The sequence below is a fragment of the Morganella sp. Je.2.23 genome (assembly GCF_051129855.1).
GTDB classification, from domain to species: Bacteria; Pseudomonadota; Gammaproteobacteria; order Enterobacterales; family Enterobacteriaceae; genus Morganella; species Morganella sibonii.
In genome coordinates this window covers 1949908-2006034 of sequence record NZ_JBCPSQ010000001.1, presented here as the reverse complement: position 1 = coordinate 2006034, position 56127 = coordinate 1949908, and the positions used below count along the sequence as shown (strand labels likewise).

General features: G+C 49.0%; 62 protein-coding genes, 1 tRNA gene and 1 other RNA gene (2 of these 64 cut by a window edge). 35 read left to right on the top strand and 29 right to left on the bottom strand.

Annotated elements, in window-relative coordinates:
* From mscS to AAZR23_RS10045, 4 genes are all read left to right on the top strand, one after another.
* A protein-coding gene (gene mscS / locus AAZR23_RS10060; RefSeq protein WP_166708330.1) for a small-conductance mechanosensitive channel MscS crosses the window boundary here: on the top strand, positions 1-179 show its 3' portion. It extends 682 nt beyond the left edge of the window; 179 of the gene's 861 nt are visible here — the last part of the coding sequence; its start codon lies off the left edge, out of view; its stop codon occupies positions 177-179.
* A gap of 70 nt (positions 180-249) precedes the next feature.
* Complete coding sequence (locus AAZR23_RS10055; protein ID WP_208323176.1) at positions 250-732, top strand: hypothetical protein; 483 nt, start codon at positions 250-252, stop codon at positions 730-732.
* 125 nt (positions 733-857) lie between these two features.
* On the top strand, positions 858-1481 hold the full coding sequence (gene argO, locus AAZR23_RS10050) for an arginine exporter ArgO (protein WP_046894477.1): 624 nt from the start codon (positions 858-860) through the stop codon (positions 1479-1481).
* Between the two features lie 91 nt (positions 1482-1572).
* Positions 1573-2298 carry an oxidative stress defense protein gene (locus AAZR23_RS10045; protein WP_434692222.1) on the top strand — a complete coding sequence of 242 codons (726 nt, stop codon included), beginning with the start codon at positions 1573-1575 and terminating at the stop codon, positions 2296-2298.
* On the opposite strand, the gene AAZR23_RS10040 is transcribed toward AAZR23_RS10045, so the two are convergent.
* Positions 2295-3203 carry a LysR family transcriptional regulator ArgP gene (locus tag AAZR23_RS10040; RefSeq protein WP_052926940.1) on the bottom strand — a complete coding sequence of 303 codons (909 nt, stop codon included), beginning with the start codon at positions 3201-3203 and terminating at the stop codon, positions 2295-2297. The genes AAZR23_RS10045 and AAZR23_RS10040 overlap by 4 nt on opposite strands.
* Before the next feature lie 128 nt (positions 3204-3331).
* On the opposite strand from AAZR23_RS10040, the gene rpiA reads away from it, so the two are divergent.
* Both rpiA and serA read left to right on the top strand, forming a co-directional pair.
* Positions 3332-3988, top strand: coding sequence for a ribose-5-phosphate isomerase RpiA (gene rpiA, locus AAZR23_RS10035; protein WP_046894475.1), 657 nt, complete (start codon positions 3332-3334; stop codon positions 3986-3988).
* A 286-nt stretch (positions 3989-4274) separates the two neighbouring features.
* Entirely contained in the window at positions 4275-5525 is a 1251-nt protein-coding gene (gene serA / locus AAZR23_RS10030) for a phosphoglycerate dehydrogenase (RefSeq protein ID WP_166708327.1), read from the top strand.
* A gap of 185 nt (positions 5526-5710) precedes the next feature.
* Here the strand turns inward: serA and AAZR23_RS10025 are convergent, their stop codons facing one another.
* From AAZR23_RS10025 to zapA, 3 genes are all read right to left on the bottom strand, one after another.
* The gene (locus AAZR23_RS10025) at positions 5711-6316 is read right to left on the bottom strand and encodes a 5-formyltetrahydrofolate cyclo-ligase (RefSeq protein ID WP_434692218.1); all 606 of its coding nucleotides are present in this window, start codon (positions 6314-6316) and stop codon (positions 5711-5713) included.
* Between the two features lie 37 nt (positions 6317-6353).
* Positions 6354-6536: non-coding RNA, 6S RNA (gene ssrS / locus AAZR23_RS10020), on the bottom strand.
* A 108-nt stretch (positions 6537-6644) separates the two neighbouring features.
* Complete coding sequence (gene zapA, locus AAZR23_RS10015; protein ID WP_046894472.1) at positions 6645-6974, bottom strand: cell division protein ZapA; 330 nt, start codon at positions 6972-6974, stop codon at positions 6645-6647.
* Positions 6975-7123: 149 nt separating this feature from the next.
* Between zapA and AAZR23_RS10010 the strand changes: the two genes are divergently transcribed.
* The 7 genes from AAZR23_RS10010 (at position 7124) to gcvP (ending at position 16369) form a co-directional block, all read left to right on the top strand.
* A complete protein-coding gene (locus tag AAZR23_RS10010; RefSeq protein ID WP_434692441.1) occupies positions 7124-7705 on the top strand; it encodes a YecA family protein in 582 nt (193 codons plus the stop codon).
* Positions 7706-7791: 86 nt separating this feature from the next.
* Positions 7792-9111, top strand: coding sequence for a Xaa-Pro aminopeptidase (pepP, locus tag AAZR23_RS10005; protein WP_166708325.1), 1320 nt, complete (start codon positions 7792-7794; stop codon positions 9109-9111).
* Between the two features lie 3 nt (positions 9112-9114).
* On the top strand, positions 9115-10317 hold the full coding sequence (gene ubiH, locus AAZR23_RS10000) for a 2-octaprenyl-6-methoxyphenyl hydroxylase (protein WP_434692215.1): 1203 nt from the start codon (positions 9115-9117) through the stop codon (positions 10315-10317).
* A 3-nt stretch (positions 10318-10320) separates the two neighbouring features.
* Positions 10321-11556: an FAD-dependent 2-octaprenylphenol hydroxylase gene (gene ubiI, locus AAZR23_RS09995; RefSeq protein ID WP_434692212.1), complete on the top strand. Its 1236-nt coding sequence runs from the start codon at positions 10321-10323 to the stop codon at positions 11554-11556.
* Between the two features lie 305 nt (positions 11557-11861).
* Positions 11862-12956, top strand: a complete 1095-nt coding sequence (gene gcvT / locus AAZR23_RS09990) for a glycine cleavage system aminomethyltransferase GcvT (RefSeq protein ID WP_054425106.1) — start codon at positions 11862-11864, stop codon at positions 12954-12956.
* A gap of 55 nt (positions 12957-13011) precedes the next feature.
* Positions 13012-13407 (top strand): glycine cleavage system protein GcvH, encoded by a 396-nt coding sequence (gene gcvH / locus AAZR23_RS09985; RefSeq protein ID WP_004238339.1) that lies wholly within the window; start codon positions 13012-13014, stop codon positions 13405-13407.
* A gap of 85 nt (positions 13408-13492) precedes the next feature.
* Positions 13493-16369 (top strand): aminomethyl-transferring glycine dehydrogenase, encoded by a 2877-nt coding sequence (gcvP, locus tag AAZR23_RS09980; protein ID WP_434692208.1) that lies wholly within the window; start codon positions 13493-13495, stop codon positions 16367-16369.
* A gap of 60 nt (positions 16370-16429) precedes the next feature.
* Here gcvP and AAZR23_RS09975 read toward each other — a convergent pair whose 3' ends face one another.
* Positions 16430-17035 carry an HD domain-containing protein gene (locus AAZR23_RS09975; RefSeq protein WP_112549938.1) on the bottom strand — a complete coding sequence of 202 codons (606 nt, stop codon included), beginning with the start codon at positions 17033-17035 and terminating at the stop codon, positions 16430-16432.
* Positions 17036-17113: 78 nt separating this feature from the next.
* The gene (ygfZ, locus tag AAZR23_RS09970; RefSeq protein WP_434692206.1) at positions 17114-18097 is read right to left on the bottom strand and encodes a tRNA-modifying protein YgfZ; all 984 of its coding nucleotides are present in this window, start codon (positions 18095-18097) and stop codon (positions 17114-17116) included.
* Positions 18098-18374: 277 nt separating this feature from the next.
* Between ygfZ and sdhE the strand changes: the two genes are divergently transcribed.
* The gene (gene sdhE, locus AAZR23_RS09965; protein ID WP_072056892.1) at positions 18375-18662 is read left to right on the top strand and encodes an FAD assembly factor SdhE; all 288 of its coding nucleotides are present in this window, start codon (positions 18375-18377) and stop codon (positions 18660-18662) included.
* Positions 18663-18810: 148 nt separating this feature from the next.
* Positions 18811-19218: a protein YgfX gene (locus AAZR23_RS09960; protein WP_046894463.1), complete on the top strand. Its 408-nt coding sequence runs from the start codon at positions 18811-18813 to the stop codon at positions 19216-19218.
* Between the two features lie 21 nt (positions 19219-19239).
* On the opposite strand, the gene AAZR23_RS09955 is transcribed toward AAZR23_RS09960, so the two are convergent.
* Together AAZR23_RS09955 and fldB are read right to left on the bottom strand one after the other, a co-directional pair.
* Positions 19240-19785 (bottom strand): DUF6998 domain-containing protein, encoded by a 546-nt coding sequence (locus AAZR23_RS09955; protein WP_434692202.1) that lies wholly within the window; start codon positions 19783-19785, stop codon positions 19240-19242.
* Entirely contained in the window at positions 19782-20300 is a 519-nt protein-coding gene (gene fldB / locus AAZR23_RS09950) for a flavodoxin FldB (RefSeq protein WP_107678965.1), read from the bottom strand. The genes AAZR23_RS09955 and fldB overlap by 4 nt, the downstream gene beginning before the upstream one ends.
* A gap of 133 nt (positions 20301-20433) precedes the next feature.
* Between fldB and xerD the strand changes: the two genes are divergently transcribed.
* From xerD to AAZR23_RS09915, 7 genes are all read left to right on the top strand, one after another.
* Complete coding sequence (xerD, locus tag AAZR23_RS09945) at positions 20434-21348, top strand: site-specific tyrosine recombinase XerD (RefSeq protein ID WP_046894461.1); 915 nt, start codon at positions 20434-20436, stop codon at positions 21346-21348.
* 12 nt (positions 21349-21360) lie between these two features.
* The gene (dsbC, locus tag AAZR23_RS09940) at positions 21361-22053 is read left to right on the top strand and encodes a bifunctional protein-disulfide isomerase/oxidoreductase DsbC (protein WP_434692199.1); all 693 of its coding nucleotides are present in this window, start codon (positions 21361-21363) and stop codon (positions 22051-22053) included.
* A gap of 22 nt (positions 22054-22075) precedes the next feature.
* Positions 22076-23809 carry a single-stranded-DNA-specific exonuclease RecJ gene (gene recJ / locus AAZR23_RS09935; protein ID WP_166708316.1) on the top strand — a complete coding sequence of 578 codons (1734 nt, stop codon included), beginning with the start codon at positions 22076-22078 and terminating at the stop codon, positions 23807-23809.
* A gap of 104 nt (positions 23810-23913) precedes the next feature.
* Positions 23914-25012 (top strand): peptide chain release factor 2 gene (gene prfB, locus AAZR23_RS09930; protein ID WP_096862115.1). Its coding sequence is split into 2 segments (ribosomal slippage): positions 23914-23988 and positions 23990-25012, totalling 1098 coding nucleotides; the frame shifts between segments, so codons are not numbered across the junction.
* Positions 25013-25021: 9 nt separating this feature from the next.
* Positions 25022-26539 carry a lysine--tRNA ligase gene (gene lysS, locus AAZR23_RS09925; protein WP_052926857.1) on the top strand — a complete coding sequence of 506 codons (1518 nt, stop codon included), beginning with the start codon at positions 25022-25024 and terminating at the stop codon, positions 26537-26539.
* A 104-nt stretch (positions 26540-26643) separates the two neighbouring features.
* Positions 26644-26717 (top strand) — tRNA-Gly (locus AAZR23_RS09920).
* 259 nt (positions 26718-26976) lie between these two features.
* Positions 26977-27870 (top strand): LysR family transcriptional regulator, encoded by an 894-nt coding sequence (locus tag AAZR23_RS09915; RefSeq protein ID WP_434692196.1) that lies wholly within the window; start codon positions 26977-26979, stop codon positions 27868-27870.
* A gap of 34 nt (positions 27871-27904) precedes the next feature.
* Here AAZR23_RS09915 and AAZR23_RS09910 read toward each other — a convergent pair whose 3' ends face one another.
* Both AAZR23_RS09910 and AAZR23_RS09905 read right to left on the bottom strand, forming a co-directional pair.
* Entirely contained in the window at positions 27905-28894 is a 990-nt protein-coding gene (locus tag AAZR23_RS09910; RefSeq protein WP_434692194.1) for an aldo/keto reductase, read from the bottom strand.
* A gap of 25 nt (positions 28895-28919) precedes the next feature.
* Positions 28920-29771 (bottom strand): aldo/keto reductase, encoded by an 852-nt coding sequence (locus AAZR23_RS09905; RefSeq protein ID WP_218426481.1) that lies wholly within the window; start codon positions 29769-29771, stop codon positions 28920-28922.
* Between the two features lie 600 nt (positions 29772-30371).
* Between AAZR23_RS09905 and AAZR23_RS09900 the strand changes: the two genes are divergently transcribed.
* Positions 30372-30878 carry a tetratricopeptide repeat protein gene (locus AAZR23_RS09900; protein ID WP_434692191.1) on the top strand — a complete coding sequence of 169 codons (507 nt, stop codon included), beginning with the start codon at positions 30372-30374 and terminating at the stop codon, positions 30876-30878.
* On the opposite strand, the gene AAZR23_RS09895 is transcribed toward AAZR23_RS09900, so the two are convergent.
* Positions 30861-31031: a hypothetical protein gene (locus tag AAZR23_RS09895; protein WP_434692188.1), complete on the bottom strand. Its 171-nt coding sequence runs from the start codon at positions 31029-31031 to the stop codon at positions 30861-30863. The genes AAZR23_RS09900 and AAZR23_RS09895 overlap by 18 nt on opposite strands.
* 515 nt (positions 31032-31546) lie before the next feature.
* On the opposite strand from AAZR23_RS09895, the gene speFL reads away from it, so the two are divergent.
* From speFL to AAZR23_RS09855, 8 genes are all read left to right on the top strand, one after another.
* The gene (gene speFL, locus AAZR23_RS09890) at positions 31547-31654 is read left to right on the top strand and encodes a leader peptide SpeFL (protein WP_107678959.1); all 108 of its coding nucleotides are present in this window, start codon (positions 31547-31549) and stop codon (positions 31652-31654) included.
* Positions 31655-32032: 378 nt separating this feature from the next.
* Entirely contained in the window at positions 32033-34195 is a 2163-nt protein-coding gene (gene speF / locus AAZR23_RS09885) for an ornithine decarboxylase SpeF (protein WP_434692186.1), read from the top strand.
* A 63-nt stretch (positions 34196-34258) separates the two neighbouring features.
* A complete protein-coding gene (gene potE, locus AAZR23_RS09880) occupies positions 34259-35587 on the top strand; it encodes a putrescine-ornithine antiporter (protein WP_434692439.1) in 1329 nt (442 codons plus the stop codon).
* Between the two features lie 122 nt (positions 35588-35709).
* Positions 35710-36351 carry an acrylate utilization transcriptional regulator AcuR gene (acuR, locus tag AAZR23_RS09875; protein WP_434692184.1) on the top strand — a complete coding sequence of 214 codons (642 nt, stop codon included), beginning with the start codon at positions 35710-35712 and terminating at the stop codon, positions 36349-36351.
* Positions 36352-36810: 459 nt separating this feature from the next.
* The gene (locus AAZR23_RS09870; RefSeq protein WP_046894438.1) at positions 36811-37935 is read left to right on the top strand and encodes an ABC transporter substrate-binding protein; all 1125 of its coding nucleotides are present in this window, start codon (positions 36811-36813) and stop codon (positions 37933-37935) included.
* A gap of 268 nt (positions 37936-38203) precedes the next feature.
* Positions 38204-38527: a YnfA family protein gene (locus AAZR23_RS09865; protein WP_166708295.1), complete on the top strand. Its 324-nt coding sequence runs from the start codon at positions 38204-38206 to the stop codon at positions 38525-38527.
* A gap of 18 nt (positions 38528-38545) precedes the next feature.
* On the top strand, positions 38546-39967 hold the full coding sequence (locus tag AAZR23_RS09860) for a DKNYY domain-containing protein (protein ID WP_434692182.1): 1422 nt from the start codon (positions 38546-38548) through the stop codon (positions 39965-39967).
* A 170-nt stretch (positions 39968-40137) separates the two neighbouring features.
* Positions 40138-40518, top strand: coding sequence for a NirD/YgiW/YdeI family stress tolerance protein (locus tag AAZR23_RS09855; RefSeq protein WP_046894434.1), 381 nt, complete (start codon positions 40138-40140; stop codon positions 40516-40518).
* A 263-nt stretch (positions 40519-40781) separates the two neighbouring features.
* Here the strand turns inward: AAZR23_RS09855 and AAZR23_RS09850 are convergent, their stop codons facing one another.
* Positions 40782-41657 carry a cation diffusion facilitator family transporter gene (locus tag AAZR23_RS09850; RefSeq protein WP_166708292.1) on the bottom strand — a complete coding sequence of 292 codons (876 nt, stop codon included), beginning with the start codon at positions 41655-41657 and terminating at the stop codon, positions 40782-40784.
* Between the two features lie 302 nt (positions 41658-41959).
* Between AAZR23_RS09850 and AAZR23_RS09845 the strand changes: the two genes are divergently transcribed.
* Positions 41960-42226 (top strand): DUF2798 domain-containing protein, encoded by a 267-nt coding sequence (locus AAZR23_RS09845; protein WP_046894432.1) that lies wholly within the window; start codon positions 41960-41962, stop codon positions 42224-42226.
* Here the strand turns inward: AAZR23_RS09845 and AAZR23_RS09840 are convergent, their stop codons facing one another.
* From AAZR23_RS09840 to AAZR23_RS09825, 4 genes are all read right to left on the bottom strand, one after another.
* On the bottom strand, positions 42227-42922 hold the full coding sequence (locus AAZR23_RS09840; RefSeq protein ID WP_218426476.1) for an ArsR/SmtB family transcription factor: 696 nt from the start codon (positions 42920-42922) through the stop codon (positions 42227-42229).
* A gap of 14 nt (positions 42923-42936) precedes the next feature.
* Complete coding sequence (locus AAZR23_RS09835; RefSeq protein WP_107680026.1) at positions 42937-43245, bottom strand: antibiotic biosynthesis monooxygenase family protein; 309 nt, start codon at positions 43243-43245, stop codon at positions 42937-42939.
* Between the two features lie 79 nt (positions 43246-43324).
* Positions 43325-43750, bottom strand: a complete 426-nt coding sequence (locus AAZR23_RS09830; protein ID WP_434692176.1) for a DMT family transporter — start codon at positions 43748-43750, stop codon at positions 43325-43327.
* A 2-nt stretch (positions 43751-43752) separates the two neighbouring features.
* Positions 43753-44205 (bottom strand): DMT family transporter, encoded by a 453-nt coding sequence (locus AAZR23_RS09825; protein WP_434692173.1) that lies wholly within the window; start codon positions 44203-44205, stop codon positions 43753-43755.
* 144 nt (positions 44206-44349) lie between these two features.
* Here AAZR23_RS09825 and AAZR23_RS09820 point away from each other — a divergent pair, with 144 nt between their 5' ends.
* Both AAZR23_RS09820 and AAZR23_RS09815 read left to right on the top strand, forming a co-directional pair.
* Positions 44350-45288 carry a LysR family transcriptional regulator gene (locus AAZR23_RS09820; protein ID WP_434692171.1) on the top strand — a complete coding sequence of 313 codons (939 nt, stop codon included), beginning with the start codon at positions 44350-44352 and terminating at the stop codon, positions 45286-45288.
* Between the two features lie 74 nt (positions 45289-45362).
* Positions 45363-45998 (top strand): glutathione S-transferase family protein, encoded by a 636-nt coding sequence (locus AAZR23_RS09815; protein ID WP_434692169.1) that lies wholly within the window; start codon positions 45363-45365, stop codon positions 45996-45998.
* A gap of 33 nt (positions 45999-46031) precedes the next feature.
* Here AAZR23_RS09815 and AAZR23_RS09810 read toward each other — a convergent pair whose 3' ends face one another.
* Positions 46032-46322, bottom strand: coding sequence for a putative quinol monooxygenase (locus tag AAZR23_RS09810; protein WP_107680040.1), 291 nt, complete (start codon positions 46320-46322; stop codon positions 46032-46034).
* Positions 46323-46456: 134 nt separating this feature from the next.
* On the opposite strand from AAZR23_RS09810, the gene AAZR23_RS09805 reads away from it, so the two are divergent.
* A complete protein-coding gene (locus tag AAZR23_RS09805; RefSeq protein WP_218454409.1) occupies positions 46457-47197 on the top strand; it encodes a cyclase family protein in 741 nt (246 codons plus the stop codon).
* Here AAZR23_RS09805 and AAZR23_RS09800 read toward each other — a convergent pair.
* The 12 genes from AAZR23_RS09800 to AAZR23_RS09745 form a co-directional block, all read right to left on the bottom strand.
* Positions 47194-47817 (bottom strand): HrpE/YscL family type III secretion apparatus protein, encoded by a 624-nt coding sequence (locus AAZR23_RS09800; RefSeq protein WP_434692164.1) that lies wholly within the window; start codon positions 47815-47817, stop codon positions 47194-47196. The genes AAZR23_RS09805 and AAZR23_RS09800 overlap by 4 nt on opposite strands.
* Entirely contained in the window at positions 47763-48383 is a 621-nt protein-coding gene (locus tag AAZR23_RS09795) for a SctK family type III secretion system sorting platform protein (protein WP_218426471.1), read from the bottom strand. The genes AAZR23_RS09800 and AAZR23_RS09795 overlap by 55 nt, the downstream gene beginning before the upstream one ends.
* Positions 48367-49146 carry a type III secretion system inner membrane ring lipoprotein SctJ gene (gene sctJ, locus AAZR23_RS09790; protein WP_434692161.1) on the bottom strand — a complete coding sequence of 260 codons (780 nt, stop codon included), beginning with the start codon at positions 49144-49146 and terminating at the stop codon, positions 48367-48369. The genes AAZR23_RS09795 and sctJ overlap by 17 nt, the downstream gene beginning before the upstream one ends.
* A gap of 1 nt (position 49147) precedes the next feature.
* The gene (gene sctI / locus AAZR23_RS09785; RefSeq protein WP_218426469.1) at positions 49148-49459 is read right to left on the bottom strand and encodes a type III secretion system inner rod subunit SctI; all 312 of its coding nucleotides are present in this window, start codon (positions 49457-49459) and stop codon (positions 49148-49150) included.
* A 5-nt stretch (positions 49460-49464) separates the two neighbouring features.
* On the bottom strand, positions 49465-49839 hold the full coding sequence (locus tag AAZR23_RS09780; RefSeq protein ID WP_166708280.1) for a guanylate kinase: 375 nt from the start codon (positions 49837-49839) through the stop codon (positions 49465-49467).
* Positions 49836-50192 (bottom strand): YscG family type III secretion protein, encoded by a 357-nt coding sequence (locus tag AAZR23_RS09775; protein WP_166708279.1) that lies wholly within the window; start codon positions 50190-50192, stop codon positions 49836-49838. Before AAZR23_RS09775 ends, AAZR23_RS09780 begins: the two co-directional genes overlap by 4 nt.
* The gene (gene sctF / locus AAZR23_RS09770) at positions 50189-50443 is read right to left on the bottom strand and encodes a type III secretion system needle filament subunit SctF (protein WP_054423755.1); all 255 of its coding nucleotides are present in this window, start codon (positions 50441-50443) and stop codon (positions 50189-50191) included. The genes AAZR23_RS09775 and sctF overlap by 4 nt, the downstream gene beginning before the upstream one ends.
* 187 nt (positions 50444-50630) lie before the next feature.
* Positions 50631-51821 carry a SctD/MshK family protein gene (locus tag AAZR23_RS09765; protein WP_434692158.1) on the bottom strand — a complete coding sequence of 397 codons (1191 nt, stop codon included), beginning with the start codon at positions 51819-51821 and terminating at the stop codon, positions 50631-50633.
* 36 nt (positions 51822-51857) lie between these two features.
* Positions 51858-53432 (bottom strand): type III secretion system outer membrane ring subunit SctC, encoded by a 1575-nt coding sequence (gene sctC, locus AAZR23_RS09760; protein ID WP_166708276.1) that lies wholly within the window; start codon positions 53430-53432, stop codon positions 51858-51860.
* Positions 53362-54093, bottom strand: coding sequence for a hypothetical protein (locus tag AAZR23_RS09755; RefSeq protein ID WP_434692155.1), 732 nt, complete (start codon positions 54091-54093; stop codon positions 53362-53364). The genes sctC and AAZR23_RS09755 overlap by 71 nt, the downstream gene beginning before the upstream one ends.
* A gap of 101 nt (positions 54094-54194) precedes the next feature.
* Positions 54195-55019, bottom strand: a complete 825-nt coding sequence (locus AAZR23_RS09750) for a helix-turn-helix transcriptional regulator (RefSeq protein ID WP_434692153.1) — start codon at positions 55017-55019, stop codon at positions 54195-54197.
* Positions 55020-55435: 416 nt separating this feature from the next.
* On the bottom strand, positions 55436-56127 hold the 3' portion of the coding sequence (locus tag AAZR23_RS09745; protein WP_434692150.1) for an EscU/YscU/HrcU family type III secretion system export apparatus switch protein. The gene runs 391 nt beyond the window's last position; only the last 692 of its 1083 coding nucleotides appear in the window; the start codon falls outside the window, past its right edge; its stop codon occupies positions 55436-55438.

Sequence of the window (56127 nt, the reverse complement as noted above, 5' to 3'; positions counted from 1 at the left end):
TGGCACCATCCTCCCTGAATTTTGTTGTCCGTTACTGGACAAAAAACGGCGATTTCCTGGATGTATACTGGGATCTGCTGGAAAACTTCAAACGTGCGCTGGATAAGCATAATATCGGTATTCCGTTCCCGCAGCTTGATGTCCATATGCATCAGAATAATCAGCAACAGCAGGCGTAACAGGTGTATATTATCAGCGGTACCCTTTTTCCGGGTGCCGCTTTTTTTTGCCGTAAAGTGAGAGATTGTGATGAGCGAGCATTTACTTCATTTTATTCCTGAGACACTGAGTTATGTCCCGGATGCTGAGCAGCAGCAGGCTGCGGAACAGTATCTGAGTGAGTGGATGGCGGCTGACGATATTATGCATCAGGCGGACCCGGATATTATTTTCTGGTCCGGCAGTGAAAACTTCCGTTATCCGCTCTGTCCTGTCTGCCGCAAGCCGGTTTCCGGTACCTGGTGGGGGGCGCAGATGAATGCGATTTTTGCGGTTACCGGAGAGGAACGCATTTCTGCCGCTCTGGCACCGCGCAATACCCCCTGCTGCGGGGCGCCTGCCGTCATTCCCGATATGGATTATGATGAAACCGGCGGTCTTGCGTGTTACGGGCTGACTGTCCGTTATAACAACAGTTTTATTGTCTGTATGGATAACGGGCGGGATGAAATTATCAGCCGTGTGAGTGAATGCCTCGGTACCCCGGTGCGTCTGGTCTGGGAGTGGATCTGACCGCATTTCTCTCGAAATATTAGTCTCGTTAATGACCCATTAATTGTATTAATTTCACTAATACTGAAATCCCGGTAATATTCATTCCATCCGGCGTGGATTGAATAATTATCGGGATTTTTTGCATGTTATCGACGTATTTTCAGGGGTTATTACTTGGCGCGGCAATGATATTGCCGCTCGGGCCACAAAATGTATTTGTATTACAACAGGGAAGCAGGAAGCAGTATCATCTGATGAGTGCATTTTTATGCACGCTGAGTGATGTGTTACTGATCACGGCCGGGGTCTTTGGCGGCAGCGCACTGCTGAGCCAGTCTGTGTTACTGATGGCACTGGTCACCTGGGGCGGGGTGGCATTTTTGCTGTGGTATGGCTGGGGAGCGCTGCGGGCAGTCTTTACGGCGGATGCCGGACTGACGATGCAGGAGCAGGTTGTCCGCAGCCGCTGGCGGGTGATTATGACGCTGGTGGCCGTTACCTGGCTGAATCCGCATGTTTATCTGGATACCTTTGTGGTGCTGGGCAGTATCGGCGGACAACTGGGCTCCGATATGCGCATCTGGTTTACCGCAGGGGCAGTATGTGCATCGGTATTGTGGTTCTTCGGCCTGGCGCTGCTGGCGGCCTGGTTTTCGCCGGTGCTGCAAAAACCGGTATCACAGCGGATTATCAACCTGTTTGTCGGCTCGGTGATGTGGTATATCGCGATACAATTAGCTTTAAAAGGATTGAATATTTCTTATTAATCCGAAATATTGTTTCGTCAGAGTGTGCTAGTGTTATTTATTCCGGCATAACGTCCTGTTATGTGACCGGTTTAAAACAGAAGGAGGATATGTGAAACTGAAATCTCTTGCTCTTGCCGCTATGGTTGCCCTGGGGAGTTACACGGCTGCGGCTCAGGCAGCGGAAACCCCCGCAGGCCCGCATATTTCAACCTCCGGCAGCGCTGTGATTCAGGCTGAGCCTGATATGGCGACACTGACTATCAATGTGACCGTAAAGGAAAAAGATGCGTCAGCCGCCAAAGCACAGGCGGACAAACGTGTGGCGCAATATTTTGATTTTCTGAAAGCTCAGGGGATTGAAAAGAAAGACATTAATGCGGCCAATATCAGTACCAGTCCGGATTATGTCTATGATAAAGAGAAAGAAGAATCTGTTATCCGCGGTTATAACGCCTCCCGTTCAGTGACGGTGAAAGTCTATGATCTGGACAAGCTGAACACATTGCTCGACGGCGCACTGAAAAGCGGCCTGAATGATATCAGTGCAGTGGAGTTCGGAGTGAATAATCCGGAGAAATATCGTGCGGAAGTGCGTCAGAAAGCCATTGATGATGCCGTTTCACAGGCGAAAGCCGTGGCAAAAGGCTTTGGTTCTGAGCTGGGTGCCGTGTACAGCATCGGTTATAACGCACCACAGCCGGTTCCGGTGATGGCGCGCGGTAAAATGATGCTGGCTGCCAATGCACCGGCAGCGGTATCTGCGGATGAAACCTATGAACAACAGACTATCGACTTCCGCGATCAGGTGGATGTTGTGTTTGAACTGAAACGTTAATCCGTTTCAGGCGGCGCCTGCCGCAATGTCTGACGCCCGTGTTTCAGCAGGGCGTCAGTCACCTGCCGCATGGTGGCACTTTCCGGTGCAAACCGGTGCCAGTACAGCATCCGGCGCTGAAACAGACCCGGTGTCAGATCCAGCAACTCTCCCCGCTCCAGTTCATCCGCAATCTGCAAATGCGGGATCATACAGCAGGCTGAACTCTGTTTTGCCAGCTGCACAAAGGCTTCCGAGGAATTAAGAACATGGCTCGGCACACTGCCGGGTGCGAGGTCAAAATTGGTCTGCAGGAAGGCCATGTGCATATCATCAAGATAATCAAACGCCACAGCGGGGGCTTTCAGCAGAGCACTGCGGCTGACGCCGTCAGGAAAATAACGGGCGGCAAATTCCGGTGAGGCGACAAAGAGGTAATCCAGCGCGCCAAGCTGATCCGCCAGACATCCCGGCAGCGGACGCGGCTGAATACTGACCGCACCAACCACTTCCCCCCGCCGCAGGCGTTCATGCGTGCGTGATTCATCTTCCACCTGAATATTCAGGCGGATAGCCAGATCAGCCAGAACATGGCGAAGCGCCGGAAGCAGCCAGGTCGCGAGGCTGTCGGCATTGACCGCCAGAGAGATCAGAGGCGGTTCAATATTACCGGCATCATCCCCCAGCCATTCGGCTTCGAGTAATTCCACCTGATGCAGCAGACCGAGCAGCTTCTGGCCTTCTTCGGTCGGCCGCGGCGGCACGGTACGCACCAGCAGCGGCTGTCCGAACAGGTTTTCCAGCTGTTTGATGCGCTGTGAAACGGCAGACTGGGTAATACAGAGTTTCTGTGCAGCCCGCTCAAAACCACGTTCACGGATAACAGCGTCCAGCGCCTGCAGGGCACGATAATCCGGTCGTCTCATGGCGGTTTTCTCCTCTTTATTATCAGTCATTCACAATATGCCACAATTCGCATTCCGGGGGAGAAATAATTGCTATAATTATCACGGGCTATGCCGGTGGCATAGGATGACGATGAAAAGGCAATAACATGACTCAGGATGAATTAAAGAAAGCGGTTGGCTGGTCGGCATTAGAATTCGTGAAGCCGGGCACTATTGTTGGTGTGGGCACCGGGTCCACCGCGTCTCACTTTATTGATGCGCTGGCGACGATGAAAGGCCAGATTGACGGCGCGGTATCCAGCTCAGAGGTATCAACCGCAAAACTGAAAAGCTACGGCATTCCGGTGCTGGACTGCAATGATGTGGACAGCCTGGACGTGTATGTCGACGGCGCGGATGAAATCGACCACCATATGAACATGATCAAAGGTGGTGGTGCGGCACTGACCCGTGAGAAAATCGTGGCGGCTATTGCGAAAAAATTCATTTGTATCGTGGATGAAAGCAAGCGTGTTGATGTGCTGGGTAAATTCCCGCTGCCGGTGGAAGTGATCCCGATGGCGCGTTCTTATGTGGCGCGTGAGCTGGTCAAACTCGGTGGTCAGCCGGAATACCGTCAGAATGTGGTAACGGATAACGGCAACGTGATTCTGGATGTCTACAATCTGGAAATTCTGAACCCGGTTGAGATGGAAAATAAAATTAACGGTATCGCCGGTGTGGTGACCGTAGGTTTATTTGCCAACCGCGGTGCGGATGTGGTGCTGATGGGTACTCAGGATGGCGTAAAAACCATTAAATAAATCAGTAAGCTATCTGTAATATACCGATACAGAATAAGGAACCGGAGACGGTTCCTTTTTTATTTTTTTTTAAATCATAAATTTCGGTGATATATATCACAATTTTGTCTTTGATATGCCCAAAATATCAGCACTCAGTGGCATTTTTTCATTTTCTTCTGCAAACCCGCCTTTTCCCTGTAACTTGTTCTGTGACTTATACAGGGGCGTGTATTGCGGAGACGTTATTTTTTGTTATTTTGATGTGAGGACAGGACATTTCGGGAACTTAACAAAAGGCAGGGTCATGGTAAAAGTATCACTGGAAAAAGATAAAATTAAATTTCTGCTATTGGAAGGCGTACACCAGAGTGCGGCAGACAGTCTGAAAGCAGCGGGTTATTCAAACATTGAATATCATAAAGGCGCATTATCCACGGAAGAATTAAAAGAAGCGATCCGTGATGCGCGTTTTATCGGTATCCGATCCCGTACCCAACTGACAGAAGAGATTTTTGCCTGTGCGGAAAAACTGGTCGCTGTCGGTTGTTTCTGTATCGGGACTAACCAGGTCGATCTCGGCGCGGCGGCAAAACGCGGTATTCCTGTCTTTAACGCACCTTTCTCAAACACCCGTTCCGTGGCTGAGATGGTGCTGGGGCAACTGTTACTGCTGCTGCGCCGTATTCCGGAGGCAAATGCCAAAGCTCATCGTGGTATCTGGGATAAACAGGCGAAAGGCTGCTATGAGGCGCGCGGTAAAAAACTGGGGATTATCGGCTACGGCCATATCGGGACACAGCTGGGTATCCTGGCGGAATCCATCGGTATGGATGTCTATTTTTACGATATCGAAAACAAACTGCCGCTCGGTAATGCCACTCAGGTGCGTCATTTATCTGAGCTGCTGAATATGAGTGATGTGGTCACACTGCATGTGCCGGAAACGGAATCCACCAAAAATATGGTGAGTAAACATGAGTTTGAACTGATGAAACCGGGCGCGATTTTTATTAACGCCTCACGCGGTACGGTTGTGGATATTCCGGCGCTCAGTCAGGCTCTGGCATCAAAACACCTGTCCGGCGCAGCGGTGGATGTGTTCCCGTCTGAACCGGCGGCAAACAATGACCCGGAAGATCCGTTTATTTCTGAGCTGATTGGGTTTGATAATGTCATTCTTACCCCGCATATCGGCGGCTCAACCCAGGAAGCACAGGAAAATATCGGTTTTGAGGTCGGCGGCAAGCTGGCGAAATACTCCGATAATGGTTCGACGCTTTCTGCGGTCAACTTCCCTGAAGTATCACTGCCGGTGCACGGACAGAATGCAAACCGTCTGCTGCATATTCACGAAAACCGCCCGGGTCTGCTGACCAGCATCAACCAGGTCTTTACTGATCGCGGTATCAATATCGCAGCACAGTATCTGCGGACGGCGGGTGATCTGGGTTATGTTGTTATCGATATTGTGGCAAATAATCAGGATGAGGCGGATGATGTTCTGCTGCAACTGAAAGCCCTGCCGGGAACAATAAGAGCACGTCTGTTGTTCTGAGAGCGGTGATTGCTCTGCGGATAACGGGCAAGCGAACGAAAAAGCATGCGCGTCATGGATGACGCGCCTGAGCTTACAGGGATGTATTTAAAGCGGCTTTTCGTTTTGCCCGTTACCGGTAGTTTCACCGGAGTCAATGCGTGCCGGTGTATTTCTATGATAAGTAACAGTCTGTTTATACTGGTTTATTTGTGTTCCGGCCACAGCCAGCGGCGTGATGGTGTGATCACTTCCGGCAGCGGCACATCCCACTCTGCAACGGGTAACTCACTGACCTGCTGACAATCATGCGCCAGTCCCAGCGGGTAAAATCCTTTCTTCTGCCAGTCTGCCAGTGTACGGTCATAAAAACCGCCGCCCATCCCGAGACGCCCGCCTTTTTCATCAAATGCAACCAGCGGAATAAACATGATATCCAGTTCCTGCGGCGGCAATACCTGTGTGACATCCAAAGCCGGTTCTGAAATTGAAAATTTATTTTTAATCAGCGGGGTATCAGGATGATAGGCAAGAAATAACAGATGATGGCGGCTGAACGGGTGAAGAACCGGCAGATATACGTGTTTCCCCTGTGACCACAGCCACTCTGTCAGCGGGCGGGTATCTATCTCGCCGTCAAAAGAGAGAAACAGGGCAATATTATCAGCGCGGTCAATGCCGGGGTGGTGAATGATTTGCTGAACAAGATCTTGTGCGGCTGCCGTCTGCTGCTGCGGGGTCAGGGCACGGCGTTTGTTGCGGATTAACTGACGCAGATGATGCCGTGATTGTAACAGCGGGTCATGAGTCATAGTGAAATCAGCGAAATATCAGGAGATAAATAAGAGAGAGGTCTCCAAGATGCCGTCGCAGGCTGTAACCCTTGAACCCTTGGTTCAAGGTGAACGCGGCGTTGCTTCCATTAGGCTGCCTGAACGAATCAGGTATGCTCACCGGTGACAAATCACCACATTCTGTCTGTATCAATATCGGCTCAGGGGACTGACCCGCAGACAAACATCTCAGAGAATTTTGTGAACTACGTGTAACGTTGTTCTTAAACTCATTGTATGAAATCGGGCTGAGATTGCAACCTAATTTCGAAATTTTTTTTGTCTAGTGACTGATTTCTAAACAATTTTATTCAATAGGTGTTACCTGGCGCTCTGTAATTCGGGTTTGGTCATGCAGCGCCTGCTCGATAGTCTGCTGTAACAGTTTTATCTTTTGTTCCATGTTATAGGCATAATCGCGCGTTTTCAATTTTTCTTGTGTCAGTTCGTGACAGATGTTTAACGCAACGATAAAAACGAGCTGTTCCGCGTTAGTGACCCGGCTGCGCTCTTTCAGGTCCTGTAACCGTTGTTCAAGCTCCGCAGCGGAAGCGAGCAGAGCTTCTTTTTGTTCCGGTGGACAATTAACGCGCATGGAACGCCCGAATATTTGGATATCAACGGGTTGTGCAGACATGAAATCTTCCTTTGGTTCTGCAACAGGATATTATCCTGTGTGACGTGAATTGTGTACGTTATAGCAGCAGGCCGCAGCCCTTATCTGGTACAGCGGCGCCTCTTGATGGTAGCATATCACGAACTGAAACCCGACTGGTGAGCAAAATAATGACCCCGGATAAAACACTGCCCGATTTTAAAACACTTGATGAACTTTTACGTCAGCAAGCCGTTGCCATGACTGCGTCAGAGATGCACGGCCTGATCACGGGTCTGCTCTGCGGCGGTAACACTGATGAGAGCTGGATGGCGCTGATCCACGACCTGACCAACGAAGGTATGGCGTTTTCACAGATTCTGGCACAACCGCTGCGTGCTCTCTTTAATACCACATTTGAGCTGCTTGATGATACCGAATGCCAGTTTAATTTACTGCTGCCGGATGATGACGCGGGTGTGTTTGCCCGGGCTGATGAGCTGGCCGGCTGGGTCAATCACTTCTTATTAGGTCTGGGTGTGGCCGATCCGAAATTTGGTGATCGTAATGAAGTGAAAGAAATTGTCACTGATCTGCGTGAAATCGGCATGCTGGGCTATGATGAAGCGGAAGATACCGAAGCACTGGATGATGCGCTGGAAGAAGTGATCGAGTATGTCCGCGTGGCCGTACAGCTGTGCTATATCTCGCTGGCAAAACCGCGCAGCGCACAAACGGCTGATGCGCCGGCACAGAAACCGACATTACACTGATATATCTGAAGCTGTCCGCGGCAGACAATCTGCTGCACACTGAACCATCAGATTTCTGAATCATCACACGTACAAGGAAAGAGGGTATGAATAAACAAGAATTTATCTCACGCCGTCAGGCATTGCTGGAAAAAATGGCACCTGCCAGCGCGGCGGTTTTCTTTGCGGCACCTCCGGCGCAGCGTAATGCGGACAGCGACTATCCCTACCGTCAGCACAGTGATTTTCTCTATCTGACCGGCTTCAGTGAGCCGGAGGCGGTACTGGTACTGATTAAAAGTGATGAAACTCATAACCACAGTGTATTGTTTAACCGTGTGCGTGATCTGACCGCAGAAATCTGGTTCGGACGCCGTCTCGGCCAGGACGCGGCACCGGAAAAACTGGGAGTGGATCGCGCTCTGCCGTTTGATGAGATTAATGAACAGCTCTGTCAGTTGCTTAACGGCCTCGACACCCTCTATTTCGCACAGGGCGAAATGGCGTATGCCGATACCATCGTCTTTAATGCTCTCGATACACTGCGCCGCGGCAGCCGCCGTAACCTTTCCGCGCCGGCCACGATCATTGACTGGCGGCCGGTTGTTCACGAAATGCGTCTGTTTAAATCCCCGGCGGAGCTGGACATCATGCGCCGTGCCGGAAAAGTCAGTGCGCTGGCACACACCCGTGCGATGGAAAAATGCCGTCCGGGTATGTACGAATATCAGTTACAGGGCGAAATTGAACACGAATTTGTCAGTAACGGCGCGCGTTTCCCGTCCTATAACACGATTGTCGGCAGCGGTGAAAACGGCTGTATCCTGCACTACACCGAAAACGAATGCCGGATGAAAGACGGGGATTTGGTGCTGATCGATGCCGGATGTGAAATTGAAGGCTATGCCGGGGATATTACCCGTACTTTCCCGGTCAACGGCAAATTCAGCAAAGAGCAGCGCGAAATCTATGACCTGGTGCTGGAAACCCTGAACGTTTCTCTGGAACTTTATCGTCCCGGTACGTCGATCGCAGAAGTGACGGATCGTGTGGTGGAAATCATGACGGAAGGGCTGGTGAAACTCGGTTTACTGACCGGGGATGTCCCGCATTTGATCGAAACCAAAGCATACCGCGCCTTTTTCATGCATAGTCTCAGCCACTGGTTGGGACTGGATGTGCATGATGTCGGCCATTACGGCACAGAACGTGACCGCATCCTGGAACCGGGCATGGTGCTGACTATCGAGCCGGGGCTGTATATCGCGCCGGATGCGGATGTGCCGGAAGCGTATCGCGGCATCGGTATCCGTATTGAGGACGATATTGTCATCACAGCTGACGGCAACGAAAACCTGACAGCTTCCGTGGTTAAAACCGCAGATGAAATTGAAGCGCTGATGGCGCAGGCAAAACAGGCTGAATAATTAATGAGTGTGATAATCACCGGAGGCGGAATGACCGGCGCGACACTGGCGCTGGCGCTTTCCCGCCTCAGTCACGGCAGGCTTCCCGTCGCACTGGCGGAAGCCAGATTACCGGATGCCCATCATCCGGGGTTTGATGCGCGGGCGATTGCCCTGGCGTACGGGACTTGTCAGCGGCTTGAGAAAATCGGGCTGTGGTCTGCCCTGAAAGCGTATGCAGCGCCGATTACCCGGGTGCATGTGTCTGATCAGGGGCATACAGGCTGTGTGAATATTACCGCCGGTGATTATGATATTGATGCACTCGGACAGGTTATTGAACTGTATGATGCCGGACAAACGCTGTTTGCCGAACTGGCAAAAGCCGACAATGTCACACTGTATTGTCCGGACAGCGTAAAAAATATTACCCGCATGACGGACTCGGTCAGTGTTCAGCTGGAGAGCGGTACGGTGCTGAACGGACAGGTTCTGATCGCGGCGGACGGCAGTCATTCTGCAGTCGCAGAGCAGTGCGGTATGCAGTGGAATGACACACCGTATGAGCAGGTGGCGGTGATCGCCAATGTCATGACGGAACTGGATCCGCAGGGGCGGGCGTTTGAACGTTTTACCCCGCAGGGGCCGCTGGCGATGCTGCCGATGACAGAAGGGCGCAGTTCGCTGGTCTGGTGTCACCGTGCAGAACATGCGGACACCGTGCGTGAATGGGATGATGAAACTTTCTGCCGCGAATTGCAGAAAGCGTTTGGCTGGCAACTGGGCAAAATTATCACTGCCGGTGCCCGCCACTGTTATCCGCTGACCCTGAGTGCCGCGCACTCTCAGATTTCCCACCGCCTGGCGCTGGTGGGCAATGCCTCTCAGACACTCCATCCTATCGCCGGTCAGGGTTTTAACCTGGGAATGCGTGATGTGATGGCACTGGCGGAGGTTATCAGTCAGGCGTTTTTATCACAGGAAGATATTGGTCAGTATCGTGTGCTGATGCAGTATCAGGCAGCCCGTGAAGCTGACCGGCAGGCGACAATGACCCTGACTGACAGCCTGGTGCGCCTTTTCTCCAATCGTTGCTTCCCGCTGGCCGCCGGACGGAATGCCGGCCTGATGGCAATGGAAATGCTGCCGTTTCTGCGTAACCGGCTGGCAAAACAGACGCTCGGCTGGGTAGCGCAGCCGGTTAATACCGCCACGGAAAGAGGATAAACAATGCAGTCATATGATGTGGTAATTGCCGGTGGCGGCATGGTCGGGCTGGCTCTGGCCTGTGGTCTGCACGGCTGCGGGCTGCGTATTGCGGTGATTGAAAAGCAGGCGCCGGATACCCGTTTTGATCCGCAGGCGCCGTTTGCTGTCCGGGTCTCCGCCATCAACAGCGCCAGTGAGCGCTTACTGGCGCGGCTGGGCGTCTGGCAGGACATTCAGGCAAAACGTGCGGCACCGTACCAGGGTATGGAAGTGTGGGATAACAACAGCTTCGGCCGTATCGCGTTCAGCGCGGCGGAAGCCCATTGTGAACACCTCGGCCATATTATTGAGAATGATGTGATCCGCAACGCGCTCTGGGAGCGGGTTCAGACATTGTCTGATGTGACGCTGCTCACCGGTACGCAAATCCGTCAGGTGGTGTGGGGCGAAAACGATGCCTTTATCACCCTGGAAAATGACGACATGCTCACGACCCGCTTAGTGGCAGGCGCAGACGGTGCAAATTCCTGGCTGCGCCAGCATGCGGATATCCCTGTTTCGTTTTGGGATTATGAGCATCACGCGCTGGTCGCTACCATCCGCACAGAGCTGCCGCATGAGAATGTGGCGCGACAGGTTTTCCACGGTGACGGTATTCTGGCATTTCTGCCGCTGCCGGATGCTCACCACTGCTCGATTGTCTGGTCACTGCCCGGACTGACCGCACAGCACTGCCTGGATCTGGATGAAACCGCGTTTAACCATAAACAGGCGGCGGCGTTTGATCTGCGTCTCGGTCTGTGTGAGGTTGTCAGTGAACGTCGGGCGATCCCGCTGACCGGCCGCTATGCCCGCCAGTTTGCCGCGCCGCGTCTGGCGCTGCTGGGGGATGCGGCTCATACCATTCATCCGCTGGCCGGACAGGGAGTGAACCTCGGCTTTATGGATGTGGCGGAGCTGATTGGTGAAATCCGCCGTCTGACTGCCGAAGGCAAAGATATCGGAAACTATTTCTGGCTGCGCCGTTTTGAACGTCGCCGCAAACAGAGTGCCGCAATGATGCTGGCCGGGATGCAGGGCTTTCGTGAGCTGTTCGACGGCAACAATCCGGTGAAAAAACTGGTCCGTGATGTCGGCCTGGTGCTGGCGGATACACTGCCGGGCGTAAAACCGGCTCTTCTGCGTCATGCCCGCGGGCTCAGTGATATGCCGGACTGGCTGCGTGAACCGACGCCGGCATCAGCTGAAAAAATCTAATTTAAGGCCTTTTTTCACATTAGTTTTATTCATAATGCACTAAAATTTAATTGGTCGATCCGGCCGGTGTTTTAGTGCATTCCCGCCGCTTAATTCAAAACTATCACCTGTTAATCCTTTTTTGCGCCTCAGGGCTCAGAATGGCAGATGAAAAATCTGCATACTGACGGCTCATATTTTTCCGCCCGCGTACACGGTCACAATTTTTTCTTATGGTTCCGTTTGTGATTCGGTGATAACGTCAGGAAAAGGGTATCGTTTGCGTGGTACACGCTGCGCACTATGTCTGACTGAAAGGGGATAGAATGGCACAACACACACCACTGTCCGGTGAGCACGTTGCCTGCGGGGCAAAAATGGTGGATTTTCACGGCTGGATGATGCCGCTGCACTACGGCTCCCAGATCGAAGAGCACCACAATGTCCGCAATGACGCCGGTATGTTCGATGTTTCCCATATGACAATCGTCGACTTTCATGGTCCGCAATGTCAGCAGTTCCTCCGTTATCTTCTCGCCAATGATGTGGCGAAACTCACCGAAAAAGGCAAAGCACTGTACACCGGGATGCTCAACGCGTCCGGCGGTGTGATTGACGATCTTATCGTCTATTACTTTGCGGATGATTTTTACCGGCTGGTGGTGAACTCTGCCACCCGCGAAAAAGATCTGGCGTGGATTGACGAACATCGCAAAAACTTTGCTGCTGAGATGACAGTCCGCGATGATTTGGCGATGATTGCGGTTCAGGGTCCGCATGCCAAAGAAAAAGTCGCGACACTGCTGAGTGAAGAGCAAAAGGCGGCTGTTGCCGGAATGAAACCGTTTTACGGCGTGCAGAGCGGCGATTACTTCATTGCCACGACCGGCTACACCGGCGAGGAAGGCTATGAAATCGCACTGCCCGCAGAGCAGGCCGCGGACCTGTGGAAAAAATTGCTGGCTGCCGGTGTGAAACCGGCCGGATTAGGGGCGCGGGATACCTTACGCCTTGAAGCAGGCATGAATCTTTACAGCCAGGAGATGGACGAAACCGTTAATCCGCTGGCGGCAAATATGGGCTGGACCATTGCCTGGCAGCCGGAAGACCGGAATTTTATCGGGCGCGAGGCGCTGGAAAAATTCCGCCGCGAAGGTACTGAAAAACAGGTCGGTCTGGTAATGCGTGAAAAAGGCGTGCTGCGTGCAGGCATGGAAGTCCGCTTTACCGATGAGCTGGGCAAACAGCAGACCGGCGTTATCACCAGCGGTACATTCTCCCCGTCACTGGGATTCAGTATCGCGCTTGCCCGTGTTCCGCAGGGGATCGGTAATACCGCTATTGTACAGGTACGCAACCGTGAAGTGCCTGTTGAGGTCGTGAAACCGGGATTTGTCCGTAACGGCAAAGCACTGGTCTGATTAACCGTTTTTTATTGTTAAATTTTGAGAAACCCGATAACAGGAGCCGTTGGCGATGAGTAATATACCTGAGAATCTGAAATACACAGAAGATCACGAGTGGGTTCGCCATGAGAGTGGTGATGAGTATGTGGCAGGGATCACCGATTACGCGCAGGAACTGCTGGGCGATGTGGTATTTGTTGAATTACCGGAAGTCGGTGATGAAATCACATTTGGTGAAGCATTCGGTACTGTTGAGTCGGTAAAAGCGGCATCAGATCTGTATGCGCCGGTCACCGGCACCGTTATCGCCGTGAATGAGGCGCTGGAAGACAGCCCGGAACTGGTAAACAGCGAGCCGTATGAAGGCGGCTGGATGATCCGCATTAAAATCACGGACCCGGATGAGTTTGCCGGTCTGATGGACGCAGCCAAATACGCAGAACTGCAGGCTGAAGAAGAAGACTGACGGATTAACGGAACCCTGTTTGTAAGCAAACAGGGTTTTTTTTCGGGTTTTTATTGAATCAGATAATGTCAGGAACCGGAGAACGATGACTCAAACGTTAACTCAGCTTGAAAACCGCGGTGAATTTATCCGCCGTCATATCGGCGCATCCCCTGAACAGCAGCTGCATATGCTGAAAACAGTCGGTGCGGCGTCACTCGAAGATCTCACCCGTCATATTGTCCCTGACGATATTCAGCTGGATATCCCGCCTGCGGTCGGCGAAGGGGCAACCGAACAGGATGCGCTGGCAGAACTGAAAACCATTGCCGGTCTGAATCAGCAGTTTACCTCTTATATCGGCCAGGGCTATGCACCGACGATTCTGCCGCCGGTAATTTTACGCAATCTGCTGGAAAATCCGGGCTGGTATACCGCGTACACACCGTATCAGCCGGAAATCTCCCAGGGCCGTCTGGAAGCGCTGCTGAATTTCCAGCAGGTGACTATCGATCTGACCGGTCTGGAACTGGCATCCGCCTCGCTGCTGGATGAAGCGACCGCGGCGGCGGAAGCCATGGCGATGGCAAAACGTGTCAGTAAAAAGAAAAATGCCAACCGCTTTTTTATTGCGGATGATGTGCATCCGCAAACCTTGGATGTGATCCGCACCCGCGCTGAATACTTCGGTTTTGAACTGACCATTGACAGTGCGGAAAAAGCCCTTGATTACGATGATGTGTTTGGTGTGCTGTTGCAGCAGACCGGCACCGGCGGGCAGATCCATGATTACCGTGACTTACTGGCACAGTTACATCAGCGTCAGGTGATCACCAGTGTGGCAGCCGATATTATGGCACTGGTACTGCTGGAAGCGCCGGGCAAACAGGGCGCGGATATTGTCTTCGGCTCAGCCCAGCGTTTTGGTGTGCCGATGGGTTACGGCGGCCCGCATGCCGCTTTCTTTGCCTGCCGCGATGCTTACAAACGCGCCATGCCGGGACGTCTTATCGGGGTATCCATTGATGCCGCCGGTAACCGCGCACTGCGCCTGGCACTGCAAACCCGCGAACAGCATATCCGCCGTGAAAAAGCGAACTCCAATATCTGTACCTCTCAGGTTCTGCTGGCGAATATCGCCGGGATGTATGCGGTCTACCACGGCCCGGAAGGTCTGAAACGGATTGCCGGGCGCATTCACCGCCTGACGGATATCCTGGCGAAAGCCCTGACAGATGCGGGTCTGCGTCTGCGCAATACCACCTGGTTTGATACCCTGACCATTGAGGTGCAGGATAAAGCTGCTGTTCTGGCCCGCGCCAAAGCCGCGCGCATCAACCTGCGTACCGATCTGCCGGGTGCCGTTGCAGTGACCCTGAGTGAAACCACGCAGCGTGAATGTCTGGAGAATCTGTACGCGGTACTGACCGGGCAGGAAGCACAGTGGGATATCGATGCACTGGATGCACAGGTTGCCGCATCCTCTGAATCTATTCCTGCCGCGCTGCGTCGTGAAGGGGAAATTCTGAAGCATCCGAACTTCCGCAGCTATCACAGTGAAACGGATATGATGCGCTACCTGCACAGTCTGGCCCGCAAAGACCTGGCGCTGGATCAGGCGATGATCCCGCTCGGCTCCTGCACCATGAAACTGAATGCGGCCGCAGAGATGATCCCTATCACCTGGCCGGAATTCGGTAATATGCACCCGTTCTGTCCGCCGGAGCAGGCGCAGGGCTATCATGTGATGATAGAACAGCTTTCCCGCTGGCTGGTACTGCTGACCGGTTATGACGCCATGTGTATGCAGCCGAACTCCGGCGCACAGGGGGAATATGCCGGGCTGGTGACTATCCGTCGCTATCAGGAAAGCAAAGGTGAAGGGCATCGCACTATCTGTCTGATCCCGCAGTCTGCACACGGCACTAACCCGGCCTCAGCCAATATGGCGGGGATGGAAGTCGTGGTGGTGGCCTGTGATGAAGACGGTAACATTGACCTGGCGGATTTACGGGCGAAAGCAGAACAGCACAGCGAAAACCTGTCCTGTGTGATGATCACCTATCCGTCCACCCACGGGGTGTATGAAGAAGGTGTGCGCGAAGTCTGCGATATTATTCATGAATTCGGCGGTCAGGTGTATCTGGACGGCGCAAATATGAACGCACAGGTCGGCGTGACCACACCGGGCTTTATCGGTGCGGATGTTTCCCACCTTAACCTGCATAAAACCTTCAGTATTCCGCACGGCGGCGGCGGACCGGGTATGGGGCCGATTGGTGTGAAAAAACACCTGGCACCGTTTGTACCGGGGCACACCATTGTCACTTCTGATTTGCTGACCTCTCAGGGCGCGGTATCCGCGGCGCCGTTCGGCAGCGCTTCTATTCTGCCGATCAGCTGGATGTATATCCGCATGATGGGGGCTCAGGGGCTGCGTCAGGCCAGTCAGGTGGCGATCCTCAATGCCAACTATATCGCGGCACGGCTGAAGTCCGCTTACGATGTGCTTTATACCGGCCGTAACGGCTATGTGGCGCATGAATGTATTCTGGATATTCGTCCGCTGAAAGCGAAGTTTGGTATCACCGAGATGGATATTGCCAAGCGCCTGATTGACTATGGCTTCCATGCACCGACGATGTCGTTCCCGGTCGGCGGCACACTGATGGTGGAACCGACAGAATCCGAAAGTCAGACGGAACTGGATCGCTTTATTGATGCCATGCTGGGTATTCGTGCGGAAATGGAGCGGGTAGGCAGCGGTGAATGGACAGCGGAAGATAACCCGCTGGTGAATGCCCCGCATATCCAGACTGAACTGGCCGCAGAGTGGTCACATCCGTACAGCCGTGAAGTAGCAGTATTCCCGACGCAGGCCACCCGTGATAACAAATACTGGCCGACGGTTAAACGGCTGGATGATGTTTACGGTGATCGTCATCTTCAGTGCTCCTGTGCACCGATGAGTGATTACGAGTAACCGGTAAATAGTAAACGATAAAGAAAAGGCCGGTTGTGGTAACACAACCGGCCTTTTTTATCAGCGCAGCCAGCCTTTCTGCTTCGCGGTATCCAGTTCGGCACGCAGCCATGCCCAGAATGCCGGATGCACATCCGCGATAAATTTCGTGCGGTCAATCACCTGTTCCAGTGAAATGTTATTTTCCACCCAGCTCTGACCGTTGTTGTGCAGATTCATCAGTACCGGCATTACGCGGTCGATCATATTGGCGATACGGGCTTCGCGGGTTTCTGCTGCATCATACTCATCCCACAGCGCCTGAAACTCACCGGCCTGCGGTTGCGGCAGCAGACCGAAAATCCGTTTTGCGGCAGCGACTTCTTTTTCTGCGACCGCTTCACGGGCGGCGAGATCAAAGACCAGCACATCACCGGCGTCAATTTCCACCACATCATGCAGCAGTGCCATTTTCAGGATGCGCAGCATATCCGCATCCTCAACATACGGCGCAAACGCCATTGCGGTTACAGCAAAATGCCAGCTGTGTTCAGCGGAGTTTTCCTGACGTTCATTGTTCAGCAGGCGGGTTTTGCGGTAAACGCTTTTGAGCTTATCCAGCTCCATAACAAAGGTAATTAACTGAGAAAAAGGAATGACTTTCTGTGCAGCAACAGCTGATGACATAACAACCTCAATACAGACTCATACAGAATACCCCGGACGCAGAGACAGGGAGTCGCTGCGCCGGGTGGTGACGGGAAATCAGGCTTCTTCAGTAAAGGAGTACGGCAGCGGGAAGAGACTCAGGCGGCTTTCTTCATCTTCACGGATACGGAAGACAGCCTCTTCCTCCGTATCATTATTCATCACAATCTGCACCAGAACACGTTCATCACTCAGGCGGACAGCGGCCAGGATAGTCCCGGTACGGCGCCAGTTTTCACCTAACTGACGTTCGGCATCATCACCGGCGACCGGCACATGGCGGCTGTGGCCGATAAGTGTGAACATAGCGCGTTTGTTGGCACCGCGGAATTTGGCGCGGGCCACCATTTCCTGCCCGGTATAACAGCCTTTCTTAAAGCAGATACCCCGCGGCAGGGATTGCAGGTTTGTTGCCTGCGGCAGAAATTCATTCACTGTCGCCGTATCAATAACGGCGTAACCGGCTTCGATATCCAGTGCGGTCCACTGAGTATCAGCAGCGGACGGCAGGGACAGGGCGTCAGCTAAGGCATTTGCCTGCTCTGCGGAGTGGATCAGAATAAAACGCCCCTGCGGCAGCGGCAGATACAGCAGTGTGGTGTCATTGCTGCTGACAACCTGACTGTCAGCATCCGGTATAGCGCTGAAGTGCGGCTGTAAGGCGTCTGCTGCGCCGTGGCCGGCAATTCCGGTCAGTACAGCGCTATCATCAGCGGCAATCGTAATTTTGGAGAAAACGGCATATTTTTTCAGTTCCGCAAGCTGGGTATCCAGCGCACTGCGGCTGATAAGGTAGGCGTAGCCGTCCTTATAATGAAACAGACGCAGGTCACTCCACATTTTTCCTTTGGCATCGCAATGTGCACACAGCACATGCTGATCATCAGCCAGGGCGTCGATATCGGCGGTAACCTGACCCTGAAGGTATTTCTGACTGTCCGGCCCTGTGATAGTAACCAGCGCCAGATCACTGAGGGCAACGCGTGTTAAAGGCAGAGAATCACTCAGTTGCGGGAGTAATGCGGTTGTTTCTGTGTTCATGATGTTTTACCTGTCCGGAGAGCTGTGCAATGTATGGTAAAAGAGATAACAGACATTGCAAGAGAATATTATTGACCCTTTGTGTGATGCGCTGCGTGCGGAGTGATAATGAAATCCGCTGCTGCGGATAACCGGAATTTTTCCGCCTGTGCCGCATTTTTCTCCGGCATGTGCGGCAGACGATTTTCTTTATTGTCAGGGCTTGGTAGGCTACGCTGATATCATCAGTGATGTTTACCGGTCTGATAAACCGCTTCTCAATAAAAAGGATATACCGGTGTTAGATATTGAAAATAAAGCCCGCATCCACTGGGCCTGCCGTCGCGGCATGCGGGAACTGGATATTGCGATTATGCCGTTTTTTCAGCATGAATATGACACGCTGACCGATGGTCAGAAACAGGATTTTATTCAGCTGCTGACCTGCCCGGACCCGGATCTGTTTAACTGGCTGATGAATAAAGGCCGCCCGGATGATGAGGCGCTGTATCAGATTATCCGGCTGATTCAGGAACGTAATCAGGCACGGATGGCGGCACAGAATTCGGCGTATTATCCGGACTGACCGCCGGGGAACGTAATAACCGGTCACAGTTATTCCATAGGAAACCGGGGCGGAATACCGTATATTTTCCGGCTGACGGGCCCGGGAAAACCGGGTTTTCAGCCGGACAGCGGATGCTGTCATTGTGTCAGGATACAGGGGGCAGGCCGTGGTTTTATGGAAATCAGTATTACGTGTCTCATTTAAGACTCAGGTCTTTTCAACGCTGATTTACGGTGTGCTGGTGCTGAGCGTATTATTTGCGCCCTGGCCCGGCAAAACGTCATTTATCTGGCTGCCGCTGACACTGCTGCTGATAGCGGGCTGGGGACGGACACAGTATAAAATCAGTAAACGTGCCGGTCCTGCCAGTCTGCAAAACCATAACCGGATTTTGTGGCGTAAAAGTGAATGGGAGATCACCAAACCGCCGTATATCACACGGCTTGGTATCCGTCTGCATCTGCGCTCACTGACATCCGGGCGGCAGAAATACCTGTGGATAGCCTCTGACAGTGTCCCGGCCGAGGCATGGAGCAGCCTTAATCAGCTGCTTTTGCAGTACCCGGATATTTAGCTTCCGCGTGAAGAGTTAATACTATAGTCCATCAGTGGGGTAATATACTTGGTTGGCTGCGTTTTTTACTTTTTCGCTTAATGTTATAAACCATGATGATGTCCATTTTGCCCATTGCTTATGTTGCAGAAAGGTTTTCCAGTCAAGTTCATAAATCGCTTTAATCTCATAACTGTCAGAAAATTTAACGATTAGCAGATAGTCAAAAATTTTATTTGTTTCAACTGTTGAATCCGGAGATGGCAACCCATAAAAGACACTGGTTCTGTTACCTGTGAGAGATTTAATGGCGTACCGGTTACCGTTATCTCCGATAGCATCAATATTCTTTGTATTAGCAGGTGCATCCTGCAAATTTTCGAGATGAGCTGTTTTTGTATAATAATCAATAGCAGCACGTTCACCTAAATCACCGACAATATTTTTCGTCCGGATTATATGTCGTTTTTTTAGTTCTGAAATCAAATTACCGTATAACCGGAATAACGAAGAATCATCTAACTGATTTAAATCAATAGATATTTCCTGTTTTTTATTATCAGCGCTTTCTTCTGATATGTTATTCACAGCAGCTCCTGTACTTCCTCAAGCACCTGCATGCACCATGTGGCGATGCGCTCTTCGCTCTCGTCATACTGATTGACATCATCAAGTGCCAGCCCGACAAAGTGTTTGCCGTCCGGCGTCAGGGCTTTCGGGCTGGTGAAGGTATAACCGTCCACCGGCCAGTAACCGGCAAATTTCACCCCGGATGATTGCAGCTGCTGATGCAGATAACCCAAAGCGTCCAGGAACCAGTCACTATAATCCACCTGGTCACCCATGCCGTACATGGCAACAATTTTTCCCGATAAATTCAGCTGCGGCAACTGATCCCACACCGCCAGCCAGTCTTCCTGGATTTCACCGAAATCCCAGGTCGGAATACCGAGGATCAGCACCGGGTAGCTTTCCATCAGTTGCAGATCTGTCTCTTTCACATCATGGAGTTCAACGAGATCATCACCTAAAATATCACGGATTTTTTCAGCTGCCATTTCGGTATAGCAGGTGCTGGAACCATAAAAAAGACCAATTTTCATCTGTTTATTCTGCTGTGTATCAGGTAAAAAATGAAAGCACGCTGCGTCTGTCCGCTGCTTTCATCACAGGATTACGGTATTGTAACAGAAGATAAGTTAATTCTGACACGGGAATTCAAACGGGAGGTCAGCGGTGAAGGACGCCGTACAACACAGCGAAAGTGATGCACTGACAGAGCAGTTTCTTGATACTATCTGGCTGGAACAGAATTTATCGGAAAACACCCTGGCATCCTACCGCCTGGATTTGCAGGCACTGGCGGACTGGCTGGCACCGCAGGATTTGGACTGGTTATCACTGACCACCCTTGATTTGCAGGCTTTTCTGGCAGACAGACTGGATCGCGGTTACAAAGCCACCAGTTCGGCGCGGATGCTCAGTTCGCTGCGCCGGTTTTTCCAGTATTGCTACCGCGAAAAACTGCGGACGGATGACCCGACCATTCAGCTGTCGGCACCCAAACTGCCCGCCCGGCTGCCGAAAGATTTAAGTGAAAGCCAGGTGGATGACCTGCTGGCGGCACCGGATGTTACCGATGCTCTCGAACTGCGCGATAAAGCCATGCTGGAGGTACTCTACGCCTGTGGTCTTCGCGTGACGGAACTGGTATCACTGTCTCTGCCGGATGTCAGTCTGCGTCAGGGGGTGATCCGCGTGATCGGTAAAGGCAATAAAGAGCGCCTGGTGCCGATGGGGGAAGAAGCTGTCTACTGGCTGGAGGTCTATCTGGCACAGGCCAGACCGGCGCTGCTGAACGGACAGGCCGCAGATGTGCTGTTTCCGAGTAAGCTCGGGCGGCAGATGACGCGGCAGACATTCTGGCACCGTATCAAACACTATGCGGTGGTGGCAGGGATTGCGACAGAAAAACTTTCACCGCACGTGCTGCGCCATGCCTTTGCCACCCATCTGCTCAATCACGGGGCGGATCTGCGGGTGGTGCAGATGCTGCTGGGGCACAGTGATTTATCCACCACGCAAATTTATACCCATGTCGCGACGGAGCGGTTACGCTCGCTGCATCAGCAGCACCATCCGCGCGGCTGATAAGGAAAGAGTATGCTGAAAATTGTATCATCCGCACTGGCAGCTCTGCTGGTGTTCTGTCACGGCGCGGTTGCCGGGGAAAACGAAATCAAAGCAGCGCTGGGCAAAATGGACATGACCGCCACCATGATCCGTCCGTCACCGGTACCCGGTGTCTCATCGGTTGCCACTGCACAGGGTGTTTTTTATATCAGCGATGACGGCCGTTATCTGCTGCAGGGGCCGATGTTTGATATGAGCGGTAAAAGCCCGAAAAATATCACCAATAATGTGCTGCTGGAGGAACTGAACAGTCTTGAAAATGAGATGATCATTTATAAATCTCAGCGCGAAAATCATGTTATTACGGTCTTTACGGATATCACCTGTCCGTACTGCCTCAAACTGCATAATGAAAATAAAGCCTTAAACGATAAGGGAATTACCGTCCGTTACCTGGCGTTTCCGCGTAAAGGGCCGGAATCAGCGGTCGGGCGGGAGATGCAGTCTGTCTGGTGTAACGGGTTTAAAACCAAAGCGCTGGACGGTGCGTTCCGTAATGAGCCGATCCCGCAGATAGACAGCTGTAATATTGATATCAGTAAACACTATAATCTCGGCCTGAAATTCGGCATCACCGGCACTCCGGCGATAGTCCTGGAAGACGGAACACTGATTGCCGGTTACTTATCTGCGGATAAAATTGCTGAATTAGTAAATAAATAATTAATAGTATAATCAGGTTGTTATGATAAAAACAGAACTCCGCCGCCGCGAAGCAGCGGATTACACCGCACTGCTTGCCCCTGACCGCTCTGAGCTGTTATGCCGTCTGTATGCCGCCAGAGGGATTACCTCCGCAGAGCAACTGGAACGCGGTGCCCGCGGACTGCTTAATTACGGTCAGCTCAGTGGTATCGATCAGGCCGTCGCATTACTGAAAGAGGCACTTCATCAGAATCAGCGGATTGTGATTGTCGGCGATTTTGATGCTGACGGCGCGACCAGTACAGCACTGTCTGTCCGCGCACTGCACCGGATGGGTTTCCGGCAGGTGGATTTTCTCGTCCCCAACCGTTTTGAGGACGGCTACGGGCTCAGCGCTCAGGTGACAGAGCAGGCCCGCCGCAAAGGGGCGGAGCTGATTATGACAGTGGATAACGGCATCTCCTCTCATGACGGTGTCGCCGCTGCGCATGCCGCCGGAATCCGCGTGATTGTGACTGACCACCATCTTCCGGGGGAAATCCTCCCGCCGGCGGAAGCGATTATTAACCCGAATCTGGCGGATTGTGGTTTTCTCTCCAAATCCCTGGCGGGGGTCGGTGTGACCTTTTACCTGATGTCTGCGCTGCGGGCATCGTTGCGGGCGGACGGCTGGTTTACACAGCAGAATATCGCCGAGCCGAATCTGGCGGAACTGCTGGATCTGGTGGCGCTCGGCACCGTGGCGGACGTAGTGCCGCTTGATCAGAATAACCGGATTCTGGTGCATCAGGGACTGAACCGCATCCGGGCGGGACGCTGCTGTGCCGGGATCACCGCACTGCTGGAAATCTCCAAACGGCAGGCATCCGCACTGGTCGCGAGTGATTTGGGTTTTGCTCTCGGGCCGCGTCTTAATGCAGCGGGCAGGCTGGATGATATGTCAGTCGGCGTCGAACTGCTGCTGACCGATGATATGGCGAAAGCGCGTATGCTGGCGCATGAACTGGACGGCCTGAATCAGACCCGGCGCGAGATAGAGCAGGGGATGCAGCAGGAAGCGCTGACGCTGTTCAGTAAGATTGAGCACAGCACCACAGAAATGCCGTCGGGTATTGCACTGTATCATCCGGAATGGCATCAGGGCGTGGTCGGTATTCTTGCTTCACGTATCAAAGAGCGCTATCACCGCCCGGTAATTGCGTTTGCTCCCTGTGGTGACGGCCTGCTGAAAGGCTCGGGACGCTCAGTGAGCGGTCTGCATCTGCGGGACGTGCTCGAACGGCTCGATACCCTCAATCCGGGAATGATGGCCGCATTCGGCGGTCATGCAATGGCTGCCGGGCTTTCTCTGCCGGAATCCTGTTTTCCTGATTTTCAGCATAAATTTGCCGCGCTGGTGGATGATATGATCGACCCCGGTCTGCTGCACGGGGTCATCTGGAGTGACGGGGTGCTGCCGCCGCAGGATATGACACTGGAAACCGCCGGGCTTCTGCGCGAAGGCGGGCCGTGGGGACAGGGTTTCCCGGAGCCGTTGTTTGACGGTACATTCCGTCTGCTGCAACAGCGCATCGTCGGTGAAAAACACCTGAAAGTGATGATCGAACCGGAAGGCGGCGGTCCGCTGCTTGATGGTATCGCTTTTAACGTTGATGTAAATTACTGGCCGGACAACAGTGTGCAGCGGGTTCGTCTCGCCTACAAACTGGATGTGAATGAGTTCCGCGGGCAGCGCAGTGTGCAGTTACTGATAGAACATATCTGGCCGGATTAATTTTAGTCCGAAAGGGGGTTGCAGTGCTGTCATGATGAGCGGATTTTCGTTACAATGTACAGTTCTCACATTATTACCTGACAATCAACAAAAAGATAAAAGACATGTTTGAAATTAACCCGGTAAAAAATCAGATCCAGGATTTGACTGAACGTACTTCGGTGCTTCGGGGGTATCTTTGACTACGATGCCAAGAAAGAGCGCTTAGAAGAAGTTAACGCCGAGCTGGAACAGCCTGACGTCTGGAATGAACCTGAACGTGCCCAGGCACTCGGTAAGGAACGCGCCTCTCTGGAAGCCATCGTGGAAACCATTGATGACCTTGACCAGGGGCTTGAGGATGTCAGTGGTCTTCTGGAACTCGCTGTCGAAGCGGATGACGAAGAAACCTTTAATGAAGCTGTTGAAGAGCTGAAAGGGCTGGAGGATAAACTCGGCCAGCTGGAATTCCGCCGGATGTTCTCCGGTGAATATGACAGCGCTGACTGCTACCTCGACCTCCAGGCCGGTTCCGGCGGTACAGAAGCTCAGGACTGGGCAAGCATGCTGCTGCGTATGTATCTGCGCTGGGCAGAAAGCCGCGGCTTTAAAACCGAAATTATTGAAGAATCCGACGGTGATGTGGCCGGTCTGAAATCGGCAACGGTTAAGATCATGGGCGAATACGCCTACGGCTGGCTGCGCACAGAAACCGGTGTTCACCGTCTGGTGCGCAAGAGCCCGTTTGACTCAGGCGGCCGCCGCCATACCTCGTTCAGTTCCGCGTTTATTTATCCGGAAGTGGATGATGACATTGATATCGAAATCAATCCGGCGGATATCCGTATTGACGTTTACCGCGCCTCCGGTGCCGGTGGTCAGCACGTCAACAAAACGGAATCTGCGGTGCGTCTTACCCATATTCCGACCGGGATCGTCACTCAGTGTCAGAATGACCGCTCGCAGCATAAGAATAAAGACCAGGCTTTCCGTCAGATGAAAGCAAAACTTTATGAATATGAAATGCAGAAGAAAAACGCCGATAAACAAGAAATGGAAGATAACAAATCCGACATCGGCTGGGGCAGTCAGATCCGTTCTTATGTACTTGATGATTCCCGGATTAAAGATCTCCGTACCGGTGTGGAAACCCGTAATACTCAGGCAGTATTAGACGGTGATCTGGATAAATTTATTGAGGCCAGCTTAAAAGCGGGTTTATAAGGATTAAAAATGTCACAAGATCAACACAGTGCTGAGCAGGCACCTGATTTAAATAACGAATTAAAAACGCGCCGTGAAAAACTGGCACAACTGCGTGAGAAAGAAGCCGTTGCATTCCCGAATGATTTCCGCCGTGATGCGGTATCCGGTGAGCTGCATGAGAAGTATGGCGAAAAAAGCGCGGAAGAGCTGGAAGCCCTGAATATCGAAGTGGCGATTGCCGGCCGTATGATGACCCGCCGTATCATGGGTAAAGCCTCTTTCGCCACCTTACAGGACACTGCGGGCCGTATTCAGATTTACGTTTCCCGTGATGATCTGGCTGAAGGCGTGTACAACGAATCCTTTAAAAAATGGGATCTGGGCGATATCCTCGCGGCACGCGGTAAGTTATTTAAAACCAAAACCGGTGAGCTGACTGTCCACTGTACTGAAGTCCGTCTGCTGACCAAAGCACTGCGTCCGTTACCGGATAAATTCCACGGTCTGAGTGACCAGGAAACCCGCTACCGCCAGCGTTATCTGGATCTTATCGCCAACGATGAATCCCGTAACACCTTCGCGATGCGTTCACGTATCCTGGCTGAAATCCGCAAGTTCATGGTGAACAAAGGATTTATGGAAGTGGAAACCCCGATGATGCAGGTGATCCCGGGCGGGGCAAGTGCGCGTCCGTTTGTCACTCATCACAATGCGCTGGATATCGATATGTATCTGCGTATTGCACCGGAACTGTATCTGAAGCGTCTGGTGGTCGGTGGTTTTGAGCGTGTGTTTGAAATCAACCGTAACTTCCGTAACGAAGGGGTTTCTCCGCGTCACAATCCTGAATTCACCATGATGGAACTTTATATGGCGTATGCCGATTATAAAGACCTGATTGTGCTGACCGAAGAGCTGTTCCGCACCATCGCGCAGGATGTGCTGGGTAACCCGGTCGTGAAATACGGTGACCAGGAGTTCGATTTCGGCAAACCGTTTGCCAAACTCACCATGAAAGAAGCTATCTGCAAATATCGTCCGGAAACCAACATGGCGGATCTGGATGATATGGATAAAGCGGTTGCTATCGCGAAATCCCTGAATATCAAAATTGAAAAATCATGGGGTCTGGGCCGCGTACAGTGTGAAATCTTCGAGGAAGTGGCAGAAAGCCACCTGATCCAGCCGACATTCATCATTGAATATCCGGCAGAAGTCTCTCCGCTGGCACGCCGTAATGACGACAATCCGTTTATCACTGACCGCTTTGAGTTCTTTATCGGCGGCCGTGAAATCGGTAACGGTTTCTCCGAGCTGAACGATGCGGAAGATCAGGCAGAACGTTTTGCCGAGCAGGTTCGTCAGAAGGATGCCGGTGATGATGAAGCGATGTTCTATGACGAAGACTATGTTGTCGCGCTGGAGCACGGTCTGCCGCCGACAGCGGGTCTGGGTATCGGGATCGACCGTATGGTTATGCTGTTTACTGACAGCCACACTATCCGTGACGTTATCCTGTTCCCTGCGATGCGTCCGGGCAAATAATCATTGCAGTAAATGAATACGGAGCCTCACAAGATTGTGGGGCTTTTTTTTCACTATCCTCTTGATATACAAGCTGACCGGCGTATAATCTCACACATCCTGATGCGGGCGTAGTTCAATGGCAGAACGAGAGCTTCCCAAGCTCTATACGAGGGTTCGATTCCCTTCGCCCGCTCCAGACTCAAGTCTCCTGAAGTCTGCCAAACTCAATTTCCCCTTGATAAATCAGCAGTTATAGCAATCTGTTAGTTTGTTGAACTCAATTGTACCCCTTGCTGAGAGGTACTCCCAATGAAGTTAACTGCTCGTCAGGCTGAAACTGTAAAGCCGAAAGAGAAGCCCTGCAAATTTGTCAGTAATGGAGCTAAAATGATTGCGTCTATAAATACCCTTTATGAGCACGTGCTGAAGGGAATGTCTCCATAAGGAAATCGCTGATGCTGAAAGAAAACTTCAACGAACTGCAAATTTTTCTTGTGGTAGCGAGGGAACGAAGTTTTACCAAAGCAGCGGGTAAACTGGGCGTTTCTCAGTCTGCACTCAGCCATGCAGTGAAGGCCCTGGAGGAAAGGCTGAATATCCGCCTTCTGACCCGCACGACCCGAAGCGTAGCCCCTACAGAGGCCGGTGAGCGAATTATTGCCTGCCTTGAACCGCGTATTGCTGATCTTGAGCAGGAGCTGGAATCGCTTATTCAGCTGAACGGCACCGCCTCCGGCAATATCCGTTTATCTGCCGGGGAGCATGCCGCGCGAACCCTGGTATGGCCGAAGCTAAAACCCTTCCTCAGGGAATATCCGGAAATTAATCTCGAACTGGTGGTGGATAACGGCTTTGTCGATATTGTTGAAGGGCGTTTTGATGCCGGGATCCGCCTGGGTGAAAGTGTGGATAAGGATATGATTGCGGTAAGAATTGGGCCGGACATGAGAATGGCAGTGGTGGGAGCTCCGTCCTATTTTGCCGCTAACCCCGCGCCTGAAGCTCCGCACGAGCTACAAAATCACCGTTGTATCAATATGCGGCTGCCAACTGCCGGAGGACTTTACCACTGGGAGTTTGAGAAGGATGGGAAACCGTTACGGGTCAGAGTGGAAGGGCAGGTCACGTTTAATCTGCAGGCTGAAAGGATTGATGCGGCGTTATCCGGTTTTGGCATCGCCTGTATACCCGAAGACAGAGTGCAGGATTATATAAAGTCAGGAGAGCTTATTCAGGTTCTGCAGGACTGGTGTCCGTCTTTCCCCGGATATTATCTTTACTACCCGAGCCGTAAGCAGCATCCGCCCGCTTTTGCGCTGATGATCGATGCACTTCGCTGCCGGGAATAACGGGTCCGCCATTCGCTGCGGACCCGCCCGGGTACTAACGGTCCACGCGAGCCTGATGTTCAGGGGAGTAACGTTCGCCGACGATTTTAATCGTTTCAAGCGCCTTGGTTATCTGTCGCGAATCATCCTGTGAAAGGATGATGTCGGCAGCCCCCAGGTTTTCTTCCAGCCGGTGTAGTTTAGTAGTGCCGGGGATAGGAACAATCCACGGCTTTTGTGCCAGCAGCCATGCGAGCGCGATTTGTGCAGACGTAACGCCTTTCTCTGCCGCCAGTTCACCCAGCAATGAGACCAGCTTTTCATTGGCTTCAATCGCCTGCCCGGCGAAGCGCGGCACGGTGCTGCGGTAATCATCCTTGCCAAAAGTGGTTCCCGGCTTAATCGATCCCGTCAGGAATCCTTTGCCTAATGGGCTGAAGGGCACAAAACCAATACCCAGTTCCTCCAGTAACGGCAGGATCTCCTGCTCAGGCTCGCGCCACCACATGGAGTATTCGCTTTGCAGTGCAGTGACCGGTTGTACGGCATGCGCACGACGAATGGTTTGAGCACCCGCTTCGGACAGACCGAAATGTTTGACCTTGCCTTCCGCGATCAGGTCTTTCACCGTTCCCGCAACATCTTCAATGGGCACATCCGGATCGACACGGTGTTGATACAGCAGATCAATGACATCAGTTTTAAGGCGGCGTAATGATCCTTCCACTGCTTCACGGATATGCTCCGGACGGCTGTTTAAAATCTGATGCTTGTTGTCGTCGCCAAAAGTAAAACCAAACTTAGTGGCGATAACCACGCGGTCACGAAATGGTTTTAAGGCTTCGCCGACCACCTCTTCATTAAGGAAGGGGCCATACACTTCAGCGGTATCGAAGAAGGTGACGCCACGTTCAACCGCTGCGCGAATGAGCCCGATAGCCTGACGGGTATCGGTCGCCGGGCCGTAGCCATGACTGAGGCCCATACAACCGAGTCCAAGTGCGGAGACTTCGGGTCCGGATTTACCCAGATAACGTTTTTGCATTGAATGAATACCTCTTTTTTGTGGCTTAAACATCAAGTTTGCGGCCGGTCAGCCATTCCACCATCGCCGGGTCGCGGTGAGAGAAGAAGGCGCTGGTTGCGGTATCGAGTGCTGTAATTTGCAGCATATCTTCAGAACTGAGTTCAAAACCGGGAATGTTGATGTTCTCTTTCATACGTTCTTTTCTCACCGATTTGGCCAGTGAAACGATGCCCCGCTGGAAGATCCAACGCAGAACCACCTGACCCGCGCTTTTGCCGTACTTCTGACCAATCGCCGTTAACACCGGGTGCCGGAACAGACCATTTTTGCCTTCAGCAAACGGTGCCCAGGCCTCCGGCTGAATACCACGGCTTTGATTCCATGGAACCGCATATAGCTGCTGGTTGAAGGGGTTAACTTCAATCTGGTTCACCGCAGGGGTCACTTTGTTGAAGGCGATAAGGTCGGCCAGCCGGTCTGGATGGAAGTTGCTGACGCCAATGGCGCGAATTTTTCCTGCCTGTTGCAGTTCTTCCATAGCACGCCATGCCCCATGGACATCACCGTAAGGCTGGTGAATCAGATACAGGTCAACGTAGTCAAGTTGCAGCCGATTCAAAGAGCGTTCGAACTGTGCTTTAGCGCCTTCGTAGTTAGTATCCTGCAGCCATAGCTTGGTCGTTACAAAGAGCTCGTTACGGGCGATACCGCTATGTTTCAGTGCGTTACCGACCCGGGTTTCATTCTGGTAAGACGCGGCGGTATCGATCAGGCGGTATCCCGTATCGATGGCATCAATAACGGCTCTTTCGCATTCAGCGGCATCAGACATCTGAAACACACCAAAGCCCAGCAGGGGCATTTCAATACCGTTGTTCAGTTTTACAGTGTGCATGACGTTATCCTTCAGCGGTTGTACCGGAAAAGCATAACGTAAAATGATTTATTCGATTAGACAGGGTAATTAGCTAGGGTTTATCAGATGTGTTCATTAATTCAGAGGGGGATTATGGCCGGCTTTGTATCTGGAGCGGACCTTAACTTCACTGGCATTTTATTCTTCCGGCGCACGCATTTCTTCAGAAAGCCAATCCCTCAGAGCCCGGACTTCAGGGGGATCCTGAGAGCCGGTACGATAAACCAGATCGTATCCTCACTCAGCTTTCAGTTTGTACTGTGGAAATGGTACAACCAGCCTGCCCGCAACTGTATCATCTGCAATCAGAACACTGCGCCCCCGGTGCCACACCGCGATGTGCGCTGAGGTAACCCGGACTACAACCGGGTAACTTTTTCTTCGGGGATGAGTTCACTCCTGCAAAGTACCGCACGGCCTTTTTCAGAATATCCCGCTTTTTCTCAGTACGCTTAAGCTGCGCTTTCAGCCTGAGGAGGGTATCCGGTAAATCCTGCGCATGAGTGGTTTACGGAACATGATGTTTATGCTCATATCAGGGGATATGCGGTCAGAATAAAATAGATGGACAGACAGAATATGAAAATTTTTACATGGTTATTTCTTTATTTTATTGCGGCTGAATCTTTCGCTGCTGTTGATTATGACGCTATGTTAGCGGAAATCAGGAGTAAGCCTGAATACATCCTGTTGCTCCCCGACGCTCAAAAAGGAGACCCGGTTGCTCAAAAAAAAATCGGCGATATATATAATGAAGGTGATGGCGTTTTTGCGTTCCCGGATCAGGCACTTTACTGGTATGAAAAAGCCGGAATACAGGGGAATTTAACTGCTCAGATACAGGCCGGTGACTTCTATTATTCAGGAACAGGTGTTCATAAAAATTATTTTCTTGCAAAAAAATGGTACGAAAAGGCCGCTAATCAGGGAAATGCAAGGGCACAAATAAGCCTTGGTAATTTATATTCCACAGGTGGTTCTTTTTTTCCGAAAAATAAACTAAAAGCGAAAAAATGGTATAGCAAGGCTTGTGAGTCAGGGTCTTTTGCAGGTTGTAATTTAAAAAAATCAATTCAGGATAAATGAATATCGTGTTCTGTGTTTGCGGAGTCTGATGTACTGTGCCGCTGCCGCTGCCGCTGCCGCTGCCGCTGCCGCTGCCGCTGCCGCTGCCGCTTCGTGCTGAACAGATATCCTTGTCCCGCGCTTTACCGGCTTTGGTCCGATAGCCTGCCTCATTAATCCGTTCCGCAGTGACACGCCCGCTATCCGCTCTCTCAGACAACACCTGATTCACCACAGCGACGATTGCCGGTTTAATGAATAATTATTCAAAAATAACACTTTATTAATTTTACGAGTTTTCCGGTCATAAAATAGTATTTTCTATAATTTACTGTTTTTGCATCTTAATTTAAAATTAAACTATTGGTGCTATTTGATTAAATATATATATCGTGATTGTATTTTATTGTCTTATAAATAATGAATATAGACCGGATCACTATATTATCAAAAAGTTAGTTATTATCTCTAATATAGACGTAGTAACTATATTAAATATGTATTTATTTTTTAATTTACGTCAATAATATATACAACACGGTATTAACAAAATGAATTTTCATACCAGATAATATTGGTTAAATATATTTTTAAGATTATTATTTTGATGTATATCACGGTATGGTATTTATACTTGGTTATATTGATAATTGTTCGTCAGATAGTCTTAATTTTAAACAGGTGCAAAAATGGAAAACAATAACCGATTTTGGCCGCATATAAGACGTGTCACACACCTTATGATGTTTTCACATCGTTCGTGTTTTGATTTTAATCGTTTTAATGCGCAAAGGTAGTTCCTCTACTGACATCCATGACGTTGTCTGCATATTGCCATCGTATGGATCGTCGACCTCTTTCTCATTATATCCCGCATTTATGTGAGGATATACTGAATTCTGATTGATAATTCATACTCTGGTTTTCATGCATATCAATGTGCAGGTAAACAGCTTTCGTCATTTCCGGCTGCGGCAAAAAAGCCCTTGCTGAGACAGTGAAAGCCGTCAGCCCTGAGCATTGTTTTGACATACGTAATGGCATAAAGAGAAATGTGATTTTTTAACTCAATAATATATTGAGGGAACAAACTCGCATTTATGAAAATAAATAACTGAAATATTTTTTCTGAATATTTCAGCGGGATTTTTTTGCCAAAAATAAAAGGTATGAAAATGAAAAGTTATAAAATAGCTGTCAGCTATGATATGTCTGACTATATTTCAACACACCGGGAATGTGTGGATATCCTGAATACAGATTTTACTGATGTTGCTGTAATCGTTATTTCACTTGATGATATCCGCGACGGAAAGCTGGATTTTATTGAGCAGCACAGTTTTGAACAGCCGGTTTTTGCTGTAATCAGTGATCACGAAGTCATTCCGGCAGATATCATTACACGGTTAACCGGTGTGATTGATTTAAATAAAAAGAACGGTGAGTTATACAGTAAGCAACTGGAAACAGCGGCGCTGAAATATGAAGAAAGTCTGTTACCGCCATTTTTCGGCAGTCTGAAAAAATATGTTGAGCAGGGCAATTCAGCGTTTGATTGTCCCGGACATCAGGGTGGGGAGTTTTTCCGCCGTCACCCGCTGGGTAACCAGTTTGCTGAATATTTCGGTGAAAATTTATTCCGTTCTGATTTATGTAACGCGGATGTCTCCATGGGGGATCTGCTGATTCATGAAGGGGCGCCGTGCGCGGCACAGCAGCATGCGGCAAAAGTCTTTAATGCGGATAAAACCTATTTCGTCCTTAATGGTACGTCGTCTTCAAATAAAGTGGTGCTTAATGCCTTACTGGCGCCGGGTGACCTGGTATTATTTGATCGTAACAACCACAAATCAAATCACCACGGCGCATTAATACAGGCAGGGGCAACACCGGTTTATCTGGAAGCGGCGCGCAACCCGTTCGGATTTATCGGCGGGATTGATGCTCACTGTTTTGAGGAAGATTATCTTCGCGGCTTAATTAAAGAAGTCGCACCTGAACGAACCGGTGAAAAACGTCCGTTCCGCCTGGCCGTTATTCAGCTGGGCACATATGACGGGACAATTTATAACGCACGTCAGGTTGTCGATAAAATCGGTCATTTATGTGACTACATTTTATTTGATTCCGCCTGGGTTGGTTATGAACAGTTTATTCCGATGATGAAAGATTGTTCTCCGCTTTTGCTGGAGCTGAATGAAAATGATCCCGGAATTCTGGTCACACAATCAGTCCATAAACAACAGGCCGGTTTCTCTCAGACATCTCAGATCCATAAAAAAGACAGCCATATTAAAGGCCAGAGCCGTTATGTGAATCATAAGCGTCTGAACAATGCCTTTATGATGCATGCTTCCACCAGCCCGTTCTATCCGCTGTTTGCCGCACTGGATGTGAACGCCAAAATGCATGAAGGGAAATCGGGTAAGCGTTTATGGATGGATTGCGTGAAAACCGGGATTGAAACCCGTAAGTTGCTGCTGAAATCCTGTCAGCATATCCGCCCGTTCATTCCGGAAACTATCGATGGCCGTTCGTGGGGCGATTTTGATACTGATGTGATTGCCGATGATCTCCGGTTCTTCAATTTTGTGCCGGGTGAGCGCTGGCATGCCTTTGAGGGATATGAACAAAATCAGTACTTTGTTGATCCGTGCAAATTACTGCTGACAACGCCGGGTATTGATGCCAAAACCGGTAATTATGAAGCGTTCGGTGTGCCGGCAACGATTCTGGCTAACTATCTGCGTGAAAATAATATCATTCCTGAAAAATGCGATCTTAACTCCATTCTGTTCCTGCTGACACCTGCCGAGAGCATGGCAAAAATGCAGCATCTGGTGGCTCAGATTGCCCGTTTTGAGCAGTTACTGGAACAGGATGCGTCGCTGAAAGAGGTGCTGCCGTCTGTATATCATGCGCATGAAGCCCGTTATCAGGGGTATACCATCCGTCAGTTATGTCAGGAAATGCATGATATGTATGTGAAGTTTAATGTGAAACAACTCCAGAAAGAGATGTTCCGCAAATCACACTTCCCGCAGGTCAGCATGTTGCCGCAGGCAGCGAATATTGCGTTTGTGCGCGGTAATGCGGAACTGGTTGCGGTGGATCAGATTGAAGGCCGTATTGCGGCTGAAGGTGCTCTGCCTTATCCGCCGGGGGTTCTGTGTGTGGTTCCGGGGGAAATCTGGGGCGGCTCTGTGCAGCAATACTTCCTGGCGCTCGAGGAGGGGATTAACCTCTTCCCTGGATTCTCACCGGAATTACAGGGTGTGTATATCCGCTGTGACGAAGATGGCCGTCAGCGGGCATACGGCTATGTAATTAAACACTGAGTTCGTTAATTCGTGCATGACGGAGCGCGGATGAGCGTGCTCCGTCAGCCGGGGAGAAATATGATGAGTGCTTCAAAAAATAAAATGAGCGTATTACAGCTCACTATATTAACTGCTGTGAATATGATGGGGTCCGGCATCATTATGCTGCCGACAAAACTGGCGGAAGTGGGGACGATTTCTATTCTGTCCTGGGTTGTGACCGCCGTCGGCTCTATGGCACTGGCTTATGCATTTGCCAAGTGCGGCATGTACAGCCGCCGCAGCGGAGGGATGGGTGGTTACGCGGAATACGCATTCGGTAAATCCGGTAACTTTATGGCGAATTATACCTATGGTGTTTCTCTGCTGATTGCAAACGTTGCGATCGCGATTTCAGCCGTCGGTTATGGTGCTGAACTGATGGATGCGGCGATGACGCCGCTGGGTATCTGTATTGCCACAATTGTTGTGTTGTGGATTTGTACGGTGGCAAACTTCGGCGGTGCACGGATCACGGGGCGGATCAGCAGTGTGACTGTCTGGGGGGTAATTATTCCGGTTGTTGGTATTTCGGTTATTGGCTGGTGGTGGTTCAGTCCTGAACTGTATGTTAATTCCTGGAACCCGCATAATTTTCCGCTTTTTGAGGCGGTCGGTTCCTCTATTGCGATGACATTATGGGCATTTTTAGGGATGGAATCAGCGTGTGCTAACAGTGAGGCGGTTGATAACCCTGAGAAAAATGTGCCGATTGTGGTATTGGGCGGAACATTAGGCGCCGCGGTTATTTATATCGTATCAACAAACGTTATCGCCGGTATTGTACCGAATATGGATCTGGCAAACTCGACTGCGCCGTTTGGCCTGGCATTCTCACAAATGTTTACGCCGGGTGTGGGTAAAGTTGTTATGGCGCTGATGATTATGTCCTGCTGCGGTTCATTATTAGGCTGGCAGTTCACCATTGCGCAGGTATTTAAATCATCATCTGATTCCGGCTATTTTCCGAAAATCTTTTCTGCTGTTACCAAAGCGGATGCCCCGGTAAAAGGTATGCTGGTTATTGTTATTATTCAGTCTGCACTGTCGCTGATGACCATCAGCCCGTCACTGAATAAACAGTTCAATGTGCTGGTTAACCTGGCGGTTGTTACCAATATTATCCCTTATATCCTTTCCATGGCTGCCATGATTATTCTGCAGAAGGTCGCCAATGTGGATCCTAAGAAAGCACGGACAGGCAATGTGATTGCATTTATCGGTGCTGTTTATAGTTTCTATGCGCTGTATTCATCCGGTGAAGATGCTGTGATGTGGGGGGCGCTTGCCACCTTCCTCGGCTGGACACTGTATGGTTTTGTTTCCCCGCGGTTTGAAATGAAACAAAACCAGGACGTAATGATGAAATAACGAACACTCTCCGGTGGGTTCCTCCCGTGCAGTTACGGCGGGAGGATTTTTTCCTGCAGCGAAACAACCGGAATGTATACGGACAGCAATCTGTCTATTCCGCATAACAGGGATAAAACGTAATGACAGCAATAATGACAAAACCGAAACGGGGACGACCGCCGAAAAACCATGATGCAGGTACTGATGTAAAAGAAATACTGATCCGCAGCGGTACGGAGGTGTTTACCGAAACAGGATATATGACGTCGGATATCAGCGGAATATTAACAAAAGCCGGTGTTCCGAAGGGATCTTTTTATTATTACTTTGGCAGTAAAGAAAATTTTGGTCTGAAAGTGATACGTCATTATGACGACTGTTTTTCTCATCTGCTGGATAAATGTCTGTCTGATACCACATTGCCGCCACCGGAAAGATTACTGACATTTTGCAGTATCACTAAGTCCGGAATGGAAAAATATCACTGGCAGCGCGGGTGTCTGATCGGCAATCTCGGGCAGGAAGTGATCAGTCTGCCGGCCGGGTATTGTGAATTACTCAATGACATTATTACCGGCTGGCAAAAAAAAGTGGAGAATTGTCTGCTGGAAGCGCAGGCGCAAAATCTTATTTCCGGAAATACTGACTGCAGGCAGATGGCTGCCTTTTTCTGGGCGGGCTGGGAAGGGGCGGTCATGCGTGCCAAACTGACCCGCAATGGTGAACCGCTCGATCTGTTTATTAAAATTTTTATGAAGCAGCTACTGGCTGATCAAACATAACAGCCGGGAAAACGCGTGTTCTTCTTATTCTGTCCGGCATAACGCCGGTTTCAGCCCTGTTTTTATCCGGGGTTATTCTGTCTGCGGAATATACCCGGTTATACGGCATTTATCATAACGTCCTCAATTACCCGTATAACATTACAAAATCAGCTGTTACAGCTAAGTTCGTTTATCCTGAACAATGACCGTCTTTACATCCTGACGTCTGTTTTCTCCGGCAGACAGCAATATCATTGGGCTGATACAGACCTAATTAACGTTTTCCGGTTGCTTCTGTTACACCATACTTACTTTCAGCATTTCCTCTCTCAGCCGGGGGTAACGGTACAGAAGTCCCCGGGCTATTTGCGGCGATCACAACATAATAAATACACATAAAATACAGGGGATTACTTTATATTGATGATGATAATGAGAACTGTTAGCATTCATGTCTTATTAGTATGGAGAGCACAAATGAAAATTAAATATCACCTGCTTATTGCCGCGCTGACATCGTTATCTTCGGTATCTTCATTCGCAACAACTTACCCGGTAACAGTCACTGATACCGATGGGCAGACTATAACGCTGAATCATGAACCTAAGCGTGTTGTTCTGCAGGATGGCAGAGATATTATGACTCTGGCATTACTGGACAGAACTAACCCGTTCAAAAGAGTTGTCGCGTGGAATAACAACCTGAAAAAGTCAGATCCGCAGACGATTTTTTTGCTTGAGAAAAAATGGAAGTCCGATATCTCAGAAATTCCGGATATGGGATTTAATGACAAAGGTGAAGTTGATGCTGAGCAGGTGATAGCACAAAAACCGGATGTGCTGATTGCGCAATTGCGGGCAAAACCGGCGCTGGAAGGTGCGGGAGTCATCGCTAAACTGAAGGAAGCCGGTATTCCGGTGATTTACGTCGATACATTCCTCAACCCGGCAGAGAACACAAAAAGCAGTATCTCACTGCTGGGGCTTGCTTTGAATAAGGAATCAGAGGCTAAAGAGTACACTGATTTTTATCAAAGCCACCTGGATACACTGAAAAGTAAAACTGCATCTGTTAAAAATAAGCCCCGGGTATTTATTGAAGCAAAAGCCGGTGCGAATGGCGGGAGTTGCTGCTTTACACATAATAATGCAGGATGGGGCGGAATGGTTCAGGCGGTTGGCGGAGACAATATCGGCAGCCATTTTTTACCCGGTGCATCAGGCGAAATTTCGTTAGAAAAAGTCATTAGTGAAGAACCGGATATATTTATTGTGACAGGCGGTCGCTGGAAAAATAAAAACAGCATAGCAGCCCCATTTGGATACGATGTGACAAAGGAAGAAGTCAGCAGCGGGTTTGAACGATTAAAAGACCGGGTTGGATTCAGTCAGATTACTGCAGTGGAAAATAATCAGTTATATGGTATTTATCATAATTTCTATAATCACCCGTATAATATTGTGGGATTAGAGTTTTTGGCTAAATTTATTTATCCTGAACAATTCCCGTCCTTAAATCCTGATGAGACATACAATCAGATTATCACCCGGTTTACTACGATACCGGTTCATCAGGCAACGTGGGCCGCTAAGTCTGAGTAATTGCCGGTGATAGCTATATTAAGCTCTTAATTCAGGATTAAGGGCTTTTATTTTCTCTGTCAGTCTGTATTTTGATGATGTTCATAAATAATAAAAATAAGTAAGGTAATACAGGGCGTATTTATCTTCCTGATGATGGATATAAAATACACAGCAGAATTCAGCTGATATCATCAGCCGCCGATATAAAAATGTTATCTCTTTGCGGATAACAGGAATTTGCACAGATATACCGGTATACTGGCCGGATTGTGACGGAGAAAACTGCATGACATTAAAAATTATCGGCCTTTTTGTTCTGACCGCACTGGCTGAAATTGCCGGTTGTTACTTTCCGTATTTATGGTTAAAAAAACAGGGGAGTGTATGGTTATTACTTCCTGCTGCTGCCAGTCTGGTTGTATTTGTCTGGCTGCTGACATTGCATCCGGAATCCAGCGGCAGAATTTATGCCTCGTATGGCGGAATCTATGTGGTGACGGCACTGATATGGCTGAGGGTGGTTGATGGTGTATCGCTGTCAGTATCAGACTGGACAGGTGCAGCCGTCGTTCTTGCCGGGGCGGGGATTATTATCAGCGGATGGCGGTGAGGAAATGGCCGGAGAAATATGAAAGTCAGCAAAACGGTTATCATTGTATTGATGTCCGGCATTATGCCGGCTTCTGTCCTGTTTATCTCCGGGGTTATTCTGGCCGCGAATAAAACACCGTATTACGATATTGACCGCGACGGCAAACAGTTCGGAAATTCTGTATTTACATTGTATGACGGCCATGTCTATGCCGCAGTTCCGTCTGACGGGTATTTTTTAATGCCGGATGCGGACCCGGACAGTTTCAGATTGCTGCCTGATGATAACAACTACAATGGCCGGCAATTTGCAGCGGATAAAAATCACGCATGGTGCGGTAATCTTCCCGTCCCGGATTTTAATCCTCAGACCGCCGTCACTATCGGTAATGCTTATTTTACGGATGGCAAAAATACGGTTTTCTGTGCCCCTTATACCCGGATAAATAATGAACTGTCCGGCCTGCAGGAATTGTATCAGGAATGGCGTTACGGCTGGGGACTGAGTGATAAACCGCAGACGTATTATTATCCGCAGCAGCCGTTGCCGCCGTCAGCCACGCCTTACCGGATATTACCGGACTCCGGTCTTATCAGTAACGGAGAAGAGATTTTCTTTGAGGGTAAATTAATGCCGGAGGCAAACCCGGCGACAATACGCCCCGCGGATGTCCGGCAGGATGATAAATCAGTGCGTCAGAGCCGGGTATTTTATCACGACGGAGAATATGTTTATTATCAGCACCATTTATTGCCGCTGAAAGATACAGAATCGCTGTATGGCTTTTACCTCGGCAATTTATTTCAGGAGGCCTATTTATTTGATCCGCAAACCGGCCAGGTGGCCATCAATAATCAGGTATTTCCGCCGGAATATGCGCCTTATAAAGTGATCAGTTTTTATGGTCAGCATGTTAATCAGGGGCTGTTTTTATCCGCGCAGGGCGTTTATTTTTACGACCGGAAAAAAGAGAAAATCCGCCGTGCGGGCGATAATCCGTCATTGCAGGAAAGCTGTCAGGAAATATCACCGCTGATTTTTACCTGCGGTAATGAAACCCGGTATTTGCAGGGTGCGGAACAATGGGGCGACAGGAAATCGCCGGGACTGATTTCCCGCAGTACGGTTCTCCGCCGGCTTAACGATAATATGACCGGCAACTGGGTAAAAATCGGCGATGTTACGTTTCATCATTACGGAGAGGTCTGGCAAAAGGGCGGGCAATATTATTATTTTGATCGTCTGGGTGCGTCACAGCTTATGCGGGGGCCGATTTATCTCATTCCGGATGAGATAACCGCCCGCGCGTTACTGAGTGATGACCTCCGGTTTGACGAACTCCGGAAAATGGCTCATGACGGACGTTTGCAGGACGTTTCCGGTACAGAAATTCTGAAAGCTACCACGCGTTATAAAGAGAGCATGTTCAGTTTCCTGAATTTTTCCGGAGATGATTAATCCGCATTTATGTATTTCCGTGCAATCTGTATAGTTGAGTAAATACAACCGGATAATATTGACTCTGGAGTTAACTCCATACTTATACTTTAATCAGATACAAAAGTACCCGTTAAAATTAACCACCAAAAGTAACTTTATCCATTTAATACGATATTCCCGGAGGGATTATGAAAAAGTTATTATTAGCAGGATTGCTTGGCGGCGCGGTATTTGGTTTATCAGCTAACGTATTGGCAAACGTGAATCATAACAATCAGTCAGCAGGTGGCGGGTTTGCTTCACAGGCGGCACAGGTTGTCAGCGTTTCAAATGCAAATAATCAGCCGGATGACAGCAGAGTGATTATCGAAGGTTTTATTATCAGGAATATCAGCCACAATCTGTATGAGTTTAAAGATGACTCCGGTATTACCCGTGTAAAAATAGATAACGAAAAATGGAACGGAATCAATGTTTCTCCTGAAACTAAAATACGTGTTGAGGGGCGTGTTGATAATCATCTGATTCAGCATGAGATTAATGCAGAACGTGTATCGTTGGCAGAATAACTGAAACCGGTTAAGGCTGTGTTGTTCACAGCCTTAACCCGGATAACAATAACATTACGAAAAGGATAAGCGTAATGAAACTACTGACAAACTTACTCAGATATACATTTTTTCTTGCTGTAATTGCTATTGCTATTGCTTTTGTTTATCGTGATGTACTTTTTCAGTTTTATAACCGGATCGTTTCACAATCCGGTACCATTTCTCAGATAGCTGACAGTATCAGCAGTGTTCTGGCGTATTTTTAGATAACCGGAGTAACTTTACTCCGGCTTTTCCTGTTCCATCTGAAAGGTAATATTATCAATATCATATTTTTCATGAATAGTATCTGTTAATGATTTCCGGATTTTATTATGGTCAGCGCCAGCCTTATATATTATATGAGCAGTTAATACATAATGGCTCTGTGTTAATGCCCACAAATGGACATTATGAGCCCCGGCGATATCCTCATTACTGTTTATCTCATTAATAATATCATTGATACTGATATTCTCCGGTGTACCCTGTAATAATATATTGATACAGGATTTTAACAGAATCCAGGTTCTCGGAAAAACCATAAAGCCGATAAAGACGGCAATAACAGAATCGACGATTAACCAGCCTGTCAGCCAGATAATGACCGCACCGGCAATAACGCCGACTGAGCCCAGCATATCTGCCCAGACTTCAAGATAGGCGCCTTTAACATTCAGACTCTCTTCTTTGCTGTTTTTCAGAAGCTGCATGGCAATCAGATTAATGATCAGACCGGCAGTGGCAATAATCAGCATACCGACAGACTGAATATCCGGGGTTGCGGAGAATCTGCGGTAGGCTTCATATAATACGTAGAATGCGACGGCCAGTAAAATAAGGGCATTCATCATCGCGGCAAGAATTTCAAAACGGACATAACCGTATGTTTTGAGATAATCAGCGGCTTTTTTTCCTGCACGGATGGCAATCAGTGCCAGTAACAGAGCGAATGCATCTGTCATCATATGCATGGCATCTGAAATAAGGGCGAGGCTGCCGGTAAGATAACCGCCAATAAATTCCACCAGCATAAAAGAAAATGTTAATGCAAATGCAATAAGTAATCGTGATTCCGGCAGTGATTTTATATTACCGTGCTCATGTTTTTCACTCATGGGGTTTTTCCTTATGATTTTTGTCTTCCTGTCTGACTTATTACAGAATAATACGAAAGGGGAACCGGTTCCGGGCGGGAAATCACGATGCTATTATGCTGATTATTTTTTGAATTATCAGGATTTAAAAAAATATTGCGGTATTGAGAATAAATTGCATTTGACAAATGCATTCAGATTCATAGAATAGCGCCATCAACGGTCAATTCTCTGACCCGTAAGCGTTTACGTTAATCAACGCATGTAACTTTGTACATTACAACGGTTATGTGTTGTTGTGTCGTCACTATACGGAGTCATCTATGTCTTTTCAGGACAAAAATTATATTTTAGGTTTCCCTAAGCTGCCTCAGCGTGCGTTAATCTTTCTGGTTCCTTTTTTCTTATCGTTGGTGATGAGCGGTATTGTCTCTTTTATCAGTACGGTCAAAGCGCTGGGTTTTTCCTGGCAACTGGTTTCCCCGTGGCTGACATCATGGGGTATATCCTGGGCCATTGCATTTCCGACAGTATTATTTGTTCTGCCGTTTGCCCGTAAATTATCGCTGTTACTGGTCAGAAGCTCATAATTACAAAATCTGAATCCCCAGCCATTGCCGGAATTGTTTTTTTCCTTTTCCGGTGATCGTCACTTCACGATAGCCCGGTGTGCGGGTCAGCCAGCCCTGTTGTTCACAATGTGTGAAAAGGGCGGCGCCCAGATAGCCGCCGAGGTGAAACCGGCGTTCACTCCAGTCCAGACAGCCGCAGCAGAAAACCCGTTTCACGGTGTGTGCGGGCGGCAGACCAAGTGTTATCAGCGCGGATTCACCTGATGCTGTCAGTGCGGTTCCGTCAGCGGTTATCCAGCCTTTTTCCTGCATCGCATCATATACAGCAACAGCAGTTTCGCCGGCCAGATGGTCATAACAGGTTCTGGCCTGCCGTAAATGTACCGGTGCAGAGGACTTGCGGATAGCGGCTGTCACCGGAATCCCGGTAAGATTCATCATTTTTTCGATGAATTCAGCCACGTTTAATCCGGCAAGCTGATAATAGCGGTGACGCCCCTGCGGTATACAGATGATCAATTTTCCGGTGACCAGTTTTGTCAGATGCGCGCTGGCCGTTGACGCACTGATATCTGCGGCAATACTCAGTTCAGTTGCGGTCCGGGCCCGGCCATCCATCAGGGCGCAGAGCATGCGGATACGGGACGGATCGGCAAGGGCGGCTGCCACACCGGCGAGAGCGGTTTCTAATTCCGGAATGTGTTCTTCTGACATATCACCTCCGCAGATTATTCCTGCCCGAACTCATATTCACGGCTGATTTCAGCAATACGTATTCGGTAAAATGAGAAAATATCCGCTTTGCCTTCTTCCTGTGCCTGCCGGTGTTGCAGGTTTTGTTTCCACTTCAGCAGAGAGGCTTCATCTTCCCATAATGAGAGCGACAATAATTTGCCCGGTGTACTCAGGCTGGCAAAGCGTTCAATGGAGATAAAGCCCTCTGCGTCACTGAGCAGCGGGCGCAGCCCGGCGGCAATATCCAGGTAACGGGATTGCTTATCTTCCGGCATACTGACTTCAAAAATAACGGCAAACATGAGTGCCTCCTTATGTGTTGAGGATAATCATAACGGAAGCACAGAAAAAACACTTCGCTGAACAACGAAATATGAAAAATTATGGCCGGTAGCGGACACCGATAGCCAGCAAAATTAAGATCACGCCGGTTATCTGCATCACCAGATGTGACGGCATGCCGTGCTGTATAATATCGATAATAAAACCGGATAATACCTGACCGCCGATAGCCAGAATGGTGGTCAGTGCAGCGCCGAGCAGCGGCAGGATATAACTGTTTATCACCACAAAACAGGCGCCGATAATGCCGCCGCTAAATGCGATCAGCGGAATGCTGTTCAGCGTGACGGGGAACTGCGGCAGGTAAAATAACACAACCACACTCAGGAAGATAAATCCGGCGACATGATTAACCAGTGAAGCATAAAACGCATTACTGCTCTGAGATAATCTGCCGTTGATACTGCGGCTGAAAATAATACAAATGCCATTTGTCAGCGCGATAGTAATATAAAACAGTAACATGATTATTTTCCTGCAATGATCAGAATACAGCCGCTGAATAACAGCAGCAGTGTCAGCCCGTCACGGCCGGTCACTTTGCGCTGTGCCAGTCCCATCAGGCCGAAATGGTCGATAATCAGGCCGGTAACTATCTGTCCGGCAAGCATCAGCACAATCGAACCGGAGAGTGACAGCGGGCTGTTAACAGTGATCGCCGCCAGCAGGACGGTAAACGCACCGGGTATCCCGCCGAGATAGCACCACAACGGAATTTTTTTGCCGGTGCGGCGCTGCGGCAGGTGTGTTTTCACTGTCAGCCAGATTATCAGGGCAACAACCGCGCCGGTACCGTGTGTCAGCCAGGAGGCGTGTAACGGAGAGGTAAAGGTGGATAAATAGCTGTTGCTCATAATCATCAGAGTGAGTAATACCCCGGAAAGTAAAGCAATCAGCGGTAACAAAATCTCTTTTTTCATCGTTATTTTTCGCATCGTTATTTTTCAAATTGTTATCTTTCACATTATTGCGGACAAACAAAGTATAAAGATTGCCGGTGATTGTAATAAACGCTATAAAGAGAAAAACAGAGTTTCCTGCAGGTTGACAAATAAGGCGCATCTATGGATTTTTCGCTTTTACCGGTGTTCATCGCAATTACAGAGCAGGGAAGTCTGACAAAGGCGGCGGACTATCTGCACATGACCAAATCGGCGGTCAGTAAAAAGCTGGCAGCGCTGGAAACACAAACCGGCATCCGTCTGGTTACCCGCACCACACGCCATTTACAGCTGACAGAAGCCGGGCAGCTTTATTACACCTATCTGAAAAAAGCCCATCAGGCTGTGCTGGATGGACAGGATGCGTTGTCGCATTACAGCCGTGAAGTTGACGGCACACTGAAAATCAGTGCCCCGGCGGTGTTCGGCAGTCTGCATCTGGCAAAAATTATGCCTGCTTTTTTACAGCGCTGGCCGTCATTGCAGGCGGAAATGGTGTTTGATGACAAACTGACGGATCTGGTCGGGGAAGGGTTTGATTTGGCTGTCCGGATCGGGGAATTGCAGGACTCCTCTCTGATTGCCAGGGTGTTATCGCCCTGCCGCAGTGTGTTGTGCGCGTCTCCCGCGTATCTGGCACAGCACGGCACACCTCTGAATCTGACGGAGCTGAAGTCGCATAACTGCCTGTTTTACAGCTATTTTCAGGCCGGACAGTCGTGGACGTTTCTGCACAGGGGAGAGATGGTGCGTTTTGTTCCGCAGGGCACACTGCGGGCCAACAACAGTCTGGCACTGCATCAGGCGGTGTTACAGGGAACGGGGATTTGTCAGCTGCCGCAGTTTATCGCGGCACCGGATCTCCGCGCCGGGCGTCTGATGCCGCTGTTACCTGAATACCCGCTGCCGTTGCATCATATCTATGCGGTTTATCCGGATCGTGATTATCTGCCGAAAAAAGTCTCCGCATTTTTACAGTTTTTGCAGGATGAACTGGGTACGGAAGGGCACTATCAGAAAGAATATGAACAGGATCTATCCTTTTTTAAGGCAGCGGAATAAAAACCGGCTACATTGGGTAAGGTAATCAGCCTGCTGTTTATATCATTTATTTTAATCTCACTGAGAGGGGTTATATGTCTCTGCAATTATGGATCGCCAATAAAAATTACTCTTCCTGGTCGCTGAGACCCTGGTTTTTACTGAAAGCCCTGAATATCCCGTTTGATGAACAACTGGCCACCTTTGTGCCGGGCTGCAGCAGTTATGAGAAATTTATCCGTTTTTCCCCGTCCGGACTGGTGCCGTGCCTGGTGACAGCGGAGACCACGGTCTGGGATTCTCTGGCAATCTGTGAATATATTGCGGAGGATTATCCGCAGACCTGGCCGGCGGAAAAAACCGCCCGTGCATGGGCGCGCTCTGCCGCGGCAGAAATGCATTCCGGGTTTACCACGCTGCGCCGCGAGTGCCCGCTGAACTCCACAGAAAGCCGCCCGGCCGCAGAGATGACACCGGAATTACAGAAAGAGTGTCAGCGTCTGGATCAGCTCTGGTGTGAGGGATTAACCCGGTTCGGCGGCCCGTGGCTGGCAGGGAATAATATCAGCGCGGCAGATGCTTTTTATGTGCCGGTGGCCCTGCGCGCACGGACTTATCAGCTGCCGTTTTCAGCAGCGGCACAGGCGTGGATTGATCGGATCCTTGCGCATCCTGCCATCATTGAGTGGTGTGAAGCGGCAGCGAAAGAAGCGAAAATCGACCACGACTGAATCAGGAAGGGCGGGGGTTATCCGCCCTGATTGTTACTTAACGGCGCTGTCCATCAGGAGAAAACGCGGTTCAGCACGCTGATACTGATTAATGGCGGGCACCAGACGGCGGAAGTGTTCACTGGCGCAATGGGTATCCAGCGCGGCCTGATCCGGCCAGGTTTCGATAAAAATAAAATGCCCCGGGTCTTTCTGATCGACAAACAGATCATAACTGATACACAGCGGCTCACGGCGGGTGGCGGCAACCAGTTCTTCATACATCGGCATCAGGATCTCAACAGCATCCGGCTGCATAAAATCTTCAGCAATTACTTTTAACATCGCGTTCTCCTTGTCCGGTGCGGACAAACAACATGAAATATCTGCAAATGACTTCCCCGGTAAGCCGTGTAAATTCTGACTGATAACCAGAGCATAAATCACAACAACTACCGGTATAACATTGAGGGGGCAGAATGTCATTATCATTAACTGAAGCCGTGAATCTGTTGAAATCAAAAAAATGGATTGATCTGACACACGCATTTAATGCGGATTCACCGTACTTTTTTATGTTTGAACCGGCGGAATTCAAAACCCTGTTTGATTACCGTGACGGCTTTTTTGCCCAGCAGTTTACTTTCCCCGGCCAGTACGGCACCCATATTGATGCACCGTGCCATTTTGTGGAGGGACGCCGCTTCGTTCACGAGCTGGAACTGAAGGAGCTGGTGCTGCCGCTGGTGGTGATCGATCAGTCCGCCCGCGCACAGCAGGATGCGGATTTTGCCTTATCCGCAGAGGATATTCTGGCGTTTGAGCAGGTACACGGCCGTATCGAAAGCGGCAGTTTTGTGGCTTTACGCACGGACTGGAGCAAACGCTGGCCGTCACAGGCACTGATGGATAACAAAGATGCGGAAGGCAACAACCATATTCCGGGCTGGGGTCTGGATGCGCTGGAGTTTTTGTTCCGTGAGCGGGGAATCAGTGCGGTGGGGCATGAAACGTTTGATACCGATTCAGCGCAGGATTTCCGTAAAAACAGTGCGCTGCTGGCAGAATATTTTGTACTGGATCAGGATGCGTATCAGATAGAGTTGCTGACCAATCTGGATAAAGTCCCGGCCAAAGGCGCGGTCATTTTTAATATCGTGGCAAAACCGGACAATGCAGGCGGGTTCCCGGTCCGGTCATTTGCGATTTTACCGGATTAATCGCGGCACATTTCCCGCAGCACCGAAAGCTGGTGTTCCAGTGTGGCATGAATAATCTGCCTGCCCTGGCGGATCAGGCAGTCGCCGGGGAGGAGGGTGTTGTCTGTTTCAACCGATATATCATCCGGCAGCGTTATTGTGCCTTCTGCTGACAGCCACTGATGCAAAAATGTGGTCTGATCCGGGTGTACGACCAGCGCCACGGAAAAACCGGGGTTTATCTGTTTCATGCTCCGGCGCAGGGCCGCCCGCAGGCGGTTCTCAGGTGGTGTCTCTTCCAGCAGTATCTGTACGGTATGGCAGATCATTGCGGTTATCTCATTATCAAGTTGCGCGATAACCTCTTTGCAATGACGGCGGGTCTGCAACAGGGCTTCCGCCTGCCCGGAAGCAAGCTCATCCTGTGCCTGCCTGCGCACCTTTTCTGCCTCATCAGCCAGTTCTGTCCGCATCTGGCTGCGCAGTTGTTCTGTCTCCGCTTTCAGCGCTTCTCTGCTGAGTAACCCGCGGTAACCGGCAGCCGGGATAATGCAGGGGGCTGCCGTCAGGGTAAACGTATCCGCGGTCAGGCGGCTGAAGGGCAATCTGACGCTGTCAGCGCCTGAAGTATCGTCCGGCATAATGTGTTCAGAAAAGTTGTGAGTTCAGAAGGAAACGGGATCAGCGGCACGGTATCCGGAAAGCGCAATTCCGCCCGCCGGTGAAATTGCTCATGGCTCTCCCGCAGCAGATAAAACCACAGCTGACGGCCGGTGACACTGAGAATCACGTTATCCTGATCAGTATGAGTGAGTGAGCGCTGGTAGTTGTGCAGCGGTAATAATAAGCCGGATTGCCAGTTCAGAAGCCGTCCGGCATCTTCCTGTGTTAAAGCGGAAAAAGGGTGACGGCGGGCGGGAACCGGCCAGTGCGTCATCAGATCCGGCAGGTAGAAACAACAACCACAGAAAGTCAGAAAGCGTTGTAATCCGGTGTCACTCAGTAATATCGCCCGCTGAAGCCCGGACAATACCGTTATTTCTGCGGTTAAGTCATAATGGCTGAACAACCGGCTGTTCAGCAGCGGATTTCTGTATTTATCCGGCAGGGCGGATATGAGTGAATAATCCGGCAGTGTATCCAGATTGCGGGGATGGCAATACAGTGCCGGACAAAAGAAAAACCCGAATTCAGTCAGCGGAGCCATGACGTAATTTCCGGCGGTGAAAGAAAAAATGCAGCAGGTGAGATAGCAGCAGCAGTATCGCAAATCCGGCAATATACCCCAGTAATTTAGGATAAGAGCCGGTGGTGACCTGTATATTCAGCATCGTCCGTAATTCCGGTGTGGTGATCACCGGTTTGGTGGCCACCGCCGGTATCAGTGTCAGGCTGATATTCTCAGGCTCCAGTCCTTCAATACTGTTTTTTGCCAGCTGCATAATTTGCTCACGGTAGCGGAATACCGGAATATCAGCGGAATATTTAATAAATATCACAGCCCGTCCCTGTTTTCCGTCCGCGGTCTCTGGATTGGCCTGAGATTCAGGCCGGGTAAACAGCACTCTGGCGGTAATCACACCATCAATATCGGATAATATCTGAGCCAGTTCCTGTGAGCGGACATAGCTGAGTTTGGCCGTCAGTTCCTGCGGGCTTGGGATCAGCGTATCGCCGGTGAAAATATCGTTCAGGGATTGAAATTGTCTCTGCGGATAGCCGCGTTGTTTGAGCAATTCAATGGCATAAGGAACCTGTGATTCCTCAACAAATAACGTTGCCATTCCTTCTTTGCCGGATTTTTTTTCCGCAATAATATGATTCTCCAGCAGCAGAGAATACATTTCATTCGCTTCTTTTTGCAGTAATCCGCTGTACAGCTCTGTTTTACAGGCCGTCAGTAATAATATTGACAGGCTGATTATAACAAAGCGGAAATAGCGGGAGAGTGCAGAGATAAGTAACCGCATATTACTGGCTTTTAATAATAGTATCGATATTCTGACTGACTTTTCCGACAGTTTTTGCCAGTAATTCTTCACGGAAATGAATTTTTGCCAGGGTTAATTGTGTCTGCAATAATATATCCGGCGATGTCAGTGCTGCACTGTCACGCAATCCGGCGATACTGTCAGCATCCTGTTTCATTGTCCGGTAGAAATTATCAAATATCTTTTTGAGGTGTTCTGTTTCCTCAGCCGGTTGCGCTGATACAGTATTCTCCTCCGCTGTCACCGCGAGATCAGACAGCGGAAGTGTATGGGTACGGAGTGCAGATATCATTGTGATCACCGGATGTTATTCTGTTGCAGAACCAGCTGATTATTTACTGCTATCTGCTGATTCAGCTCGGCAGATATCAGATGTTTAAGTGTTGTGCCGGAAAGTGAATCCGGTAATTTCTGCCATAACCGTGACAAAATAAATTCCTGGTGAGGACCGTATTCATCATAACGGGACAAAATCGTCAATAACATATCCCGGCTGATAGTATTCTGATAACTGATTTTTTTTAAATCAGAAATAACCGGCGTCAGCAGTGTATTACATAACTCACGATACTCCGGGTTTTCAACTGTGCAGTTTTCAAGTTCCAGCCATAGTTGCTCACGGTTTTCAGTGATATCAGATATTTCATTATTGCTGTTTGTATCTTTGTTCATAAAAACAAATCCTTTTCAAATTGTTCGGCAAATACCGTTAATTCGTTATTTCCGTCGGATTTTAATATTTTTATTGTTTTTTTAAGATTATGGGTAAGGCCAAGATGGTATTCACTTAATGCTTTAAACGGTAACAGTGATGAACTGCAGCTACCTGACAGCAGATGAACAATCTCTGTGTATTTTTGGCAGGCATGCCAGGAGGTCACCAGGATCAGTTTTCCGCTTTCATGATACCGCGTGTCCTGCGTCAGCAACCAGGCAGCAATAGCCTCCGCTTCTTTATATTTTCCGGCAAGAATACCGGCCAGCGCGATTTCAGCAAGAAGACGTTCATCTGAATATACCATCATATTTTCTGCAGTATATTCTGCATAATATCTTTCATTGATTTAACTAATGAAGATGCGGTATTAAAAACAAGACTCCATTTTGTTGTCCGGTATTGTAATTCCTGTAACAACGCCGGATTATCCGGATTTGTTTTTAAACTTTCTATTGCGTCTTTCAGCTCTTTTTCATTTGTCTGAGCCTGTTCTTTCAGGCTGTTCAGTATGTCATCAAGTACACTTCCGCTTCGTGTCGGGTCAAAAATAATTGGCATAAATTCCCTTTAATACAGTGTATTTAAAATGATTTCGGCAGCATCCAATGCATCTGCTTTTGTCCGGAGCTGAGTAAAAATATGCTTACTGTTTGACGCTGACATACGACATGTTGTTTCTTGTTTTAATTTTTGTATCCGTAATAACACTGCCGGGTGATTTTTTATCAGGTAATCAAATGAATCATCATTTTTTGTCATCAGTCAGTACGATGGTGTAATATTCGTTTTTATACAGTAACACCACCTTCTCCTTATCAATGGAAATAACCCTGGTATCGTTATCCGGAGATGACCCGGCTCTGTATTTTCCCCCGCTGTCAGTAATAATATACGGTATTTCCCCGAGAGAAACCGCGCTGATCCTGATGCCGGGTTTACTGATCGGCTGTACACGAAACTCAGGCTGATAGTTAAATGTAAACTCCCGGTTAAACGTATCAAGAAATACGGATAACTGTTTTTTTAATTGTGCACTTTCCTTTCGGGCGGTGATAATAACAAGTGACGTTTCCGTGAACATATAACTGAGAATATCATTGCTTTTTTTAACTGTATTTATCTGCAAATCTGTTTTTTTTATATAATCGTCAGTGATTATTGATTGGTCATCAATCAACATTCCTGATGGTATTAGTAACGCCGGTAAAAAGTCTTTCATTGATATTTTTTGCTGATGCGGTGCCCGGGTTCCGCGGATAGTAATGTGGCCGCACATTGTGCTTAATTCGGCAGTCAGGTGATTATTCGGTGCTGCACTGAGCCATGAATTTAATGTGTTCAGTTCTGTATCCGGGGTGCTGATATTCAGCCGGTAGGCGATATCCTGTTGCCTGAAAAAAGCCACCAGTTCTTTTTCTGCCGCACGGGTCACGGACCCGCGGATTATCCATTTATTATCGTGTTTCTCCCGTGATAAACAACGGTAGGGTTCCGCCGATAAAAATTGTTCTGCGGACGGTATCGTACGTCCCGGCTGGGTGAAGAAAAAGAGTCCGGCGGAAATGAACAGCAATATAAAGACGAAAATAAAGACGATTTTCCGGTGGCGAAAGGGTATTGCTGCTGTTGTGTATTGTGCACTGAAGCTTATCCCGGCACATTCAAAACGCTTCCCGGCAACAATATGGTCACCGGGAAGAATATGACGATTACCCTGTTCCGGCGGTACACTGCTGTTATTCTCACAAAGGCGCAGACCGTTTTTATCCGCAGCCAGACGACAATGCACCGGAAGTATACCCGGATCCAGCAGTGTGATATCGGTGCGTAATGCATCCGCCCCCAGCGTAATGAATATATCGCCGGAAGGCGGAACCGGAAACGTTGCTTTTGTTCCCCGGTGCAGGCCGGATAAAACAGATAAAGTGATAGTCATAGACAGGTATTAATATCCGTATTAAAAACTGTTTTTTTATGATGATGAAACCGGTTTTCCGTAATCGATAATCCGCGGCCGGATAATAAACAATCTGACAGCACTGCGTTCCTGTGTTGTTTCACTCCGGAACAGCGCTCCCAGCCAGGGAATATCACCAAGTAACGGAACTTTTGATTCTGTTTTTAATTCTTCATCGCGGTAAATACCGCCGATCAGCAGCGATTGATCTAATTCGACCCGCGCAATGGTATCAATAACGGTACGATTGATTGTCGGGATCGTATCACTGTTGTTATTACCGGCTTTCTGATTACCGTCTTCGATATGCAGGGTCATATCCAGCAGGGTATTTTGGGTTTCCCGGATAATACGGGGTGTTAATTGCAGGAGTGTTCCGTAGGTGATGCCTTTTAATTCAGCGACCCGCTCACCGTTGACTTTGACATAATAGGTTTCATTATGGTCGATCAGTGCCGGGCTGTTTTCCAGCGTCAGAATTGTCGGGCGGGATACCATCCGGGCATAGCCTTTGGTTTGCAGCAGATGTACGTTAGCCAGCAACTGATTCAGTCCGGTCTGATTGAGCAGCGTTCCGGCCGCGGCACCTTGTGGTGATAAGGTGGAAGATATACTGATATTGGTCTTACCGCTGCTTATGGTGCCGCCCCAGTCAATACCCAGAGCACCGGCACGCTGAGTATCAACATCGATAATATAAAGTGCGATTTCTATCCGGGATGTCGGGATGTCCAGCTTACTGATCAATTCCTTATATAATGCTATTTTCTCAGGTGTATCCCGTAAAATAATGGCATTCAGTGTCGGGTCTGCATTAATAACACCCTGATAGTTATTCTGACCTTCCGGTGACTTGTATCCGGGAAGATTAACCGGTCCGGAAAGAATTCGGGATAAAATAGTGGCAACGCCGGGTGCGGTAATCTGACTGTCGCGGTATTTAATAATCCGGTCGATTGCTGAACTGTATTTCAGCGGAATAATAGTGACAGTTTGTACCGGTGAAAGATGTTGCTCACTTAACTCACTCTCTCTGGCATCAATTGCCTGTTGTGCAAATGTGAGATAAGCAGGCGGCCCGGCCAGCCTGAGTTGCCGCGGGGAACTGATTGTTATTTTCCGGTGGCTGTCAGCGATACCGGTATCCCGTAACAGTGTGGCGGCATCTCCTGCTGTCAGGTATTTCAGCCCTATAGTCCGGGTCTGATTACTGCTCTTTTTACTGACATACAGCGTATTATTATAAAAATACGTTTCCAGACGATAGAGGCGGGACAATTTTTCCAGAAATTCTGTCGCCGTATCCGCACTGAGATGATCATTCACAAACCCTTTTATATCCGGGCTTATTTCGGTTTCAATATCATTATTGGCGGCAAAATTGATCAGAACTTCGGATAACGGGGTATTGTTGGCAATAAAGCTGTAAGGTTCATCAGAGGTAAATGACTCAGCCTGACAAACAGAGAAAAACAGGGATATAAGTATCCCTGTCAGGTAATGGTTTATCCGGCGGACATTAATACCAGAGTATAGTGTCACCATGCAGGCAAAGATTTCTTTGATATAACCATTGATATACGCGTTCATTATTATTTTCTTTCAGTAATAAAAGAGAGTCGATGAATATCTGTAACTCATCCGGAAAATGGTCATGCGTCAGCGTATTATTGTGATAAACAGTGGCACGGAATGCATCATAAAGGTCACGGACACTAAACAAAACAGATTGCTGTAATGTATTAATCTCATTTTCCAGCCGTGCCGCTGTTTGTTTACAATCTGATAGCTTGTGTTCTGTCTCATCAATAACAGACTGACCAACTAATATGTCATTATCTCTGTAAAGTGAAACTAAGGCTGACAGCTGCTTTTCATTAATAAGATATTCATCGTATGTATTTTTCAGTGTGATTAATTCACTATGGTTTTTATTCTGCCAGTATTGATAGGCACCAGTAATAATCCAGTCGACCCAGCAGCGGGATTCGGATAGTCTGATCGTATCAGCCAGATATGATTCCCAGTTATCCGGATGTTGATATATGGCTTTTCGGATCATAACTAAATCACTATGCCGGAAAGGAATATTCCATTTTTTCCTGCGGCTGAACCAAGCGGTTTTTTTTAATTTATCAATATTTTCTCGGTGAATATATTTTGATAATAAATCATTTTCATTATATTTTTCATAAAAAACATATGCGTCAGTATCTGACACAATAGCAGTATCTTTTGTTTTGTTAAGCATAATTCCCTCTGTGTTAAACATAAAGTACAGCAAAGGGGACAGCCTAGCAGACGCGATATTATATTGGTGTAATTTTTATTTTAATTTTTTATCATTATTCGTCAGATAATGTGGTTGGTTCTGGCTTTACTGGGGGTAAATCCGAATCGTTTCCGGTAACTCTGTGTAAAATAAGACTGACTGGAAAAACCGGCTTCCATGGAAATATCTACAATACTCATTTGAGTATTTAACAGTAACTGGTGAGAGAATAATAACCGGCGCTCACTGATCCATGCCCGCGGAGATGTACCGTAAACTGTACCGAATAATTCTTTAAAGGTGGTCAGACCCATACCAAATTCTTTGGCGAATTCGTTCAGTTTCCAGTCTTTCAGATAATGTTTTTCCATGAACGCCTGTAAACGCTCAACCTGACGGTTACTTAGCTGACGAAGTACCGACATCAGTTTTATTCCCTGTTCACTGAGCGCAATAATCAGCAACAGCTCCTCCAGCTTTAATTTCATCAGCGGGAAAGGGGTATTATTCTGATAGGAACTGTACAGTCCGTCAATACTGCCGGCCATGATATCAGAGTGCGGAAAAAACAGAATACCTGAGGTAGGTTCAGTAATTCTGTGAAGGTGTGTCAGTATGTCAGAAAAGCGATGAAGAAAATCACGCAGAAAGTTATTACTGAGGGGTACCCATAACAAGCGGGCATTTTCAGATACCTGCTGATATGCATAACTGCCCTGGTTGGAGAAAATAATTTCATTTTTATTCACCATGAAAGAGCTGGTGCAATCCTGCCATTTCATGGTGCCGGAGACCAGGATATACAGTCCCTTTTCCTGCTGCTCAATAATATTGAAGTCAGATGATTCGATGGCTACAGGCTGTATAATAATTTGTTCGCTATCTAATAAACTAAGTGAATTCATAAGCATCTCTGAGTAACGAATGCGGGTAAAAATCAAAAGTGACGGTCTTAATACATTCAATGTATATAATTATATAGTCAGTAATGATGTTTTCTACTTTTAAATCCTGATTATCAGAGTTAATGGCTTTATTTATTGCTTTAGATAGCTCTTTATTCACAGAGTGAATCAATATCCTCATAATCAGATGATTAATTAATCGTTAATGGAAAGATGTCATTAAAATTAAATAATAAAAATGTTAATGTCATAAAATGACAGGAACAGAAAAGATACATGCGATGTGGTTATTTAACAAAAAAGCGGAAAAAAAAAGAAAGAAAGCTATTAAGGGGAAATATACGTTATTTCAGGGAAAATATTTCCGGGTTATGTATGCATAATGTCATTAAATGTAAAATTAACGTTTTAATTTATCATTGATTGTTATCGGTGAGGTCAGTGTCTGCACCACGATATTGATCGCTTTTTTCCAGCCAGTATAAAATCTCAGCAATGATTTCCAGTGTTGACGGCGGAACAGCACTGCCGATCTGACCAACGCGGTAGAGGTAGCGGGCCAGATATTTCTTTTCAATCAGCGGAACGCCTTCCTGCCGGGCTATCCGGCGGATATGAAGTGCAATATCATTTTGTTCTTTAAAAGTGATCACCGGCAGTGGTGTCCGATCTTCCCTGTAATCGATACCCACCGCATAGTGTGTGGGATTGACAACGATACAGCGTGATTTCCTGACGGCTGATCGCATATCCTGCTGCTGTATCTCTTTGTGGAACTGCTTGCGTTTGCCTTTTATTTCGCTGTTACCTTCGGATTCTTTGTATTCATTTTTGATTTCCTCTTTGGTCATCAGCATCTTTTTCTGATAGCCGTGACGGGAAATAACAATATCAGCCAGCACAATGATCAGTACCCCGGAAAAAAACAGATAAAGCAGCCACTGTCCGATATCGTATGCAACCATCAGATTTTCGCGGATATTGACAGTGACTAACCTGACAAATGACGGATAGTGGCGGCGCAGTAACCAGAAGAGGATGAGTGACAATAATCCGGCTTTGATGACGGATTTAATGAATTCCCAGATATTATTGAGGGAAAATATTT

Coding starts and splice junctions, on each gene's coding strand:
- sctI (WP_218426469.1), bottom strand. CDS start 49,459: ATGATATCTGCACTCCGTACCCATACACTTCCGCTGTCTGATCTCGCG.
- AAZR23_RS09915 (WP_434692196.1), top strand. CDS start 26,977: ATGCTGAAAGAAAACTTCAACGAACTGCAAATTTTTCTTGTGGTAGCG.
- AAZR23_RS09865 (WP_166708295.1), top strand. CDS start 38,204: ATGACATTAAAAATTATCGGCCTTTTTGTTCTGACCGCACTGGCTGAA.
- gcvH (WP_004238339.1), top strand. CDS start 13,012: ATGAGTAATATACCTGAGAATCTGAAATACACAGAAGATCACGAGTGG.
- sctC (WP_166708276.1), bottom strand. CDS start 53,432: ATGAACGCGTATATCAATGGTTATATCAAAGAAATCTTTGCCTGCATG.
- AAZR23_RS09845 (WP_046894432.1), top strand. CDS start 41,960: ATGTCTTTTCAGGACAAAAATTATATTTTAGGTTTCCCTAAGCTGCCT.
- ygfZ (WP_434692206.1), bottom strand. CDS start 18,097: ATGAACACAGAAACAACCGCATTACTCCCGCAACTGAGTGATTCTCTG.
- AAZR23_RS09805 (WP_218454409.1), top strand. CDS start 46,457: ATGTCATTATCATTAACTGAAGCCGTGAATCTGTTGAAATCAAAAAAA.
- pepP (WP_166708325.1), top strand. CDS start 7,792: ATGAATAAACAAGAATTTATCTCACGCCGTCAGGCATTGCTGGAAAAA.
- AAZR23_RS09895 (WP_434692188.1), bottom strand. CDS start 31,031: ATGAGGCAGGCTATCGGACCAAAGCCGGTAAAGCGCGGGACAAGGATA.
- AAZR23_RS09755 (WP_434692155.1), bottom strand. CDS start 54,093: ATGCTTAACAAAACAAAAGATACTGCTATTGTGTCAGATACTGACGCA.
- zapA (WP_046894472.1), bottom strand. CDS start 6,974: ATGTCTGCACAACCCGTTGATATCCAAATATTCGGGCGTTCCATGCGC.
- AAZR23_RS09870 (WP_046894438.1), top strand. CDS start 36,811: ATGAAAATTAAATATCACCTGCTTATTGCCGCGCTGACATCGTTATCT.
- AAZR23_RS10055 (WP_208323176.1), top strand. CDS start 250: ATGAGCGAGCATTTACTTCATTTTATTCCTGAGACACTGAGTTATGTC.
- gcvT (WP_054425106.1), top strand. CDS start 11,862: ATGGCACAACACACACCACTGTCCGGTGAGCACGTTGCCTGCGGGGCA.
- AAZR23_RS09910 (WP_434692194.1), bottom strand. CDS start 28,894: ATGCAAAAACGTTATCTGGGTAAATCCGGACCCGAAGTCTCCGCACTT.
- AAZR23_RS09750 (WP_434692153.1), bottom strand. CDS start 55,019: ATGAATTCACTTAGTTTATTAGATAGCGAACAAATTATTATACAGCCT.
- dsbC (WP_434692199.1), top strand. CDS start 21,361: ATGCTGAAAATTGTATCATCCGCACTGGCAGCTCTGCTGGTGTTCTGT.
- rpiA (WP_046894475.1), top strand. CDS start 3,332: ATGACTCAGGATGAATTAAAGAAAGCGGTTGGCTGGTCGGCATTAGAA.
- lysS (WP_052926857.1), top strand. CDS start 25,022: ATGTCACAAGATCAACACAGTGCTGAGCAGGCACCTGATTTAAATAAC.
- sctJ (WP_434692161.1), bottom strand. CDS start 49,146: ATGCGGTTACTTATCTCTGCACTCTCCCGCTATTTCCGCTTTGTTATA.
- AAZR23_RS09780 (WP_166708280.1), bottom strand. CDS start 49,839: ATGAACAAAGATACAAACAGCAATAATGAAATATCTGATATCACTGAA.
- AAZR23_RS09835 (WP_107680026.1), bottom strand. CDS start 43,245: ATGTTTGCCGTTATTTTTGAAGTCAGTATGCCGGAAGATAAGCAATCC.
- AAZR23_RS10010 (WP_434692441.1), top strand. CDS start 7,124: ATGACCCCGGATAAAACACTGCCCGATTTTAAAACACTTGATGAACTT.
- potE (WP_434692439.1), top strand. CDS start 34,259: ATGAGTGCTTCAAAAAATAAAATGAGCGTATTACAGCTCACTATATTA.
- AAZR23_RS09825 (WP_434692173.1), bottom strand. CDS start 44,205: ATGAAAAAAGAGATTTTGTTACCGCTGATTGCTTTACTTTCCGGGGTA.
- speF (WP_434692186.1), top strand. CDS start 32,033: ATGAAAAGTTATAAAATAGCTGTCAGCTATGATATGTCTGACTATATT.
- AAZR23_RS09975 (WP_112549938.1), bottom strand. CDS start 17,035: ATGTCATCAGCTGTTGCTGCACAGAAAGTCATTCCTTTTTCTCAGTTA.
- AAZR23_RS09765 (WP_434692158.1), bottom strand. CDS start 51,821: ATGACTATCACTTTATCTGTTTTATCCGGCCTGCACCGGGGAACAAAA.
- AAZR23_RS09795 (WP_218426471.1), bottom strand. CDS start 48,383: ATGGCTCCGCTGACTGAATTCGGGTTTTTCTTTTGTCCGGCACTGTAT.
- fldB (WP_107678965.1), bottom strand. CDS start 20,300: ATGAAAATTGGTCTTTTTTATGGTTCCAGCACCTGCTATACCGAAATG.
- AAZR23_RS09800 (WP_434692164.1), bottom strand. CDS start 47,817: ATGCCGGACGATACTTCAGGCGCTGACAGCGTCAGATTGCCCTTCAGC.
- AAZR23_RS09810 (WP_107680040.1), bottom strand. CDS start 46,322: ATGTTAAAAGTAATTGCTGAAGATTTTATGCAGCCGGATGCTGTTGAG.
- AAZR23_RS09900 (WP_434692191.1), top strand. CDS start 30,372: ATGAAAATTTTTACATGGTTATTTCTTTATTTTATTGCGGCTGAATCT.
- argO (WP_046894477.1), top strand. CDS start 858: ATGTTATCGACGTATTTTCAGGGGTTATTACTTGGCGCGGCAATGATA.
- AAZR23_RS10040 (WP_052926940.1), bottom strand. CDS start 3,203: ATGAGACGACCGGATTATCGTGCCCTGCAGGCGCTGGACGCTGTTATC.
- AAZR23_RS09830 (WP_434692176.1), bottom strand. CDS start 43,750: ATGTTACTGTTTTATATTACTATCGCGCTGACAAATGGCATTTGTATT.
- AAZR23_RS09820 (WP_434692171.1), top strand. CDS start 44,350: ATGGATTTTTCGCTTTTACCGGTGTTCATCGCAATTACAGAGCAGGGA.
- ubiI (WP_434692212.1), top strand. CDS start 10,321: ATGCAGTCATATGATGTGGTAATTGCCGGTGGCGGCATGGTCGGGCTG.
- sctF (WP_054423755.1), bottom strand. CDS start 50,443: ATGCCAATTATTTTTGACCCGACACGAAGCGGAAGTGTACTTGATGAC.
- AAZR23_RS09840 (WP_218426476.1), bottom strand. CDS start 42,922: ATGTCAGAAGAACACATTCCGGAATTAGAAACCGCTCTCGCCGGTGTG.
- recJ (WP_166708316.1), top strand. CDS start 22,076: ATGATAAAAACAGAACTCCGCCGCCGCGAAGCAGCGGATTACACCGCA.
- AAZR23_RS09860 (WP_434692182.1), top strand. CDS start 38,546: ATGAAAGTCAGCAAAACGGTTATCATTGTATTGATGTCCGGCATTATG.
- ubiH (WP_434692215.1), top strand. CDS start 9,115: ATGAGTGTGATAATCACCGGAGGCGGAATGACCGGCGCGACACTGGCG.
- serA (WP_166708327.1), top strand. CDS start 4,275: ATGGTAAAAGTATCACTGGAAAAAGATAAAATTAAATTTCTGCTATTG.
- acuR (WP_434692184.1), top strand. CDS start 35,710: ATGACAGCAATAATGACAAAACCGAAACGGGGACGACCGCCGAAAAAC.
- speFL (WP_107678959.1), top strand. CDS start 31,547: ATGGAAAACAATAACCGATTTTGGCCGCATATAAGACGTGTCACACAC.
- AAZR23_RS09855 (WP_046894434.1), top strand. CDS start 40,138: ATGAAAAAGTTATTATTAGCAGGATTGCTTGGCGGCGCGGTATTTGGT.
- AAZR23_RS10025 (WP_434692218.1), bottom strand. CDS start 6,316: ATGACTCATGACCCGCTGTTACAATCACGGCATCATCTGCGTCAGTTA.
- AAZR23_RS09775 (WP_166708279.1), bottom strand. CDS start 50,192: ATGATGGTATATTCAGATGAACGTCTTCTTGCTGAAATCGCGCTGGCC.
- AAZR23_RS09905 (WP_218426481.1), bottom strand. CDS start 29,771: ATGCACACTGTAAAACTGAACAACGGTATTGAAATGCCCCTGCTGGGC.
- gcvP (WP_434692208.1), top strand. CDS start 13,493: ATGACTCAAACGTTAACTCAGCTTGAAAACCGCGGTGAATTTATCCGC.
- AAZR23_RS09850 (WP_166708292.1), bottom strand. CDS start 41,657: ATGAGTGAAAAACATGAGCACGGTAATATAAAATCACTGCCGGAATCA.
- AAZR23_RS09815 (WP_434692169.1), top strand. CDS start 45,363: ATGTCTCTGCAATTATGGATCGCCAATAAAAATTACTCTTCCTGGTCG.